The 57,671-nt window shown below is 37.4% G+C and carries 47 protein-coding genes (1 of these 47 cut by a window edge); 28 read left to right on the forward strand and 19 right to left on the reverse strand.

Annotated features, from left to right (window positions below):
• Positions 1–101 precede the first annotated feature (101 nt).
• From ASG21_RS13125 to ASG21_RS13150, 6 genes are all read left to right on the forward strand, one after another.
• Positions 102–713 carry an L-threonylcarbamoyladenylate synthase gene (locus ASG21_RS13125; protein ID WP_056080866.1) on the forward strand — a complete coding sequence of 204 codons (612 nt, stop codon included), beginning with the start codon at positions 102–104 and terminating at the stop codon, positions 711–713.
• A gap of 82 nt (positions 714–795) precedes the next feature.
• Positions 796–1,554: a peroxide stress protein YaaA gene (yaaA, locus tag ASG21_RS13130; RefSeq protein ID WP_056080869.1), complete on the forward strand. Its 759-nt coding sequence runs from the start codon at positions 796–798 to the stop codon at positions 1,552–1,554.
• Positions 1,555–1,558: 4 nt separating this feature from the next.
• On the forward strand, positions 1,559–3,397 hold the full coding sequence (locus tag ASG21_RS13135; protein ID WP_056080873.1) for a hypothetical protein: 1,839 nt from the start codon (positions 1,559–1,561) through the stop codon (positions 3,395–3,397).
• Between the two features lie 5 nt (positions 3,398–3,402).
• On the forward strand, positions 3,403–4,356 hold the full coding sequence (locus tag ASG21_RS13140; RefSeq protein WP_056080874.1) for a HemK/PrmC family methyltransferase: 954 nt from the start codon (positions 3,403–3,405) through the stop codon (positions 4,354–4,356).
• 10 nt (positions 4,357–4,366) lie between these two features.
• On the forward strand, positions 4,367–4,924 hold the full coding sequence (locus ASG21_RS13145) for a GNAT family protein (RefSeq protein ID WP_056080877.1): 558 nt from the start codon (positions 4,367–4,369) through the stop codon (positions 4,922–4,924).
• Between the two features lie 699 nt (positions 4,925–5,623).
• Positions 5,624–8,125, forward strand: a complete 2,502-nt coding sequence (locus ASG21_RS13150) for a T9SS type A sorting domain-containing protein (protein WP_056080881.1) — start codon at positions 5,624–5,626, stop codon at positions 8,123–8,125.
• 73 nt (positions 8,126–8,198) lie between these two features.
• Here ASG21_RS13150 and ASG21_RS13155 read toward each other — a convergent pair whose 3' ends face one another.
• The 5 genes from ASG21_RS13155 to ASG21_RS13175 form a co-directional block, all read right to left on the reverse strand.
• Positions 8,199–8,861 (reverse strand): rhomboid family intramembrane serine protease, encoded by a 663-nt coding sequence (locus ASG21_RS13155; protein ID WP_056080884.1) that lies wholly within the window; start codon positions 8,859–8,861, stop codon positions 8,199–8,201.
• A gap of 82 nt (positions 8,862–8,943) precedes the next feature.
• Positions 8,944–11,520 carry a DNA gyrase/topoisomerase IV subunit A gene (locus ASG21_RS13160; protein ID WP_056080887.1) on the reverse strand — a complete coding sequence of 859 codons (2,577 nt, stop codon included), beginning with the start codon at positions 11,518–11,520 and terminating at the stop codon, positions 8,944–8,946.
• Positions 11,513–11,992 carry a hypothetical protein gene (locus ASG21_RS13165; RefSeq protein ID WP_056080888.1) on the reverse strand — a complete coding sequence of 160 codons (480 nt, stop codon included), beginning with the start codon at positions 11,990–11,992 and terminating at the stop codon, positions 11,513–11,515. Before ASG21_RS13165 ends, ASG21_RS13160 begins: the two co-directional genes overlap by 8 nt.
• A gap of 26 nt (positions 11,993–12,018) precedes the next feature.
• Positions 12,019–13,917 (reverse strand): DNA topoisomerase IV subunit B, encoded by a 1,899-nt coding sequence (locus ASG21_RS13170; protein WP_056080892.1) that lies wholly within the window; start codon positions 13,915–13,917, stop codon positions 12,019–12,021.
• A gap of 249 nt (positions 13,918–14,166) precedes the next feature.
• Positions 14,167–14,934 (reverse strand): TIGR00266 family protein, encoded by a 768-nt coding sequence (locus ASG21_RS13175; RefSeq protein WP_056080897.1) that lies wholly within the window; start codon positions 14,932–14,934, stop codon positions 14,167–14,169.
• Positions 14,935–15,015: 81 nt separating this feature from the next.
• Here ASG21_RS13175 and ASG21_RS13180 point away from each other — a divergent pair, with 81 nt between their 5' ends.
• From ASG21_RS13180 to ASG21_RS13190, 3 genes are all read left to right on the forward strand, one after another.
• Positions 15,016–16,164 (forward strand): methionine aminotransferase, encoded by a 1,149-nt coding sequence (locus ASG21_RS13180; protein ID WP_056080900.1) that lies wholly within the window; start codon positions 15,016–15,018, stop codon positions 16,162–16,164.
• 62 nt (positions 16,165–16,226) lie between these two features.
• Positions 16,227–16,481, forward strand: coding sequence for a type II toxin-antitoxin system prevent-host-death family antitoxin (locus tag ASG21_RS13185; protein ID WP_056080904.1), 255 nt, complete (start codon positions 16,227–16,229; stop codon positions 16,479–16,481).
• On the forward strand, positions 16,481–16,738 hold the full coding sequence (locus ASG21_RS13190) for a Txe/YoeB family addiction module toxin (RefSeq protein WP_056080906.1): 258 nt from the start codon (positions 16,481–16,483) through the stop codon (positions 16,736–16,738). Before ASG21_RS13185 ends, ASG21_RS13190 begins: the two co-directional genes overlap by 1 nt.
• A 49-nt stretch (positions 16,739–16,787) precedes the next feature.
• Here the strand turns inward: ASG21_RS13190 and ASG21_RS13195 are convergent, their stop codons facing one another.
• The 4 genes from ASG21_RS13195 to ASG21_RS13210 all read right to left on the reverse strand — a co-directional run bounded on the left by ASG21_RS13195 (position 16,788) and on the right by ASG21_RS13210 (position 20,633).
• On the reverse strand, positions 16,788–17,552 hold the full coding sequence (locus ASG21_RS13195; protein ID WP_056080909.1) for an SDR family oxidoreductase: 765 nt from the start codon (positions 17,550–17,552) through the stop codon (positions 16,788–16,790).
• A 91-nt stretch (positions 17,553–17,643) separates the two neighbouring features.
• Positions 17,644–18,591, reverse strand: a complete 948-nt coding sequence (locus ASG21_RS13200) for an AraC family transcriptional regulator (RefSeq protein ID WP_056080911.1) — start codon at positions 18,589–18,591, stop codon at positions 17,644–17,646.
• A gap of 215 nt (positions 18,592–18,806) precedes the next feature.
• Positions 18,807–19,898 carry a redox-regulated ATPase YchF gene (gene ychF / locus ASG21_RS13205; protein ID WP_056080914.1) on the reverse strand — a complete coding sequence of 364 codons (1,092 nt, stop codon included), beginning with the start codon at positions 19,896–19,898 and terminating at the stop codon, positions 18,807–18,809.
• A 183-nt stretch (positions 19,899–20,081) separates the two neighbouring features.
• The gene (locus tag ASG21_RS13210; protein WP_056080917.1) at positions 20,082–20,633 is read right to left on the reverse strand and encodes a ferritin; all 552 of its coding nucleotides are present in this window, start codon (positions 20,631–20,633) and stop codon (positions 20,082–20,084) included.
• A 356-nt stretch (positions 20,634–20,989) separates the two neighbouring features.
• On the opposite strand from ASG21_RS13210, the gene ASG21_RS13215 reads away from it, so the two are divergent.
• Positions 20,990–22,183: a dicarboxylate/amino acid:cation symporter gene (locus tag ASG21_RS13215; protein ID WP_056080920.1), complete on the forward strand. Its 1,194-nt coding sequence runs from the start codon at positions 20,990–20,992 to the stop codon at positions 22,181–22,183.
• 310 nt (positions 22,184–22,493) lie between these two features.
• On the opposite strand, the gene ASG21_RS13220 is transcribed toward ASG21_RS13215, so the two are convergent.
• Complete coding sequence (locus ASG21_RS13220; protein WP_056080923.1) at positions 22,494–22,883, reverse strand: DUF779 domain-containing protein; 390 nt, start codon at positions 22,881–22,883, stop codon at positions 22,494–22,496.
• A 414-nt stretch (positions 22,884–23,297) separates the two neighbouring features.
• Positions 23,298–24,827, reverse strand: a complete 1,530-nt coding sequence (locus ASG21_RS13235; RefSeq protein ID WP_056082396.1) for an aldehyde dehydrogenase family protein — start codon at positions 24,825–24,827, stop codon at positions 23,298–23,300.
• A 182-nt stretch (positions 24,828–25,009) separates the two neighbouring features.
• Between ASG21_RS13235 and ASG21_RS13240 the strand changes: the two genes are divergently transcribed.
• On the forward strand, positions 25,010–25,930 hold the full coding sequence (locus tag ASG21_RS13240; protein ID WP_056080932.1) for an AraC family transcriptional regulator: 921 nt from the start codon (positions 25,010–25,012) through the stop codon (positions 25,928–25,930).
• A 158-nt stretch (positions 25,931–26,088) separates the two neighbouring features.
• Positions 26,089–29,895 carry a fibronectin type III domain-containing protein gene (locus ASG21_RS13245; protein ID WP_056080935.1) on the forward strand — a complete coding sequence of 1,269 codons (3,807 nt, stop codon included), beginning with the start codon at positions 26,089–26,091 and terminating at the stop codon, positions 29,893–29,895.
• Between the two features lie 226 nt (positions 29,896–30,121).
• Here the strand turns inward: ASG21_RS13245 and hemL are convergent, their stop codons facing one another.
• The 4 genes from hemL to ASG21_RS13265 form a co-directional block, all read right to left on the reverse strand.
• Positions 30,122–31,396 (reverse strand): glutamate-1-semialdehyde 2,1-aminomutase, encoded by a 1,275-nt coding sequence (hemL, locus tag ASG21_RS13250; RefSeq protein ID WP_056080937.1) that lies wholly within the window; start codon positions 31,394–31,396, stop codon positions 30,122–30,124.
• A 76-nt stretch (positions 31,397–31,472) separates the two neighbouring features.
• On the reverse strand, positions 31,473–32,522 hold the full coding sequence (locus ASG21_RS13255) for a glucosaminidase domain-containing protein (RefSeq protein ID WP_056080941.1): 1,050 nt from the start codon (positions 32,520–32,522) through the stop codon (positions 31,473–31,475).
• Between the two features lie 68 nt (positions 32,523–32,590).
• Complete coding sequence (locus ASG21_RS13260; protein WP_056080944.1) at positions 32,591–33,493, reverse strand: pyridoxal-phosphate dependent enzyme; 903 nt, start codon at positions 33,491–33,493, stop codon at positions 32,591–32,593.
• Between the two features lie 194 nt (positions 33,494–33,687).
• Complete coding sequence (locus ASG21_RS13265; RefSeq protein ID WP_056082399.1) at positions 33,688–34,014, reverse strand: hypothetical protein; 327 nt, start codon at positions 34,012–34,014, stop codon at positions 33,688–33,690.
• Between the two features lie 43 nt (positions 34,015–34,057).
• On the opposite strand from ASG21_RS13265, the gene ASG21_RS13270 reads away from it, so the two are divergent.
• Complete coding sequence (locus ASG21_RS13270; RefSeq protein WP_056080947.1) at positions 34,058–34,237, forward strand: DUF5522 domain-containing protein; 180 nt, start codon at positions 34,058–34,060, stop codon at positions 34,235–34,237.
• A gap of 5 nt (positions 34,238–34,242) precedes the next feature.
• Positions 34,243–34,773 (forward strand): DUF4136 domain-containing protein, encoded by a 531-nt coding sequence (locus tag ASG21_RS13275; protein WP_056080950.1) that lies wholly within the window; start codon positions 34,243–34,245, stop codon positions 34,771–34,773.
• Positions 34,774–34,866: 93 nt separating this feature from the next.
• Here the strand turns inward: ASG21_RS13275 and ASG21_RS13280 are convergent, their stop codons facing one another.
• Both ASG21_RS13280 and ASG21_RS13285 read right to left on the reverse strand, forming a co-directional pair.
• Positions 34,867–35,652 (reverse strand): T9SS type A sorting domain-containing protein, encoded by a 786-nt coding sequence (locus ASG21_RS13280; protein ID WP_157844530.1) that lies wholly within the window; start codon positions 35,650–35,652, stop codon positions 34,867–34,869.
• A gap of 235 nt (positions 35,653–35,887) precedes the next feature.
• Positions 35,888–36,796 carry an SPFH domain-containing protein gene (locus ASG21_RS13285; RefSeq protein WP_056032003.1) on the reverse strand — a complete coding sequence of 303 codons (909 nt, stop codon included), beginning with the start codon at positions 36,794–36,796 and terminating at the stop codon, positions 35,888–35,890.
• 235 nt (positions 36,797–37,031) lie between these two features.
• On the opposite strand from ASG21_RS13285, the gene ASG21_RS13290 reads away from it, so the two are divergent.
• Genes ASG21_RS13290 through ASG21_RS13300 form a run of 3 tightly spaced genes read left to right on the forward strand, consistent with a single transcriptional unit; the run spans position 37,032 to position 43,292 of the window.
• Complete coding sequence (locus ASG21_RS13290) at positions 37,032–39,878, forward strand: S8 family serine peptidase (RefSeq protein ID WP_056080956.1); 2,847 nt, start codon at positions 37,032–37,034, stop codon at positions 39,876–39,878.
• A gap of 6 nt (positions 39,879–39,884) precedes the next feature.
• A complete protein-coding gene (locus ASG21_RS13295) occupies positions 39,885–41,699 on the forward strand; it encodes a hypothetical protein (protein WP_056080958.1) in 1,815 nt (604 codons plus the stop codon).
• Positions 41,700–41,702: 3 nt separating this feature from the next.
• Entirely contained in the window at positions 41,703–43,292 is a 1,590-nt protein-coding gene (locus ASG21_RS13300) for a hypothetical protein (RefSeq protein ID WP_056080962.1), read from the forward strand.
• 1 nt (position 43,293) lies between these two features.
• Here the strand turns inward: ASG21_RS13300 and ASG21_RS13305 are convergent, their stop codons facing one another.
• A complete protein-coding gene (locus ASG21_RS13305) occupies positions 43,294–44,649 on the reverse strand; it encodes a deoxyguanosinetriphosphate triphosphohydrolase (RefSeq protein WP_056082402.1) in 1,356 nt (451 codons plus the stop codon).
• A gap of 70 nt (positions 44,650–44,719) precedes the next feature.
• Between ASG21_RS13305 and ASG21_RS13310 the strand changes: the two genes are divergently transcribed.
• From ASG21_RS13310 to ASG21_RS13335, 6 genes are all read left to right on the forward strand, one after another.
• Positions 44,720–45,454 (forward strand): endonuclease, encoded by a 735-nt coding sequence (locus ASG21_RS13310; RefSeq protein WP_056080964.1) that lies wholly within the window; start codon positions 44,720–44,722, stop codon positions 45,452–45,454.
• A gap of 699 nt (positions 45,455–46,153) precedes the next feature.
• Complete coding sequence (locus ASG21_RS13315) at positions 46,154–46,654, forward strand: MepB family protein (RefSeq protein ID WP_056080966.1); 501 nt, start codon at positions 46,154–46,156, stop codon at positions 46,652–46,654.
• Positions 46,655–46,693: 39 nt separating this feature from the next.
• Positions 46,694–47,416: an ATP-binding protein gene (locus ASG21_RS13320; RefSeq protein ID WP_056080967.1), complete on the forward strand. Its 723-nt coding sequence runs from the start codon at positions 46,694–46,696 to the stop codon at positions 47,414–47,416.
• A gap of 152 nt (positions 47,417–47,568) precedes the next feature.
• A complete protein-coding gene (locus tag ASG21_RS13325) occupies positions 47,569–48,099 on the forward strand; it encodes a hypothetical protein (RefSeq protein ID WP_056080969.1) in 531 nt (176 codons plus the stop codon).
• A 64-nt stretch (positions 48,100–48,163) separates the two neighbouring features.
• A complete protein-coding gene (locus ASG21_RS13330; RefSeq protein WP_056080971.1) occupies positions 48,164–49,063 on the forward strand; it encodes a hypothetical protein in 900 nt (299 codons plus the stop codon).
• A 262-nt stretch (positions 49,064–49,325) separates the two neighbouring features.
• Positions 49,326–50,057: a hypothetical protein gene (locus ASG21_RS13335; protein ID WP_056080973.1), complete on the forward strand. Its 732-nt coding sequence runs from the start codon at positions 49,326–49,328 to the stop codon at positions 50,055–50,057.
• A 538-nt stretch (positions 50,058–50,595) separates the two neighbouring features.
• On the opposite strand, the gene ASG21_RS13340 is transcribed toward ASG21_RS13335, so the two are convergent.
• The gene (locus ASG21_RS13340) at positions 50,596–53,598 is read right to left on the reverse strand and encodes a LamG-like jellyroll fold domain-containing protein (protein ID WP_056082404.1); all 3,003 of its coding nucleotides are present in this window, start codon (positions 53,596–53,598) and stop codon (positions 50,596–50,598) included.
• A 380-nt stretch (positions 53,599–53,978) separates the two neighbouring features.
• Here ASG21_RS13340 and ASG21_RS13345 point away from each other — a divergent pair, with 380 nt between their 5' ends.
• From ASG21_RS13345 to ASG21_RS13365, 5 genes are all read left to right on the forward strand, one after another.
• Complete coding sequence (locus ASG21_RS13345; RefSeq protein ID WP_056080976.1) at positions 53,979–54,548, forward strand: Crp/Fnr family transcriptional regulator; 570 nt, start codon at positions 53,979–53,981, stop codon at positions 54,546–54,548.
• Positions 54,549–54,628: 80 nt separating this feature from the next.
• On the forward strand, positions 54,629–55,603 hold the full coding sequence (locus ASG21_RS13350; protein WP_056080979.1) for an aldo/keto reductase: 975 nt from the start codon (positions 54,629–54,631) through the stop codon (positions 55,601–55,603).
• Positions 55,604–55,746: 143 nt separating this feature from the next.
• Entirely contained in the window at positions 55,747–56,526 is a 780-nt protein-coding gene (locus ASG21_RS13355; protein WP_056080982.1) for an SDR family NAD(P)-dependent oxidoreductase, read from the forward strand.
• 118 nt (positions 56,527–56,644) lie between these two features.
• Complete coding sequence (locus ASG21_RS13360; RefSeq protein WP_056080984.1) at positions 56,645–57,001, forward strand: hypothetical protein; 357 nt, start codon at positions 56,645–56,647, stop codon at positions 56,999–57,001.
• 91 nt (positions 57,002–57,092) lie between these two features.
• On the forward strand, positions 57,093–57,671 hold the 5' portion of the coding sequence (locus tag ASG21_RS13365; RefSeq protein WP_056080987.1) for a Bro-N domain-containing protein. The gene runs 261 nt beyond the window's last position; only the first 579 of its 840 coding nucleotides appear in the window; it begins with the start codon at positions 57,093–57,095; the stop codon falls past the right edge of the window.

A 57,671-nucleotide genomic window follows, 5' to 3' on the forward strand; every position in this document is an offset into this window, starting at 1 on the left:
ATATTGGATTGCAAATATACGACAATATTTTAAAAATCCTAATATTTCTTTTAAATAAAGGATTTCGCAGGAAATTATTTTAATATTACTATCTTTGTTCTATGGCTAAAATACTCAGAATCTACCCCGATAATCCTCAGGAAAACCTTATCAGTGAGGTCATTAAAACCCTGAACAATGGCGGACTCATCATTTATCCGTCCGACACAATCTATGCTTTGGGATGCAATATTTTTGACATCAAAGCCATGGAAAAACTTGCTCAGCTCAAAAAACAGAAGCTCGACAAAGCAAAATTTTCGATTATCTGTAACGATCTGAGTCATCTTTCAGATTTTACAAGACCCATTGACACTTCGGTTTTCAGGTTTCTGAAAAGTCATCTTCCGGGACCTTTTACATTTATTCTGGAAGCCAACAAAAGCCTTCCTTTAGCTTATAAAAACCACAAAACAATTGGAATCAGGGTTCCTGATCACCCAATTCCACAATTGATTGTTGAGAAACTTGGTCACCCGATTGCCTCAACTTCCATTCACGACGACGATGAAATCATTGAATATTCTACCGATCCTGAACTGATTGCCGAGAAATATGATCATCTGGTTGACATCGTAATCGATTCCGGATATGGTGACAATGTTGCATCCACGATTGTTGATCTCACATCTGGGGAACCGGAAATCATCCGTCAGGGAAAAGGAATTATCTAAATTCAATGTTCAAAATTCAGGATTTATATGCTCCGAAGCATCATTAGATCTTAAATTTTAAACCTTAAATCTTAATCTATTCATGAAACTTATTACTTCGCCAGCCAAATTGATGAATGTAGAAAATACGACAGGTCTTTTGAGGTCTTCTACACCGAAATTCATTGATGACGCTGCACACATTCACAAATATTTAAAAGAAAAAACACCGAAATACCTTTCAGACCTGATGGAAATTTCGCCAAAACTGGCAGATGAAAACTGGGAAAGAAATCAAAAGTGGAATGCCAAACCGACAGCAAAAAATTCTGCTCCGGCAATGTTTGCGTTTACAGGCGAAGTTTACAGAGGTTTAGATGCGAAAACTTTAGATAAAAAAGCGGTGGATTATCTTCAGAAAAACTACAGAATTCTTTCGGGATTGTACGGCTTGCTGAAACCTTCTGATAAGGTGATGCTTTACCGTTTGGAAATGGGTCGCCCGTTTGAATTTGAAGAGTATAAAAATCTTTATTCGTTCTGGACAGAAAAAGTGACTGAACAGTTAAATTCTGAATTGAAAAAGAATGAATTTATTGTCAATCTTGCCAGCAATGAATACTTCAAAGTAATTGATAAAAAGAAACTGAACCATCAGGTCATTGATTTTGATTTTTACGAATTAAAAGATGGAAAACCCAAAACCATCGTCGTTTACACGAAACACGCCAGAGGCTTGGTAGTAAGATTTTGCGCCGAAACCAATGCAAAAACTCTGAATGATGTAAAAGCTTTCAACTACGAAGGCTACAGGATTGATGAGGAAAAATCTACGGATGCTAATCTGGTTTTTGTGAGGTAAAATCATGAAAACGCTGAATGCACTGGCACAATACGCACTAAAACTTGTTTGCACAACGAGTTTCATGGTTTGCTGTTCACAGGAAACAAAAATCCTTTCTACCAACGGATTTCTAGACAATCAAACTTATAATAGTGCTTACGAAGACACAATAAAATATACTTCAAAAAATATATTCTCTGTAACTGAATATAAAAGACCCCAGAATAAAGACAGCATTTCTGCCAGATTCAACGGATTGCCTTATACGAAGCAGACCTATACAGAATATTTACAGGATGGAAGGAAAAAGTACAGGCTATACAGATCTTCTGAAACATTTATAGTTGAGAAATTTCATTATGATAAAAATGAGTTGATTCTAAAAGAAACTGTTGAAAGCAAATATGGAAATTCTTACAAATGGCTTTTCTATAATCCTGACGGACTTTTAAATGAAGAAATTTATTATAAATCTGATCAGAGAAAGAAAAATATCTTTGAAGGCTACACCAAATATCACTATTCTTCAGATGAGAAAAAAACCACTGTTAAAATATTGGATTATGGTTATGACTCTTTAGCCAACGAAGAAAAATACGAATTTGAATTCCCAACACTTACTAAAACAACTCCTCTTTACCAATCCAAAGTTCATGAATACCGTTGGTTCAACGGAAAATATCAACCAACTAAAATAAAAGATTACATTGTAGAAAATCGTGACGTAACCTTTGAATATGATGAAAATGGACGTTTGGTATCAGAAATTTGGTATCAGAACCATAGCAATCTTGAAAATAAAACCGAATTTTCTTATACAGACAATGATAAGAACAAAACCGAACAGCAATATCATCTCTCAGGAACTGAAAAGTCTACAAAAATAACCCGAAAATATGATGAGCACAAAAATTTGGTTTTTGAGCAAAGTATAGAATACACAGGGCATCCACTGAGCGAAAATACGTTTGAATACGTATACGATAAACAGGGAAACTGGATCTCAAAAAAACATTTCAGAAAAGATGCAGATTCAGGAATTAATGCAGAAAAAGAGCTTATAGATTACGAATATCGTGAGATAAAATACTACAGTTCTGCCATTGTTCAAAGAAATTTTAAGTTACCTGAACTTCCTGAAATAGTAAATTCGATACGAAACAATATTCCCAAAATTGCAATTCAAAAGAAAAAGAAGATTGAAGATTTTGATACCGCAGTAAAAAACGGCGATTTTGAAAGCCAGATTAATCTGAAAAAAGCAAAAACTATTGAAGATTTTACTCCTGAGTTTTGGAATTTAAAAGTCAAAGAATCTGGTAATTTGGATGACGAACCCGGCGATGAAGTTGTATGCGTTTACGAAACTCCCGTTGAAGGCGATTTGGGATTCGAACAGGCACTTGCAATCTTTAAAAAAGAAGGTGAAGACTGGACTTTGTGGCATCAATCCGTAAAACCGGTACTATCTACAGCCCACGGCGGAATGATGGGAAATCCGTTTGAGGGAATCAGTATTAAAAATAAAACTATTGTCATCAACCATTTTGGTGGAAGCAGGCAGAAATGGAGCTACACACATCGGTACAGATTTCAAAATCAAAACTGGTACCTCATTGGTGCAAGCGTAGATTTCGGGTCGCCTTGCGATTACTTTGACTCATTAGATTACAATTTATCAACGGGAATTGCTGTATTTGAGCACAGCTCGGAAGACTGCAGTGACAATGTAGACAGACCAAAAACAAGCCGCTGGAAGGAAACAGTCAACAAAAAAATACAGTTGCCTCTGATGGATGAATTTTCTGTCGGTGAAAACAGGATTGAACTAAAAACAAGAAAAACAGAAATGTTTTATTAGAAAAAATGACATTTGCAGATTTAAAAACACATTTTATACAGCAACTTTCAAAGGTTTATTCAGATTCTGAAAGCAAATTTATTTTTCAGATTTTTGCTGAATCAATTTTTGAACTGAATGCAGTTCAGCAGCGACAGTTTTCTGATGAAAATGTTTCGAATGATATTCAGATTCAATTTGAAAGTATTATTTCAGAATTAAAAACCGGAAAACCTTATCTGCAGATTTTGGGTGAAACAGAATTTTACGGAATGAAATTTTTCGTTGATGAAAACGTTCTAATTCCAAGACCTGAAACTGAGGAATTGCTGGAAATAGCGATACACAAAATCCAAAGGCTTCGACAAGCTCAGCCTGTCACGAAATTCCCTCAACCTTTAAATCCTAAAACCCTAGAACACTCCGACCGTCAAACCCCAGAACACTCTGACCCTCAAATCCTCAAACCCTCAAACCCTCAAACCCTCAAAATACTCGACATCGGAACCGGCAGCGGAATTATTCCTCTGGTTTTAAAAAAACATTTTCCCGATGCAGAAGTTTCTTCAATTGATTTTTCTGACAAGGCTCTGGAAACAGCGAAGAGAAATGCGGACTTCCACAAATTGAATGTTAATTTTATTCATGCAGACTATTTAAATTTAGATTTAAATGAAAATTTTGATGTTATTATTTCAAACCCACCTTACATCGGGATGGATGAAGAGACGGAAATTTCGGATTCGGTAAAGGAATTTGAACCGAAAATGGCTTTGTTTTCTCCAACTTCAGATGCTTTGATTTTCTACCGGAAAATTGCTGAGGATTGTGAAAAATATTTAAATAAAAGCGGCTTGCTTTTTCTTGAAATCAATCAGAAATTGGGTCAGGAAACATTGGATTTATATCAAAATTTATCTCATTTTGAGCTTCTCAAAGATTTAAGCGGAAACAACAGGTTTATTTTCGGAATCAAGTAAAACATTACTCATGGAGAATTTATTTCAATCTGAATTCCGGTTAGAAACAGAACGGTTTCATTTAAAAGGTGTCACCCCTACAATGATTCATCAGATGTATTTACATTCTGAAAAAGACGCAATTATCGGTTTTTTCGGCTTTGGAGAATCCGGATATGAAAGATATAAAAGTCTTCACGAAAACGGGATAGAAACGAAGGATCACTCTCTTTTTTTCTTTGTAATTGTCGATAAACAGACGGATCTGGCCATCGGAAACTGCGGTTTTCACAGCTGGAATAAGGAGCACAAAAAAGCCGAAATATTTTATAATTTTTTCAATGACGAAGACAAAGGAAAAGGTTCAATGTCTGAAATTTTACCTTTAGTCTTAGATTTTGGTTTTAAAAATTTAGATTTAAACAGAATTCAGGGATTGGTGGCAGATTATAATATTCCTTCCATAAAGTTACTTCTTAAAAACGGTTTTGTAAAAGAAGGAATTCTGCGTGAAGATTATTTTGATAATGGGAAATTTGAAGATTCGGTTTGCTATTCGCTTCTGAAATCTGAATGGAAAAGTTTTTAAATTTATTATTTGATCTTTAATCTATTACAAAAGTTCTCTTTAAATTTCTCTTTAGCAAAGGCTGTTTGCACTCTACTTATCCTGTTTTTCTGTTAACTATACTTAAAATTAATTATGATTACAGAAAATCATTAAATACAGGTTTGTATATTTAAATGATTCAATTCTTTTTCCAATATAAAATTGATTTGTTCTTTTCACTCGCATATTTCAATTCCAAAACTTCACAGCAGTTTCATCGCAGCAATTAGTAATCATCATTTCCCACTTTTTATTAATGATTAGAAAAGAAGCTATAAATATCTCAAGTCTGCGCATAACCATGATATTTATCATAAAATTATAGACTCAGCCGAAATTGATAAATCCTTTAACATTTTGCGTAATATTTAGTTAACATTCAATAATTTTATTTAAAAATTATTCTCAACAGAAAAGCTTTTTAATTATGAATAATTAAATTATCTATAATCTAATTTATTCCCTTACAATCACTTTAAAAGAAACTAAAATGAGTTTTTCACGATTAAAAGTCTGAATTGATAATAATAACACATTATAGAATCGATATTTAAAAATTATTTTTATTAAATTTTGACAAGATATTAATTTCATATTATTTTAATATATATATTTAGTGCAATCGATTACAATACAGCAAATAAAAATTAATGTCAAACAAATTAAAACTTATTAATCATGAATAAACCGCTACTTTATTTATTATTATTATTTTTCAGTTTTGTAAACATCAGCGCACAAAACGTCACTATTACACAGGAAACCGGCTGGATGGAAACTGCCTATATAAAATGGACACCCGTGAGTGGAGCCGACAGCTACAAAGTGTATTACACAGGTGGAAATTTCACCGATAAAATTATCGATACACAACTGATCCGAAATTATGGTTCCTACTACAGAGCCGATGCACTGGGACTCAGCCCGGGAGTTTATACCTTAAAGGTTGTTCCGGTTACAGGAAACGTGGATGGTCCTGCAACAGTATCAGCCCCGATCACAGTTACCGCACATGACAGAACGGGATTTGCTCACAGCAACGGAAGAATTCCCGGCGCCTATAATCTTGACGGAACACTGAAAGCCAATGCCGTAGTTTTGTATGTAACCCAAGATACAAAAAACACAATTTCGTTAAATGTAACCGGCGCAAATGCCAATCCATGTGTGGGGTTGCAGTCAATTTTGGATGGTTTTAAAAAAGGTTTAGATACGCGTCCGCTGGCTATCAGACTTATCGGTAATGTTACCGATCCAAATTATTTGCTTAACGGTGATGTTGTGATCGAAAACAAAAAAATAGCAGCAAGTTCGATTACATTTGAAGGTGTGGGATCTGATGCTTTGATTAATGGTTGGGGAATCAGAATAAAATCTGCGACCAATATTGAAGTCCGTAATTTAGGATTTATGTTAACAGATGCTTCTGAGGGCGATAATTTAAGTCTTCAGCAGGACAATACTTACATTTGGGCTCATAACAATGACTTATTTTATGGTGCTCCGGGATCTGATGCTGATCAGGCAAAAGGTGACGGTGCTCTTGATTCTAAAAAATCATCATACGTAACATTTTCTTACAATCATTTTTGGGACAACGGAAAAAGCTGTCTTTTGGGTCTAAGTGAAGGTACCACTGCGGATCTGTACATTACTTATCATCACAACTGGTTTGATCATTCAGACTCAAGACATCCGAGAGTTCGTTACTTTTCTGCACATGTATACAACAATTATTATGACGGGAATTCCAAATACGGTGCGGGATCAACTTTAGGTTCTTCTCTTTTCGTGGAAGGAAATTATTTCAGAAACTGTAAATATCCTATGTTGATTTCTAAACAGGGGACAGATATTGCTGGCGGTGCTCCTGGAACCTTTTCCAATGAAAACGGCGGGATGATCAAGGCTCACAACAATTTTATGACTGGGCAAACTGCTTTTGTACCGTACAGTTCTTCTGCATCAGCTCAGTTTGATGCGTATGTAACAACGAACAGAAATGAAGTTGTGCCAAGCAGTATTACCGCAGTTCAGGGAAGCGCAACTTATAATAACTTTGACACAAACCCTGCTTTATATATCAATTCTTTGGTGATTGATAATCCTGTAACAGCGAGAGATAAAACTATGCAATATTCCGGAAGAGTTTCCGGTGGAGATATCAGCTGGACATTTAATAATTCGGTGGATGATACAAATTCTTCTGTAAATACGGGATTGATGGCTGTACTACAAAACTACACCTCCCAATTGGTTTCTGTACAGGGAATTGCTTCCACACCGGTAAGTTCACAGACCCTGTCGATTCCTTCAAACAATGATCAGACCGTGATAACATCAACTGCAATCACACCAATGATTTTCACTTGGGGCGGAACAGCTACTGATGTTACTGTAACAGGATTGCCTGCTTCAGGTGTGACTTTTGTGAAAAATGTTACCGCTAAAACCTTAACTATTTCCGGAAATCCTACTGATGATGTGAGTTTTACGGTGAATACCGTTGGTGCTTCGGGAACATCAGTTTCAGGTACAGGAAGTATTAGCGTGATTCCTGCGGGAACGCCTCAAGGAAATGAAATTCATAATTTCACGGCATCCGGAACAGGAAGTACATTCTACACATTCACCTCAGCGAACATGAACTCGAACGACGGATCTGCTTCTTACGATGGATTAACGCTTACAAAACGATTAAAATTAGAATCGGCAACTTCGATAGCGTACAATACGCTTCAGACTTCTACGTTAACTTTAGTTCTTGACCCAACATTCAGTGGAACAGTAAAATTTGATAATGTAAACTATACCGCAACAGGTGGAATTATCACTATTCCTAACATTGCAGCGGGGTCTCATACCATCACGAAAGGAAGTGTAGCAAATCTTTTTTACATCAAAACAGTTTTCAATACTACCGGAACTTTAGCTGTACAGGAAAGTAAACTTAATAAACTGACTGTGTATCCAAACCCTGTCAGTTCTATTCTGACGATTTCCACTGGAAATAGTGATGTGATAGAAAGTGGTACTGTTACAAATTCTTTAGGTCAGACTTTGAAAACATTAGATAAAAACACTACAAAAATCGACATGAGCGATCTGAGCAGTGGTGTTTACTTCTTACAGATTAAGACCAGAGAAGGTGTTTTAAATCAGAAAATTATTAAAAAATAAGAAAACACATCTTACACAAAAAGCCATCTCTGTAATCAGGGATGGCTTTTTAAATTTTAAATTTCAAGATAATCTAACCGATTTTTTTTCTAACAAATATTTCGAATGCAAGATATAATAGTGGCAGGGACATAATGAATAAATATAAAGCATTATCCATCGCCAACTGCGGAAAAATTGCCACTGAATAAACAAGACCGAAAAAAGCTCCGCCTAAATGGGCAGCATGACCAATATTATCATTACTTCGGGGATTCAGCATACTGTAAACCGAATAGCCAAAATAAAGAAGCCCAAAAATATAACCCGGTAATGCAAAGTCCGACGGAAGAAAGATGATTCCTATTCTTATAACGTTGGGATCCAGCGAAACTCCGGCAAATATAATTCCTGCAACACCTCCACTTGCTCCAATAGCTGAATACCAACCTTGGTTTTGGTAGATAAGTAGTGAGAAAAGATTTCCGACTAAGATTGATCCAATGTAAATGAGAAGAAAACCAACGAGTCCGAAAGCTTCCAAAACATAAGGTCCGAACATGTAAAGAACGTACATATTCAGAGCAAGATGGATAAAATCTGCGTGCAGGAAGCCTGCCGAAAGCAATCTCACATATTCTTTGCTGTATTTAACTGCTCCCACATTGAACTTGAATTTTTCAAAGTTTGGAGATCCCGCCGGAGCAGCAAAGCTCGCAATACAGGTAAGTGCTATGATTAAAATAATGATGTTCATTTTTGATCTTTCTATTTTTTTTCAAAATTTCGCTGAAAACTTTGTCAAAGTTCATCTTCCTGAAAATAAACTTTGACAAAGTCTAATTCTCTCCCTCCTGAAACAGATCACCGATCGTTCCGCCTTCATCATCCGAAGATGGTGTAAAATCTGGCTCTTCATAAACTTCGGGTTCCTCTTCTACAGGCTCAGGAGTAGTGATATTGATTGTTTTCACTTTAAATTTCGTAAACTGATTTCCAATAGCTTTAATACCTTTCACCGAAATAAATTCGTCGATGTTTATTATTTCAGGGTCACGGTCTTTTCCTTTGTCTTTGGCAAAAATAATTTCAGCTGTTGCTCCGTTGCTCACGATGATGTTTTCGATAAACGACTTCGGATGTTCCGACGGCATAAAAGTCTGCACGTTGGTATTGTTTTCAAACAAAAATCTTTTAATGAAATACATATCCTTATCGCCATCGTAATAGATGCAGGTTACCGGCTGCTCGGGTTTCCATTTTTCTAAAACTAAATATTGATCATCAAAACGGTTCCCGAGGTCAAATGAAACTAATTTGGCTTCACCGTTGGTATTGACTGTCAGAATTTTATCATCACCTTTAAAGTTTCCAAGGAAAGTTCCTCTCACATCGGCATTCAGTCTTCTCACGGTATCATCGTACCATATTTTCCTCGGAGCCAGTGTAGAAACACCTTCTTCCTTTAAATCCACTTTTTTTATGGAATATTTTGTGACCAGATTTCCTTTTGAATCTCTTCCTTTAATGGCAAGTTCAGAGAAATCGATATCCATTTTATTTTTTCTGATTCTCGGGTTTGGTTTGAGCAAAACACTTACCGTTTCTGCCTCACCGTTAGGATTTGCCGAAAAATAAAGGGTTTCTGAGAATTTTTTATCTGAAGCTAAAGGATAATCGGTATTTCGCGTCACACCGGTTACAGAAAAACGTTTCATGTAGTATGGACCTTCCCTGCCCTCACGGTAAATCATGTTGTAGACTGTGCGCTTGTCATTTTTCTTCCAGATAGCGACATGGAGAATATCTTTTCCGATAAAAGTTTTAGGCTCTACTTTCACAACTTTCATACTTCCGTCTTTTCTGAAAGTGATGATATCGTCAATATCTGAACAGTCGAATAAGTACTGATCTTTTTTGAGTGAAGTTCCGATAAAACCTTCTTCAAAATTGGCGTAGAATTTCTCGTTCGCTACCGCAACTTTCGTGGCATCAATCGTGTCGAAAATTCTGAGTTCAGTTCTTCGTTCTCTGCCTTTTCCGTATTTTTTCTGGATATTTAAATAATAATCAATTGCATACTGCACCAAATTGGCAAGATTAAATCTTACCTGCTCAATTTTGCCTTCAAGTGCGGCAATATTTTCTTTGAATTTATCTAAATCGAATCTGGAAATTCTTTTAATTCTGATTTCCGTTAATCTTAAAATATCTTCCTGCGTCACAGCTCTCAAAAGGTGTGCTGTGTGGGGCTTTAAGCCATCATCAATCGTTTGTAGAACGTCTTCCCAGGTTTCAACCTCTTCGATATCGTGGTAGATTCTGTTTTCAATAAAAATCCTTTCCAGTGAAGAAAAATGCCAGCTTTCCTGCAATTCGTGAAGTTCTATTTCAAGTTCTTTTTTCAGGAGAGAAACGGTGTGATCGGTATTCATTCTCAGAATTTCCGAAACATTTAAAAACATCGGTTTGTCACCTACAATCACGCAGGCATTTGGAGAAATCGTGACCTGACAGTCGGTGAATGCGTATAAAGCATCAATCGTTTTGTCGGGCGAAACATCGTTGTGAAGATGAATTAAAATCTCAACTTTATCCGATGTATTGTCTTCAATTTTTTTGATCTTAATCTTTCCTCTTTCATTGGCTTTCAGGATGGAATCTATAAGATCTGATGTATTTTTTGAGAAAGGGATCTCTGTAATAACCAAAGTATTTTTATCGCTTTGGGAAATTTTGGCTCTGGCTCTTACTTTTCCACCTCTGTGACCGTCGTTGTATTCGGAAACATCAAGAAATCCGGCTGTAAGGAAATCCGGGAAAATCTCAAACTTTTTTCCTTTCAGATAAGCTACCGAAGCGTTGATTAATTCATTAAAGTTATGCGGAAGAATTTTGGTGGAAAGTCCAACCCCGATTCCTTCAACACCCTGAGCTAAAAGCAACGGGAATTTTACAGGTAAATCAACAGGTTCATTATTTCTTCCGTCGTAAGATTTAGACCAGACTGTAGTTTTGGGATTAAAGACCACTTCGAGAGCGAAAGGAGTAAGTCTTGCTTCAATATATCTTGCTGCGGCCGCAGAATCTCCTGTGTAAATATTTCCCCAGTTTCCCTGTGTATCGATCAGCAGTTCTCTCTGACCAATCCCCACCATCGCGTCGGTAATGGAAGCATCACCGTGTGGGTGGTACTTCATCGTATTTCCAACAATGTTGGCTACTTTGTTGTATCTGCCGTCTTCCAGCTCACGCATGGAGTGCATGATTCTTCGCTGTACAGGTTTAAAACCATCAAAGACAGAGGGTATCGCTCTGTCTAAAATTACATAAGATGCATAATCGAGAAACCAGTCTTTATAGAGTCCTGAAACTTTCTTCAGGCTTTCACTTTCGTGAGAGTATTCTTCATTCATTATTTACTTTCTCCTTATTGTTTTTGATCACTTTGTTGAGTGAAAATTTCAGATCATTTAGCTCTTTCCCTGAAAGGTAAGAAATTTCGTATTTTAAGATGGTATTGCCGCTTTTGCTGTTGATGGTGATGTACAGTCTTTTAAAAAAAAGAAAAGTAAAAGTCTCGAACTTCACAAATTTATATTTTGGAAATTCATCGCTCAGCGGCGTGCTCATGAACGGTACAATATTCCTGTTTCTGAAATGCAATGCTTCACCATCGCTGTCATACTCAAAAATCTGTCTTCCGTTGAGATAAAAAATAATGATCATCATGGCGGGTACAGCTATGAAAAGATATGCCTCCATACCGAGCAGCTGAAAACGCATTTCTTCGGCAAAGAAGGCCAAAATTCCCATCACCAGAAACATTATCAATGCGGTGTTTATAAAGTTGTAAAGCGGTGCTTTACGTTTATTACTGAGTCTCATTTTAATTTCAGAATTCGTGTTTAGTTTTATATAGCTTCAGAAATGATCTCTTTTTTATCTATTTCTGAATCATCTTCTACTACAAGGTTTTCAAGTATAAAAGTCTGTCTGTCAGGTGTATTTTTCCCCATGTAAAATTCCAGAAGCTGATCGATTGTCTGATCTTTTCCGAGTACAACAGGCTCCAGGCGGATGTCTTTTCCGATAAAATTTTTAAATTCATCAGGTGAAATTTCTCCTAAACCTTTAAATCTCGTGATTTCCGGATTCTTTCCTAATTCGTTCAGTGCTTTTACCCTTTCCAGTTCAGAATAACAGTATCTCGTTTCTTTTTTGTTTCGCACTCTGAAAAGTGGAGTCTGAAGAATGTATAAATGTCCGTTTTTAATGACATCAGGGAAAAACTGAAGGAAAAAAGTAATCATCAGCAGTCTGATGTGCATTCCGTCTACATCGGCATCGGTAGCAATAATCACCTGGTTGTATCTGAGGTCTTCAAGACTTTCTTCAATATTTAAAGCAGCCTGAAGAAGGTTAAATTCTTCATTTTCGTACACTACTTTTTTGGTCAGACCGTAGCAGTTTAAGGGCTTTCCTTTCAATGAAAATACTGCCTGAGTTTCTACATCTCTTGATTTTGTAATCGATCCGGAAGCAGAATCACCTTCGGTAATAAAGATTTGGGTTTCGGCTTTTCTTTCGGCTTTCTGGTCGTTGTAATGCTGTCTGCAGTCGCGGAGTTTTTTGTTGTGGAGCGAAACTTTTTTTGCTCTTTCACGTGCAAGCTTCTGAATTCCTGAAAGTTCTTTTCTCTCTCTTTCAGAAATTAATATTTTGCGTTGGAGAGCCTCGGCGATTTCAGGATTTTTATGAAGATAATTATCGAGTTTATTTTTTAAATAATTGATAACGAAAGTCTTAATCGTCTCCAGTTCTTTACCATCCTTGTCCTGCCCCATCGTAGCAGATCCCAGTTTCGTTTTGGTCTGAGATTCGAAAACAGGATTCCCAACATTAATGTAAACCGCTCCGATAATGGCTTTTCTGATATCGGTAGCTTCAAAATTTTTATTGAAAAACTCACGAATTGTTTTCACATACGCTTCTTTAAAAGCATTCAAATGCGTTCCACCTTGCGAAGTATATTGTCCGTTAACAAAAGAAAAGTAAGTTTCAGACTGCGATTTATCTGAATGGGTAATCGCCAGTTCCATATCTTCATCTTTGATATGAATGATCGGATAAACGATTTCGCCGTCAATTTCCTCTTCCAATAAGTCTTTCAGACCATTCTGAGATTCATAAACTTCACCGTTGAAATATATTTTTAAACCTAAATTAAGGTAGGTGTAATTCCTAAGCATTTTTGCAACATATTCATTTCTGAATTTGAAGTTGATAAAAATGCTTTCGTCCGGCAGAAAAGTAATTTCTGTACCGTTTCTTTCAGAAGTTTCGGCTTCGTCATGAAGAATATCCAGTCTTCCTTCGCGGAATTCGGCGATTCTCATTTTGCCTTCTCTTACCGATTTCACTTTGAAATAAGTCGACAGAAAGTTGACTGCCTTTGTACCGACACCATTAAGACCGATAGATTTTTTGAAGGCGCCATCATCATATTTTCCACCGGTATTCATGATGGAAACTACATCAACAATTTTCCCCAAAGGAATTCCACGGCCGTAATCACGTACGGTTACAGTGCCATCCTTGATTTTTACATCAATTCTTTTCCCGGCCTTCATTCTGAATTCATCGATGGAATTATCGAGAACTTCTTTCAGCAAAATATAGATACCATCATCCACAGATGAGCCGTCTCCCAGCTTCCCGATGTACATTCCGGGTCTTAGGCGCACGTGCTCTCTGGGCTCGAGAGTCCGGATATTTCCTTCGTTATAATTCGACTGTAAATCTTGTGACATATATAAAAATCAGTAAACAGACAAAAATACGACATTGACCAAAAAAATCCGAATTTTTAAGTCATAATTTTCTATGATTTGTAAAAAATAACAAAAAAGGGTTATGTTTAAATTAAATTTAAAAACTCTGCTGAAATTAGCTGTAAGAATTTCTATTGAATAATTAAAACAGATAAAAAATTTGAAACTAAGCAAAAAAAAAGACGCAACTTTCAGTTACGCCTTCACATATTTTTTCTGATAAAATATTTACTCTAAAATACTTCCCAGACTGCCTAAAATTCCCCCTTCTTCTTTGCGGCCGCTTCCGAACTGCAAAATTTTTCCGGCAAGACGTGAAATGGGTAAAGTTTGAATCCAGACTTTTCCCGGACCTTTCAGCTGTGCAAAAAATAATCCCTCACCTCCGAATAAAGTATTTTTCACCCCGCCCACGAACTGAATATCGTAATCCACATTTTTTGTAAAGGCAACGATGCAGCCTGTGTCAATTTTCAGGATTTCGCCAGGCAGAAGTTCTTTTTCCATCACATGACCGCCACTGTGCACGAAAGTCATCCCGTCCCCTTCCAGTTTCTGCATAATGAAACCTTCACCACCGAAAAGTCCGGTTCCCAGTTTTTTCTGAAACTCAATACCTACCGAAACCCCTTTTGCTGCGCAGAGAAAAGCATCTTTCTGACAGATCACTTTTCCACCGAGCGCGTTCAGATCCAATGGAATGATCTTCCCTGAGTACGGTGCTGCAAAAGTCACCTGCTTTTTGGTCTTGTCAATGTTGGTAAATACGGTCATAAAAAGGTTTTCACCGGTCAGCATTCTCTTTCCGGCAGAAAAAAGTTTTCCCATCAAACCTTTCTCATTTCCGTCACCGAACATAGTTTCCATTTTTATCCCTTCCGTCATCATCATAAAACTGCCGGGTTCTGCGATAACGCTTTCCTGAGGATCAAGCTCGATTTCTACACACTGCATTTCTTCGCCGTGAATTCTGTAGTCAATTTCGTGATTGTTCATGTTTAATTTTATTTGGTTAAATTTTTCTCTCTTTTATTTAAAAATGCCCTAATTTTAGATATTCAAATTAAAAATTGCCCGATGATACAACTTCCTTTATCTAAACTTTCCAATGTTGGAACCACCATTTTCAGCCAGATGACACAGCTTGCCAATGAAAACCAGGCGATTAATCTCTCGCAGGGCTTCCCGGATTTTCCGGCTGATCCCGAACTGCTCAGTCTGGTGGATCAATACATTAAAAAAGGATTTAATCAGTATGCACCGATGGGCGGAATGTTACCTTTAAAAGAAGAAATTGCAAAAAAAATAGAGAAATCCCATCAGGCAGTTTACCATCCAGACACAGAAATTACGGTTACTGCAGGAGGAACTCAGGCTATTTTCACAGCCATTGGAACTTTAGTAAAAGACGGTGACGAAGTGATTATTTTTGAACCCGCCTACGATTGCTACGAGCCAACTGTAGAGCTTTTCGGAGGAATTGTAAAGAGATTTAAAATGACCGCTCCCGATTATTCCATAGACTGGAATGAGGTGAAAAAACTGGTTTCCGATAAAACAAAACTGATTATTTTAAACAATCCCAACAATCCGGCAGGTAAGATTTTGAATGAAAAAGATCTTCAGGAACTGATTTCTATCGTAAGGGGAACTTCGATTTTTATTTTGAGCGATGAAGTGTATGAAAACATCGTTTTCGACGGTAAACAACATTTGAGCGTCTGCAAATATCCCGAACTGAAAGAAAGAAGTTTTCTCGTCGCTTCATTTGGAAAACTTTTCCATGTCACAGGTTGGAAAATCGGTTATTGTGCCGCTCCGAAAAATCTGACAGATGAATTCAGAAAAGTGCATCAGTTCAATGTTTTTTCAGTAAATACGCCGATACAGCTGGCATTTGCTGATTACATGAAAAATGAGGAAAATTATTTAAACCTCAGTCAGTTTTTTCAGCAAAAAAGGGATTTAATCCGAAACGGACTTTCAGGAACTTCATTTGAACTTTTGGATTGCGAAGGAACCTATTTTCAGGCTATTAAATATGATAAAATATCAGATAAAAAAGATCTGGATTTCGCACATGAACTTACTGTAAATCATAAAGTTGCCACCGTTCCTTTTTCTTCATTTTACAAAGATAAATTGAATGAAAATGTGATCAGACTTTGTTTTGCCAAAAAAGATGAGACTTTGGAAAAGGCTTTGGAGAATTTAAGGAAAATTTAAATTCAAAATTGAATAACTTCTTAAAATTTGTACGTATTTTTGTACAAATAAAAATATATTTTATGATTATCACTACGGTATCAGATTTTAGAAAAGATATCAAAAGCTATCTTGATAAGGTTGCAAAAAATTTTGAAACCCTGATTATCAATCGAGGGAAAGATTCAGGAATTGTGGTAATGTCGTTGGAAGAATATAATTCGCTTGTCGCCACCAATCACGAATTATCTTCAAGAATAAATGAAAAACGCCTCGATGCTGCCATCGAAAAACTGAAAAATAAAAGTTCCTTTGAAAAGCAGTTAATTGAAGAGTGATGAAGTACGTTTTTGTAGATGAATCATGGGAAGATTACCTGTATTGGCAAAAAACCGACAGGAAAAAACTGAAACGAATCAATGATTTACTGAAAGATATTTCAAGAAATCCCTTCGATGGAATTGGAAAACCAGAGCCTCTGAAACATAAATATTCAGGCTTTTGGTCCCGCCGAATCGACGATGAACACAGAATAATCTACCGGTATGAAGAAGATCAGATTCTGATTGCAAAATGCAGATTTCATTATGACTAGCATAAACAAAAAAGGCAGTTTCAATTTTCGAAACTGCCTTTTTTTAAGTTTAGAAAAACATTCCTCCCGAAACTTCAATACGCTGAGCGGTAATCCATTTTGCATCTTCCGTGCAGAGGAAAGCGACTACTCCACCAATATCATCTGGCAGGCCTGCTCTTCCCAAAGCGGTATTATTAGAAACCATCGCATTCACATTTTCATCGTCTCTTGTTCTTCCACCACCGAAATCGGTCTCAATAGCACCCGGAGCCACAGCGTTGACTTTAATTTTTCTTGCTCCCAATTCCTTCGCCATATATTTACTCAATTGGTCGACGGCAGCTTTCATAGAGCCATAAACTGATGATCCCGGCATCGCAAATCTCGCCAGGCCTGACGAAAGATTGATGATTCCGCCACCGTCATTCATGAACGGTAAAAATTTCTGAGTCAGAAAGAAAACACCTTTGAAATGAATGTCTACCATATCATCCAGCTGATCTTCTGTAACATCTGCAATCAGCTGATACAAAGCAGTTCCGGCGTTATTGATTAAGAAATCAATGTTCCTGCTTCCTGTATTTTCCTCAAGATGATCTCCCACATTTTGGATGAATTTGTCAAATGATTTTACGTCCTTCGTATTCAGTTGGTATGCAATCGCTTTTCTTCCTAAATTTTGAATTTCCGCAACGGTTTTGTCGGCTTCTTCTTTATGTGAATTGTAGGTAATGATAACGTCCAGACCTTTTTCTGCAATTTTCAATGCAGAATTTTTTCCTAATCCGCGGCTTCCGCCTGTTACTAAAGCAACTTTTGTACTTGTTTCCATTTTTTTATTGATTGTTTTTGATGTTACAAAATTGAGACAATTTCAGCCAGAAATTTTTGTCTTAATCAAACCGAAATTTGCAAAATTCAAATCACAAGCGAAATTCCAGCGGGGCAAGTGACGTTTTCTTTTTAAAGAAATTTGAAAAATGGGCAATTTCTTCGAAACCTAAGGCGTAAGCGATCTCAGAAATACTCCAATGGGTTTGTTTTAAAAGGATTTTAGCTTCCTGAATTACCCTTTCGGCTATAATTTCGGTAGTGGTTTTTCCTGTACTTTCTTTCAGTTTTTTATTTAAATAATTAACGTGAACGGCCAGTCTGTCGGCAAAATCTTTCGCAGATTTCAAATGAAGTCTTTGTTCTGAGGTTTCAATCGGAAACTGTCTTTCGAGCAGTTCCAGAAACAGAGAAACCACTCTCATTGAAGAATCATTTGAGGTTGAAAGCTTGGATGAAGGTTGTAATTTTTGCCCGTAATGAATAAGTTCCACTACATAATTTCTGATTAAATCATATTTAAAAATATAATCAGATTCAATTTCACTTTTAATTTTATTAAATAAAATCTGAATTTCATCAGCCAAGATATCATCAATTTCAAAAACAGGAATGTTTCCTGGCTGGAAAATCGGTAATTCCTGAAGACTGGCGTGTGAAAGGTTTTTCAGAAAAAAATCTTCTGTAAAAACACAGAAAGTTCCGGCCTGATCATCATCTTCCGGTACATAATGATAAGGAACCTTTGGTGTTGCGAAAAGCAGGGCATTTTTCTGAATGGAAATCACTTTGTCTGCATATTCGGCTCTGTTTTTTCCGCGTATCAGACTTATTTTGTAATATTTTCTCCGGTTGTAAGGCATTTCACAGGTCGTACGGAGCCGTTCGATTGTCTGCGCGATATCAAAAACATTGAAGTGACCGATGTCCTTCTGCAGACCTTTTGGAATAAGGGCCGTCACATCTTTTCCCATTTTTACGGCAATTTCTCTGTAAAAATCTTCGAGGGAAGCGTAAGAAGTATGTGCGGATTTTTCCATGATTGAGATTTGTAAAAATCAAATGTAGGAAATTTAAATTATTTGAATTCAGGTTTTATAATTATTTCGCAGCTCCCGTCAAATCTATTCTGTGGATGCTACCAACATTCCGCTGCTTCGCAGCTTTACTTTCTGCCCGGATTTAACTAAAAAAAACGCTCCCAAAACTAAATCCGGAAGCGTTTTTTTTATGTACTGACTTTTATCTCGTCTTCTTAAACATTGAATCTGAAATGCATGATATCGCCGTCTTTTACGATATATTCTTTTCCTTCAACTCCTAATTTTCCGGCTTCTTTGATTTTCGCTTCAGAACCGTACGTCATGTAGTCATCATATTTAATTACTTCTGCACGGATGAATCCTTTCTCGAAATCTGTGTGGATTACTCCCGCAGCCTGAGGTGCTGTCCAGCCCTGTCCGATTGTCCAGGCTCTGACTTCTTTAACACCAGCTGTGAAATAAGTCTGTAGTTTTAATAAATCATAAGCCTTTCTGATCAGACGGTTTACGCCCGGTTCAGTTAAACCTAATTCGTCAAGGAAGATCTCTCTTTCTTCAAAAGTTTCCAACTCGTTGATATCTGCTTCGATCTGTGCTGCCAAAACAACAACCTCAGCATTTTCAGCTTTAGCCATTTCTTCAATTTTAGCGATCCAGTTGTTTCCGTTTTTGATTGAATTTTCGTCTACGTTACAAACGTAAAGCACCGGTTTGTTGGTCAACAGCTGAACTTCACCGATCACAGCTTTCATACTGTCATCACTGGCAAATTCTCTCGCGTTTTTCCCATCCTCCAAATGTTTCTGAAGATTCTGAAGCGTTTCGTACGCCAAAATATCTTCTTTTTTACCGGATTTGATGAATTTTTTAGCCTTTTCAACAGCTTTTGCAACCGTCTCCATATCTTTTAACTGAAGCTCGATGTCAATAATTTCTTTGTCACGCATAGGATCCACAGAACCTTCAACGTGAACAATATTTCCGTTGTCGAAACATCTCAAAACATGAATAATCGCTTCACATTCTCTGATATTTGCCAAAAACTGATTTCCAAGACCTTCACCTTTGCTTGCACCCTTCACCAAACCTGCGATGTCAACAATCTCTACCACTGCAGGAATTACTTTCTCAGGGCTGATGATTTTTTCAAGCTCAAAAAGTCTTTGATCCGGCACAGAAACCGTTCCCAAATTGGGCTCGATAGTACAGAAAGGATAGTTTGCTGATTGCGCTTTTGCATTGCTCAGACAGTTAAAAAGAGTTGATTTACCTACATTCGGCAAGCCTACGATTCCACATTTCATAACGAAATTTTATTTTAAATTATTTAAAATTTAGGATTAAGAATTTAAAATATTCATTGAATATTGAATTTAAAATCTTGAATTTTAAGTGTGCAAAGATAAAGAAATAATACACAGAATCATAACAAAAAAATCTGCCAAAAACTGACAGATTTCCGTGAAATAATATTATCACATTATGTTTTATGGGTTTGGCCCTGTAGCGTCCTGCGCCAGTTCGGCATCATCCGGAAGTGTTTCCAAAGTCTTGTCAAGCGTGAATAATGATTCGTCACTTGCTCTGTCTCCACCTGCAATTTTTAATTTATCAATCAGGTTCATTGCAAATGTTTCTTCCTCGATCTGTTCTTTTACAAACCACTGAAGGAAATTCCACGATGCCCAGTCTTTCTCATCAAATGCGATATTTACGAGATTATAGATGGCTGTTGTGTTGTCTACTTCATGCTGAAAAACAAGATCAAAACAGTTGGTAAGGCTCGTTGGCTCAGCACCCGGAGATTCCAGTGCTGTAATTTTAGGTTTACCTCCTCTGCTGAGGACATACTGCATAAATTTTACTGCGTGGTCTCTTTCTTCCTGCGCATGACGGAAAAGGAAATTTGATATTCCACCATACCCTTTGTCGGCTGCCCAGATTCCGTATGAAAAATAAACTCTTGACTGTAAATCTTCTGTATTCATCTGGTCACTTAAGGCCTGCTCGAGTCTTGGTGAAAGTCTGTTGGTATTCATAATTGTATATTTTTTAGTGATGTACAAAGAGATACAAAAATGGTTCCGTGAAAGTGTTTTAAAGCGAAAAGGCTTAATTTATAGTTATTCTAAAAAGTAGTTCTGTTGACCTATCTTTAATTACATCAAAATTTCTGAAGATTGATACCACAAAGTTTTTCAATTAAGTTATTTTAGTTTTCGCGAATTGCAAAGCTTAACTAATATAGATTTTAAAATAATTATGAAAATCAATTTTACAAATCTACTTTTTCACTCTTTATTGTGAAGACTGAAAAGATTTCATTTTAAATTTAAATGCAGACAATCCAGAAGAATAGATTTTATTGAATTATATTTGAATAAAATCACCAGAAATGCAACAGGTCTTAAAAAATTATTCAGGAATTCTGCTTTTACTTTTCGGAATTACGGTCGGCAGCATCATCGGAATTGTTGCACCCAATATTGTGGATTACCTCAAACCATTAGGTGATATTTTTCTGAATTTACTTTTTGTAAGCGTTGTTCCTCTGGTATTTTTCGCGGTTGCCAATTCCATCGCTTCCCTTGAACAACAGTCGAAATTTGGTAGAATTATGCTGATCATGGGTTTTACCTTTCTCTTTTTTATAATTACAGCAACGGTTTTCACGATCATTGTTGTTTATCTTTTTCCGGTTTCGGGAGTTTCCGGAAGTAAGGAGATTGTGGAAGAAGCCGTCGATAACGACAGTTGGGGAAACAGAATTGTAAGTTTTTTTACTGTGGGAGAATTTACCCAGCTATTCTCAAGACAGAATATGCTTGCACTTCTTATTTTCTCATTTATGACTGGATTTTCAGCAAGGAAAGCAGGCGAAAAAGGACAGCCATTCAGATCATTTATCGCATCTGGATATGAAGTGATGAAAGAATTGCTGTTGATGATTATGAAAATTGCACCGATTGGTTTGGGTGCTTACTTCGCATATCAGGTGGCAACACTGGGGCCTCAGCTTTTCGGTTTTTATGCAAAACCACTAGGACTTTATTATATCGCAGGAATTGTTTATTTCCTGATATTCTTTTCCCTTTACGCCTTCATGGCAAAAGGTCAGAATGGAGTGAAAAGTTTCTGGACAAACGCCATTTATCCAACATTAACAGCCTTAAGTACTTGCAGCAGTTTTGCCACGATGCCGGCAAATTTACAGGCTGCGTCGAAAATCGGAGTTCCTTCCAACATCGCCAATCTGGCAATTCCCATTGGCACCACTTTGCATAAAAACGGTTCGTCGATGTCATCCATCATTAAAATTTATGTTGCTTTTTTAATTATAGGAAGAGACTTTTTTGATCCTATGAATTTACTTTTAGCTTTAGGAATAACCGTCTTTGTAAGCATTGTTGCAGGAGGCATTCCCAACGGTGGGTACATTGGCGAAATGCTGATGATTTCTGTCTACCAATTGCCACAGGAGGCGATTCCGGCAGTGATGATTATCGGGACGCTGGTAGATCCATTGGCAACTGTGTTGAATGCAGTCGGACAGCTGGTGGCGTCGATGTTTGTGAGTAGGTTTGTTTAAAATGCGAATTGTACGAATTTTTGACGAATCTGACTAATGGATGAGCGCTGGATGTATGTATTAAAGACAAATTCCACAAATGTTTTGCACGAATTATCTGTGAAGATCTGGGAGATCTGTGCGAAAAATCAGCGCACGGATTTCACAGATTTTCACGGATTGTATTCAAATTGAGTGTGAAAATTTCATTGAACCACGTTACGGTTGTGATGAGGAGTTTTCGGCTTATTAAGAATGAATGTAATTTGTGGTTATGATACATAAATCTTCGATAGAGAATCTGTGACATTTGTGGTAAAACAATCCATTGCTATTCACTCCGCTTTACATCTTCCAGATTCTGCAGTTCTTCTGGTGTGAAAAGTCTGTAATGCACTTTGAATGTTTTTCCCAAAGGTGTTTCCAGAGAAAATCCGCCGGGCCCGAAGCCTTCCAGTACATCTAATGTGAAATGCGAGTACTGCCAATATTCGAAGAGATCGCGGTCGATCCAGAATTCGTGGCCGTTGATGGTGCCGATCATGGCGTCGTTCATTCTCGGGAAATAGCCGCCTTTTTCAAAACATTGTGGCTGAGTGCCTTCGCAACAGCCTCCGGCCTGGTAAAACATGAGATCACCGTGTTTTTTTTCCAGTTCCCAGATCAGTTCGAGGGCTTTTTCTGTAACTGAAAGTCGCGCTATTTTATTCTGCGTTTCCATTTTTAATTTTAATTAAAGTTAAAAAAAAGTCCGGCGAAATTTGTCGCCGAACTTCAACCAAGTCTATAATTTAAGCTGCAGTGATGCTGCACGTCTGAAAAATTATTTCTTTTTAAAAATCTTGCCAAGATTTAAAATCATGACAAGCCTTGATACTAAATATTTCACTGTTCTTTTAAAAAGTAGAAATCAATGGTTTTCCGTTTTTGAAATAATAGTGAAAAGAAGATTTCCTTCCGCGTGAGGGATAGGAAGGGCGGCGAGGAACGAGCCGGTACGCAGCAAAGCGGAGTACCGAAACGAAGTGGAGCCCTGCATAGTCCGACCCGCTTGCATTGGTGGGGAACGCTGGCAGGGTTCCGAACCCTGCCAGCGTTGTGGGTTGGCCATGCAAAGGGGCACGCCCAAATGATCTTAAAAGAAACCTAATTTATTTTTATTGTAAGAAATCAGCATATTTTTTGTCTGACGGTAATGGTCGAGCATCATTTTGTGATTTTCCCTTCCGATTCCAGACTGCTTGTATCCTCCGAAAGGTGCACCTGCAGGGTATGCATGATATTGGTTTACCCAAACTCTGCCCGCTTCAATGTGGCGAGGAATGTTGTACAGCTGATGCGCATCTCTCGTCCAAACTCCTGCTCCTAAACCGTAAATAGTGTCGTTGGCAATTTTCAGAGCTTCTTCTTCGTCTTTGAAAGTGGTAAATGCCAAAACAGGTCCGAAAATCTCTTCCTGGAAAATTCTCATTCTGTTGTTTCCTTTGAAAATGGTCGGCTGGATGTAGTATCCTTCCTCCAGACCTTCTCCTACTTTGTTGACATCTCCTCCTACAAGCACTTCTGCCCCTTCTTCTTTTCCTAATTTAATGTAAGAGAGAATTTTATCTTTCTGAATCTGTGAAGCCTGAGCTCCCATCATTGTTGTTTTATCCAGCGGATTTCCGACTTTAATAGATTTTACTCTTTCAATTACCTTTTCGATGAAGGCATCTGCAATATCTTCCTGTACCAGAAGTCTTGACGGTGCGGTACAGATTTCACCCTGATTTAAAGCAAATAAAACTGCTCCTTCAATCGCTTTATCCAAAAACTCATCATCAGCATCCATCACGGAACTGAAGAAGATGTTTGGAGATTTCCCACCTAATTCTAAGGTTACCGGAATGATGTTTTCTGTTGCGTACTGCATTACCAGACGACCCGTTACTGTAGAACCGGTAAATGCCGCCTTATTCACTTTAGGATTGGTGACCAAAGCCCTTCCCAATTCTGCTCCGAAACCGTTGACGATGTTCACAACGCCCGCAGGAAGAAGATCGCCAATTAATTCCATCAAAACCAAAATTGAAATTGGTGTACTTTCAGCCGGCTTCAAAACCACACAGTTTCCCGCAGCCAATGCCGGAGCCAGTTTCCAGACTGCCATTAAAATCGGGAAGTTCCAGGGAATAATTTGTGCGATTACACCCAATGGTTCGTGAACGATTAATGAAACAGTATCCTTATCCAGTTCGTTATGTGATCCTTCTTCTGCTCTGATCACCGAAGCAAAATATCTGAAATGATCAACCGCCAGAGGAATATCTGCAGCCAATGTTTCTCTTACAGCTTTACCGTTGTCAATGGTTTCAACCGTAGCGAGGTATTCTAAATTCTCCTCAATTCTGTCTGCAATTTTGTTTAAAATAATGCTTCTTTCCGTTGAAGAAGTGTTCTTCCACGTTTTAAATGCTTCAGTAGCTGCATTGACGGCCACTTCCAGATCTTCTTTTGAAGAATGTGCGGCCTGAGTGAAATTTTTACCGTCTACCGGCGAAACCACGTCAAAATATTTTCCGTTGACAGGTGCTGTAAACTGACCGTTGATATAATTGTCATACTGACTTTTGAATTCCGGCCACTGTAATAATGTTTCTGATTGATTTTGTGTTGATGTCCTCATTTTTATGTAAGATTTTAAATTTCTGTTTAGCCAAGTTACACTGATGAATTTTATCTGAATAGCAAAATCGTGCAGAAAAACTGTAAAATCATGCAACCAATAAAATTTATGCTTTACTTAACATTTGCCTTAATAATTAAATTTTTATCTTTGAGACAGAGCACACACCAAAAATCATGATAATGAACGATCATAAATACCTATTGCAAAAGCCTGAACTGAAAGAAGAAAATAAGCTGATAACACTGGTTGAAAATCAGACAAAATTCAATCTGAGGAATTGTGAGTTCAGTATTTATGAAACCCACAAATCTGCTTTTAATGTAAAACTGCATTTTGATACAATTGCTTTCACGGCAATGCTCAGGGGTAAAAAACATCTAAAGCTGGAGAGCAAAAATCAGTATTTTGATTACTTCCCCGGAGAAAGTGTGCTGGTTTCGCCTGGAGAAACGATGGTGATTGATTTCCCCGAAGCCGATGAAACGCCGTCGCAGTGTATTTCTTTAAGTTTAAATTCTGAGTTCATTGAAGATTCTCTAAATCATTTAAACTATCACCTTCCGAAAACAGATGAAACCTCAAACTGGAATTTAGATTTAAATGAATATTTTCTGTTTAATAATCAGTCTTTAGCTTCAGCAACCAACAATATTATGAGAATTGCGATGGACGACAATTCGCAGAAAGATATTATGGCAGATTTTGCTTTAAAAGAACTTCTTATCCGTTTAATGCAGACTCAGGCTCGCGGAATGGTTGAGAAAAATGTGGCTAAAAATAAATCGAGAATTGGATTTGCCGTAGATTACATCAGAAAAAATCTTCACCAGAAACTTTCGGTAGATGCTATTGCTAAACTGGCGTATGTGAGTAAATCTAATTTCTTCAGGATGTTTAAAGATGAACTTGGAACTTCGCCTAATGATTTTATTCTGCAGGAAAGAATCAGCAGAGCAAAAGAACTTTTGGCCACTCAGAACAGCATTAAAGAGACTGCCTTCCAAACCGGGTTTTCAGATGCAAATTACTTTAACAGAGTATTTAAGCAACTCGTTGGTGACACACCTAAAAATTATCAAAAAAAATTTACTTTTCTCTAAACGTTATTTTCTGAATAACAAATAAATTAATTACGTACTAAATTCCAAATAATTAACAGCCATTTAAGAATAATTCTTCAAGGGTAAAGAAAGTGTTCAATTTTCTAATTGATTATTTTTGTTTTGATAAATAATAATTCAAACATAATCAGACAATCATGAAGAAATTTTTTACTTCATTTATTTTTCTGTGGCTGGTATCACAGTTGGGAATTATGAGTCATCTAAAAGCTCAGACACCTGCTACGATACCTTACACGCAGAATTTTAACTCAGCAAACGATTTTACGTTTGTGAATGGTACCCAAACCAACAAATGGGCATATGGAACTGCAACTGGAAATACAGGAAGTTCTATCTATATCTCCAATGATAACGGTACGGCAAACGCTTACACTGTAAATTCTACTTCAGTTGTTCAGGCATACCGTGAAATTACTGTACCAGCAAATACTACTATTGCCACATTATCTTTCGACTGGAAAGGTATAGGTGAAGGTTTTACAACTACCAACTATGATTATCTGAGAGTCTGGCTGGTACCTGCGACTTTTACTCCTGTTGCAGGGACACAGATCACAGCGGGAGCAGGGAGAATTCAGTTGGGTGGAAATATGAACAATCAGGCGACATGGCTGAATTATTTAAATTCAGGTTTAAATTTAAGCAGTTTCGCAGGTTCTACGCTGCGACTTGTTTTCGAATGGAGAAACGATTTTTCATCCGGTACTCAGCCTCCGGTTGCCATCGACAATGTTAATCTTTCGATTCCTTCATGTGTGATGCCAACTGCTTTGGCAGTGAACAATATCACACCAAATGGAGCAACCATCAGCTGGACAGCACCTACACCAGCGCCTGCAAACGGCTATCAGTATTATATTACTACAACCAATACTGCTCCGGTTGCTACAACACCTGCTTCAGGTACTTCGGCTACAACGTCAACGATTCTAGGCAGTTTGAATCCAAATACTACATACTACTTTTGGGTTCGTTCAGTATGCGGTACAAATGATCTAAGCATATGGACACCCGGACCGTCATTTACAACGCCCCAAATTCCTGCAACAATTCCTTATACTCAGAATTTCACAGGAGGAAATGATTTCGCATTTGTAAACGGAACTCAGACCAACCAATGGGCATACGGATCTGCAACAGGAAACACAGGAAATTCAATTTACATTTCCAATAACAACGGTACTGCGAATGCTTACACAATTGGTTCAACATCGGTTGTACAGGCATTCCGTGATATCACTGTACCGGCGGGTACTACAATTGCCAATTTATCTTTTGACTGGAAAGGTATTGGCGAAGGGTTCACAACAACCAACTATGACTATCTCAGAGTATGGTTGGTGCCAATAACATTTGTTCCTGTAGCTGGAACACAGATTACCGCTGGAACAGGAAGAATTCAGGTAGGCGGTAACATGAACAATCAGGCAACATGGGCTAATTATTTAAATTCAAACTTAAATATCACCTCTTTTGCAGGATCAACAATGCGTCTTGTTTTCGAATGGAGAAATGACAGCAGCGGTGGAACTCAGCCTCCAATGGCTATTGATAATGTAAATATCTCAATCCCATCCTGTGTTATTCCTACTGCTCTGGCCGTAAATACAGTGACAGCAAACGGTGCTACAATAAGCTGGACTGCCCCAACTCCGGCGCCGGCAACCGGATACCAGTATTATGTAACGACTACAAATACTGCTCCTACTCAGACAACGCCTCCAACAGGCAACACAAATGCGACTTCAGTAACTTTGGGAAGTTTAGCACCGAATACAACTTATTACTTCTGGGTACGTTCACGTTGCAATACTACAGATTACAGCTTGTGGACTGCAGGACCTTCATTTACAACAACGCAGATTCCTGCGACAATTCCTTACATTCAGGATTTCTCGGGTGCGGTTGATTTTGGATTTACCAACGGAACTCAGACCAACAAATGGGTTTCTGGTTCAGCAACAGGAAATACAGGTAATTCTATCTATATTTCAAACAACGGAACCGCAAATGCGTACACCATCAGTTCAACATCTGTGGTACATGCCTACAGAGATATTGCAGTACCAGCGGGAACGACAGAAGCTCAGTTTGGTTTCGACTGGAAAGCAGGCGGAGAAAGCACTTATGACTATTTAAGAGTTTGGTTGGTGCCAGCTTCTTATCAGCCGGTGGCAGGAACTCAGATTACTGCAGGAACAGGAAGAATTCAGATTGGAGCAAATTATAATCTTCAGACTGCATGGCAGAATTTCCTTAATCCTGCCTTAAACATCGGCAGTTTTGCAGGATCTACAATGCGTGTAGTATTTGAATGGAGAAATGACGGAAGTGGCGGAGTACAGCCGCCGGTAGCTGTTGACAATGTAAAATTACTGGTTTGTAACAATGCAACACCAACAGTAACTGTAGGAACAATTACTCAGAATTCAGCAGTTTTAAACTGGAATCAGGATATCAACGGAGCAACTTATGAAATCAGATACAGACCTGTAGGAAGCACAACGTGGCAGACTCAGTCTGTTGGCGCAGCTCCATATCCTGCAGCAACAAATACTTTTACATTAACCAATTTACTTCCTGCGACCGAATATGAAGTGGAAATTGCTGCGGTATGTAAAAATGTATCTGGTGTTTATTCACACAATACTTTTATTACAAGATGTGATCCCACTCCACCGAACGTTACAGTGACCAATATCACCTCAACTTCTGCATTAGTTACCTGGAATCCTCTGGCAGTAAATGCTACGTACCAACTGCAGTGGAGAGAAGTGGGAACAGCAGTGTGGAACACGCCGACAATTCCTCAGCCGCCTGCTAACTCTTATGTTCTTGACGGATTAAGTTCTTATAAAACTTATGAAGTTATGGTAAGAAACACATGTATTGGAGAAACAACTCCAAACCCGTGGTCAAATGCGCAGGTATTTACAACGGTCAGAGTTTGCGAAATTCCGCCTCCGGGATTAACGATTACTCAGCTTAACCCAACTTCGGCAGAAGTAACCTGGGAAGCTTACACAGGAACCGGAGCTACCAACAGTTATGTTTTACGATACAGAAAAGTTGGAATTCCGAGCTGGACAAATATCACTGTTAATAATACGACAACATACACGATTACAGGATTAATTGAATTAACAAAATATGAAATGCAGGTTGCAAACGTTTGTACCGGAACTCCGGGGAACTTTACACCGCTTTATTATTTCACAACTCCAACGGTAGTGTATTGCCAAATGTCATCTACAAATTCAGGAGCTGAATTTATTAATAAAGTTACCGTTACTCCTTTCAACAGTGCGGCAAAAGAAAATGCTTCAGGACCTTCAAACTATACAGATTTCACAGGAGATACAACAAAGTACATTACTTTAATTCAGGGATCTCAGGGGAATGTTGTTAAAGTTGATAAAACTTCTGCATCCGGTTCAAATACAGGTGTTGCAGTATGGATTGATTTCAACAGAAACGGATATTTTGATGTGAATGAAAAAATTCTTTCTAACGGTCCGAACAGTCAGACTTCTGTAAGTGCTGCATTTACCGTACCTGAAGATGCTTTTGTGAGCAGTACAGATTACAAATATGTAGTAATGAGAGTGGCAATGCAGAAAGATGGTGTTCCTGTAAACTGTACGAGCTTTGCAGATGGTGAAGTTGAAGATTACACGGTAAGAATTCAAAAGAAACCGATTGTAAATGCTTTAGACCAGACTGAAATTATTTTATATCCAAACCCTGTAAAGACAGTGCTTAATATAAAAAATATCAGTGTAAAAGCTAACTATAAAATTTACAGTGCTGCAGGACAGCTTGTTTCTTCAGGAGTAATTGTCAACAATAAAATTGATGTATCAAGACTGATCAACGGTCTTTACGTTATTGAAGTAGTTGATGGAGATACCACTGTACAGAAAAAATTCATCAAAGAATAATTATTATTCAATCTAAATAAAATAGCCGCCGTAAAAAGCGGCTATTTTTTTGCACAAAAAAAGATGAAGACAACCGACTTCATCCTATTTCATTTATGAATTTCAGTTTAAATCTTCAGTTTTATGAACGGTTTAAATACAATAGATGCCGTAATATGCAACTGTCTTTGCACAAAAAAAGATGAAACCAACCGACTTCATCTCTTTTTATATCTGAATTTAAGTATTAAAAAGTTCTTACTGAATCCAGTGTCATATTGATTTCTTCATCTCGAATAGCATCGCTGATGAAATAAGTTTCATAACCACTCGGCGGAAGATAAATTCCGTTTTCAAGCATGTGATGGAAGAATTTGTTAAATGTGGAATGATTTGCTTTCTGTGCATCATCAAAATCTGAAACATGATCTGCATCAAAGAAAACCGACATCATCGATCCTTTTCTGTTGATCGTATGGTGAATTCCCTTTTCAGTTAAAATCTTACCTATTTCAATATCTAAAACTTCAGTAGTTTCTTCAAGTCTGTTGAAAAATTCGAAGTCATTTTTGATGAGTTGAAGCGTTTTTAAACCTGCTCTCATTGCCAATGGATTTCCGCTCAAAGTTCCGGCCTGATAAACGCCGCCTTTTGGTGCAAGATGATCCATAATTTCGTTTCTTCCTGCAAAAGCACCAACCGGCAGTCCGCCTCCGATTACTTTTCCATAAGTTACAAGGTCAGCTTTTACATTAAACAATTCCTGTGCACCGCCAAAAGCCAGTCTGAAACCAGTCATCACTTCATCAAATATCAGTAAAGATCCGTTTTCGTCACACAGAATTCTCAGTTTCTGGAGAAAATCATTTTCAGGCAATACGCAACCCATATTTCCGGCAACCGGCTCAATGATGATGGCTGCAATTTCACCTGGATTCTGTTTAAATAATTCTTCAACCTGTTCAAAATCATTATATCTCGCCAGCAAAGTATCTTTCGCAGTCCCAGCAGTTACTCCAGGTGAATTTGGGTTGCCAAAAGTGGCAGCACCACTCCCCGCTTTTATTAAAAATGAATCTGAGTGACCGTGATAACAGCCTTCAAATTTCACAATTTTATCTCTTCCCGTAAAGCCTCTTGCCAGTCTTACGGCACTCATACAGGCTTCAGTTCCCGAAGAAACCATTCTGATCTGGTCAATATTCGGAACATTTTCTGTGATGAATTTTGCTATTTCAGTCTCCAGTTCTGTCGGTGCACCGAAAGAAAAACCTTTTTCAGCCTGAATTTTCAGTTCCTCTAAAACTTCCGGATGTGTATGCCCTAGAATAGCCGGTCCCCAGGAGTTGATGTAATCTACGTAAACGTTGTCATCGGCATCTGTAAGATAAGCTCCTTTAGCAGATTTCATAAAAACAGGAACGCCGCCTACAGATTTGAAGGCACGTACAGGCGAATTTACTCCGCCGGGAATATATTGGTAAGCTTCATCAAATAAAGCTGAACTTCTCTGGTATCTCATTGATTGTTGGGTGATAGATGTTTGAGTGTTAGATGCTGGGTGTAGGATGTTGGATGTTAAAAACGCTCCCTTAAAACTAATTTCTTGGCTTTTTTGCAATCAGATAAATCAGCTGGCCGGCAGAAGGTTTCTGGCCTTCATCCATTCTGTTTTTAGCGTATAATTTATTGAGTTTAATTCCGAATTTTTGTGCAATGTCGTGCATATCTTCGGCAGATTCTGCTTTGTAAGTCGCTGTGTTTCCGTCAGAATTTTTAGATTCAAGGAAGACGATTTCGTTTTTCTTCAGGGAGTTTGTTTCAAGTTCATTCCATTTCATCAGTTTTTCTTCACTGATTTTAAATTTACCGGCTATAAACTGAATATCTGTATCTTCAGGAATCACTACATATTTCAAACCTCCGTTCGGATGGCTTTTGATTAAAATAGAATTCAGAATTTCTGATTTGGTTTTTACACGTTCCTTTCTGGGAGCTTCAGCGTAAACTTTTTTAGGAGCCGGTGCGGGTTTTGAAACTCTTTTCTTTTCAACAGCTTTAGAAGATTCAAGACTTGCCATGTATGCCTGATCATCTTTCAATCCAGGATACATTTTAAGAATAGCAAAATTGACTTCTTTAGAATTCACCTGATCAAATTCGTACAATCTGTACTTTTCAATTTTGCTGATGAGAATGCCTGCATATCTTGGATTTGTGGCGTAACCTGCTTTTTTAAGACCATGGGCCCACGCTTTGTAATCTTTCATATCGAGATTAAAAAGATTGGCGTAATACTTTCTGGTGGCTAAAAAAACTGAGTGATCTTCATAAGACTGCCTTGGGTCATCATACACTCTGAAACACTCATTTGGAGCGTCATCGGTATGTTTCATCGTCTTGCCGGTCCATTCTTCCTTACACTTTATTCCAAAATGATTTTTTCCTTCCTGAGCGAGCCGGCTCTGTCCGCCACCCGTTTCCAGAAGCCCCTGTGCAAGCGTGATTGAGGCAGGAATTTTATACTTTTCCATTTCCTCTACTGCATACTGGGCAAATTTCTGGATGTACTGGTCATCATTCGCCCAGGTTTGGGCTGAGAATTCAGATAAAACTAAAAGGCTTACGACGGTGAAAAGTCTTTTCATCTTACTATTTTTAATGTTTAAAAGAAATATGGAACACAAAATGTGTTTCCATTTTTTCAAATTTAAATTTATATAATCAAATTTCTGTTCTGTTTATGCAAAAGCAAATTAGCTCCTGCGATTCCCTGCAAACCACCGGTGTGAAAACAGAGAATTTTACTTCCCTCCGGAAAATAACCTGCATCAATCATTTCAAAAACTTTCTGCATCATTTTTCCTGTATAAATCGGTTCCAGCGGGATTTCATATTTTGCTTTAAAATCATTGATAAAACGTACGTTTTCGTCGTTTATTTTACCATAACCTCCAAAAGCAGCATCGGTTAGATGAAAATTTCTTTTTGAGGTTAAATTTGAAATCTTTTCTTCCAAAGAATCATCTTCAACTACTTTAAAACCTATAACTTCCTGATTGTCTTCACAAAACTCTGAAAGTCCTGCAACGGTTCCTCCGGTTCCGACTGCTGTGCAAAGATAATCAAAATCTTTTGTATCGTTATTGAGCATCATTTTAATGCCCTGAACAGCGTTTCTGTTGGTTCCGCCTTCGGGGATAATCAGTGCTTCGGGAAATTCCTGTTTTAAAAATTCTGTAAGTTTTTCTTTGTGGCGGTATTCTTCACGGGTAACGAATTTCAGATTCATCCCGTTTCTTTTTGCATAAACCAAGGTAGGATTCTCCTCCCATTTTTTCTCGATTTCCTCTCCCCGGATAATGCCTAAAGTTTTTAAATTAAACTGATTCCCTAGAGCAGAAACAGCTGAAATATGATTTGAAAAAGCTCCCCCAAAAGTGATGATTAGAGGATTTTCAGGATTTAATTCTAAATAATTATTGATATTAAAAAAAAGTTTCCAGTATTTGTTTCCTGAGATTTCGGGATGAATGAGATCTTCCCTTTTCATAAAGAGCTTCACCTTTTTTTCTATCGGAATTTCAACTATCGGAATCTGTATTTCGGGAACTTTCATTAATGCAAATTTCCTTAATTTATTTTAAAATTAAAATGACTGTCCTTATAACCATCGAACAAAGATCAGCACTTATTTTTTCATTCGGCAGCAATCTAAACTTCTATATTTTAAGTTTCCTGAGATTTTTATTTAATGACAGACAAAACTCTCAAAAAAATTAGCTTATCATTATTTATCAATGTGAATTACTACTAAATATACTTCCAAAAACCCCAGAATTTTCTTTTTTTCAGATAATTCATATCACACTCCATGGCATAGGCTTCACGCTCAAAAGATATTCTACGGTAGGCTTTATGACTGTTTTTTAATTTAAAAAGCCAATAATAAAATTCAAAAAGATAAGCAATGTAAAAGAAAATAATAAACAACTCCAACTGCTGTCGCAAATGAATTTTTTCATGGTTGATCAGTATTTTATTTTTCTTATCTTCGGGATTCCTAATAAAAATAAATGGAAAAAGTGTTATGCCACTTATTTTCAAGCGTTTTAGAGGTTTTTGGCACACAATTATCATAATTACAAATATATAGGTTTTTTGAATTTTAGCATTTAACTTTATGGCTCTATTTGACATCAAAGAGAATGAAGACTTTTATTATAACGAACAGGGATATAAAGTTTTTACAGAAAAATTTCATCTGAAGCGCGGCTACTGCTGCAAAAGCGGATGCAGACACTGTCCTTACGGATACGATAAAAAGACAGACACATTTATAAAGATCAATAAAAAAAAATAATAGAAATGAAAAGATATATTCTTATTGTACTCGCAGCGAGTTTAGGACTTTCATCTTGCAGTCCGTTTCAGGTAAGATCAGATTATGCTCAGACAGCCAGTTTCAGCAATTACAGAACGTATAAACTAAGAATTGATGATTTAAAGATCAACGATATCGATAAAGACAGAGTTTTGAATGAATTGTCAAAACAGCTTCAGGCTAAAGGATTGCAGTCGGGCGAAAATCCTGACGTAATTATCAATGTAAAGGCGAATCATAAAAAAATCACCGATATCAACACCACGAATCCTTACGGAGGAATGTGGGGCTGGGGCGGCGGTTTCGGTTGGGGAATCGGGATGAACAGAACCTGGACCAGCAACTACAACGAAGGGGCCATCATCGTGGATATGGTTGATGCCAAAACGCAAAAACTGGTTTGGCAGGGAATCGGAAGCGGAATTTCCGTTGACAGACCTAAAGCCAAGCAGAAGCAGATTCCTAAAATTATGATGGAAATTATGGCAAACTATCCTCCGGGAATGAAGAAATAATATTAAACTTTTATTTGTTTAATGAAGAAAGCTGGTCGTCTGACCAGCTTTTTTTGTTTATAAACATGAATATGACATCAAACAATTTCAATTCTATTTTTTTATAAATTTTTCTGAAAGAACTGTTGTAGACTTATCTTTAAATTTGATTTTTAGATAATATATTCCTGCAGAAAGCTCAGAAAGTGATATTTTTGACTGAGGAGCAGTAACAGTTTTTAATAATCTGCCTGATGCATCAAAGATTGTAATATCACTTACTCTTTGAGCTTCAGAAATCTCAATATTATCGCTTGCAGGGTTTGGATAAACTTTAAATGAAGTCAAATCTGCATCCTGAACATTTAAATTTGATTTTGGCTCCCAAACTGCATCATCCCAATAATGTCCTGCCCAGGTAGCTCCCGGATTTCTGATGGCGAGTCTTGCACTGGCAGGAACAGTTGTAGGAACATCCAATGTTCTTTCAGCCGAGCTGTTGTATGTACTGTTGGTAATCGTAAGTGATTCTAATGTAACGAAAGAATTAATATCATTCGCATCTGTCACGTAGCCAAAATCAAGCTTTCCCGGTCCGGAATTCACTCTCACTTTAAATTTAAAATGATGAGTTCCTGCATTTATGTTGCTTAAAACAGGCATTATCACAATAGAAACCGCTCCGGAACCATAACCAGTCTGATACACATTTGATCCTCCTGAAGCTGGCGTCGTGTGTGAAATAATCTGGTTTCCTGTGGAAGTTCGCAGGCTGTTCCAGCAGTTGGGTACTACTCCGAAGGCACAGCACGAAAGTGTATCAAAGTTTTCAGAAAAACTGTCTATTGCATTACACTGAGCATTGAAATTCGCAATGCTTCCCAGACTTAAAAAAGTCATAATCGAAAAAGATAAATTTTTAATCATTCTAAATAAAAATAGTTAGGCAAATTTAATTCAATGTTTAAATCTGTTTAACCGATTACACATGATATTTATCAATTGGAAAATAATTAATATTGAACACAAAAAGACGGACAATTTTAAAAAGTCCGTCTTATACAGTTTGCTAAAAATTCCCCTTTATCCGAAATTCTAATATTCTATAATGTTTTCAGAATTTTCCAAATTCTGATTATTTTTTAGGTGGAAGATTTAAATCATCCAAATTTTGCGTCGCAGCCATGGAAACTACCAAGTCATTCAACATAGAACTCGCTGCAGTTGGTGAATTTGGCAACAGAACAAGATTACTTCTGTTATTAGCTCCAATGGATTGAAGTGTATCATAATGCTGCGTTACCACGATCAGTGCAGAAGCCTCCTGAGGTTTTATATTCACCGAATTCAGCATGTGAACGGATTCCTGAAGACCTTTTGCAATCTCTCTTCTCTGGTCTGCAATACCCTGGCCTTGTAACTTTTTAGATTCAGCTTCAGCCTTTGCAACAGCTACAATTCTGATTCTCTGAGCTTCAGATTCATACTCGGCGGCGGTTTTTTCTCTTTCCGCGGCGTTGATTCTGTTCATCGCATGTTTCACCTGCTCATCCGGATCAATATCGGTTACCAAAGCTTTGATGATATCATATCCATAACTCTGCATTGCTTCCTGCAGTTCACTTTTTACCGCAATGGCTATATCGTCCTTTCTTACGAAAACATCATCTAATTTTGTTTTTGGAACTTCGGCACGCACAACATCAAATACATATGAAGTAATCTGATTTTCAGGATTTTCAAGACGGTAATAAGCATCTTTGACATTTTCTCTGATGACCTGATACTGTACAGAAACTTTCATTTTAATAAATACATTATCCAAAGTTTTGGTATCAATAATTACATCCAATTGCTGGATTCTCAGATTCAGACGTTTTGCAATCTGATCAAGAAAAGGAATTTTCAGATGCAGGCCTGCGTGGCTTACCTTTAAGAATTTGCCTAATCTTTCTACAACCGCTGCAGATTCCTGCTTTACAGTGAAGAATGAAGCAAACAAAGTGATCAGTCCAAAAAAGACCAGAATACCTAAGTAAATCATAAATTATTTTTTATCAGTTAGTTTTTAAATATACAAAAAATTAATTTTTTCTTCGAATTTTAAACAACATACTTTATTTTTTTATACATTTACTAAAACAATAACCAAAAACTGAACATCGAGCAACTGTACAATTTCATGTCCTTATGAAAATTGAATTTTCGGCATCTGAGACCGAAAAAGCGTGTAGAATCTAAACTTCTTTACAAAAAAAAACTAAACACCAAACCCACTTATGTCTTTCCAGCTAAACATTCTGGATGAAGCATACGAAAGATTTACCGATGCCACCCGGAAAATAGAAACCATTAAAAAAGGGATTCAGGAAAACCGTAACGGAGAAAAATCACTCACAGAATTACAGTCTGATCCACACGCTCTGGCCAGAAGGGTTGCAGCTGAGCACACCTCTGAACCGCAAGCATTGGAAAGAATTAATGGTGTCCCCAACTTTCAGGACATTCATATTCTCAATAAAATCTTTAAAATTGCTGAATCTGTAGGAAGAATCACCATTAAAACCCGATACGGAAACACAGGCTACGGAACAGGATTTCTGATTGCCCCGGGAATTCTGATTACCAACAATCATGTCTTTCCGGATCAGGATACTGCCAAAAATTCCACCGTTCAGTTTTTCTATGAAATGGACGGTGATAAAACCTCAAAACGTACACTTTCTTTTAATTTCGAACCCGAAAAATTCTTCATTACCTCATCATTCAAGACCACACCGGAAAATCCGCTCAATGGTTTGGATTTTACAATTGTTGCCGTATCAGAAAGATCGGATGAAGGCAAAAGTATTTCTGAAGTTCCTTTTACATCACTGAATGAAAATTTAGGTAAAATTATTGACGGAGAAAGCTGTGTCATCATCCAGCATCCCAAAGGCGATTACAAAAAAATCGTAATGAAAGACATCCGGATGCTGACTTTGAAAGATGATTTCCTTATTTACGAATCAGATACTCTTCCCGGCTCTTCCGGTGCTGTGGTGATTGGTTTGGGAACGGGAGAAATTGTGGCTCTTCATCACAGCAGTGTGCCGAGAAAAAATGCCCAGGGACAGATTCTGAGAAAAGACGGCGGCGTTTACAGCAGTGGCGATCCCGATGAATCAATCGACTGGATGGGAAATGAAGGAGTGAGAATAAGTTCTATCATTAAATGCATCAGAAAATTTAAACTTCCTCAACATATGGAAGCTTTCAGAGAATCAGTGCTCAGAAGTTCGTTCACCAAACAGGAAAAAGAAACTGAATCTGACCTCGAAGAAAAAAAACAGCCAAATCCTGAAAACACCATGAAAAATTCAGAAAATAACGTCGTCAATCAAAGTGTAAACATTCTGCAAAGTCCCTCTGTAGATTCAGATGCTGCAATGCAATATTTTGAAATTGAATTGGTCAATATTCAGACGATGCAGGATGACTGGGTGGATAATTATCAGAAATTAATCCCTGAAATCGTAAGTAACGAACCTGTTTTTCCGTTTTCAACTTCCGCTTCACAGAAAAGTATTTATTATGTGACGGTACGGTCTTCAGAAAATCCATGGGAAATTTCAGCAAAACTGGAAGCGTTGCCTCAGATAAAAAATGCCACACCAGATCTTCCGATGGAGACTGATATGCAGTTTCCAAGCAGCAGCAATATTCATGTCACCGAATCTGATATTCTCGAAACCATGAAAACAAGCAATGTCGTGGAGCGTGAAGATGATTTTAAAACCAAATGGAATGCTTCCCATTATTTTGATATCAAAACCGATACGAAAGAAGAAAGACAGAGGGGCTGGAACCGTATTGCAGTGGGTCTTACCACAAACAACGGAACTGTTGATTTCATGAATGATACCGAAACTGATGCCGAAACCATTTTAGAAAAAATAATAAAAGCTGAGAAAGGAAATCTTGAAGAGGTGAAAAAGCGGCTGAAAAATTTAAAACTCATCCAGCTCGACACCGGCTACACCGATCATTCCAAAGTAAAAGGAAGATTTAATTATGAAAATGATGAAGATTTTATCGACGGCTCAGATGCCAGGGACGAAATGATTAAAGGACTTCTGAAACATCCCGGCCACGGAACCCGCACAGCAAGCATTATCTGTGGAGGTAAAATGAATTACAAAAGCGACGGAAACTACGGTATTTTAACCGATAAAAACAAGGAACAGCTCATAGAAGTCATCCCTTACAGAATTGCAGAATCTGTTGTATTGATCGGAAGGGGCAAGAATCTGGTGGATGCCGTAAATCAGGCGGTGAATACAGGCGCAGACATTCTTTTCATGTGCATGGGAAGCTATCCGAGACTGATGATTGCTGAAGCCGCAAAATCTGCCTACGAAAACGGAATTATCTGGTGCTGTGCCGCCGGAAATGAAGTGGAAACCATCGTTGCTCCGGCCCTCTATCCCGGAACAATTGCCGTTGCTGCCATCAACCCCAATCAAAAACCATGGCGTGGAAGCAGTTACGGAAAAGCAGTCGATATTGCTGCACCCGGTGAAGACGTTTACGTTCCGTCGATGGATAAGGAGAAAAATGAAATCATGGCCTACGGAAGCGGAACAAGTTACGCAACACCGCACGTAGCTGCCGCTGCAGCACTTTGGAAAGCCAAAAATTTTGATGAAATCTATAAAAAATATCAGTTCCCGTGGCAGATTGTGGAAGCATTCAGAACGTGTCTGAAAAATTCGGTTTTCAAGCCGGACAGCTGGGATACCGACAACTATGGAGCAGGAATTTTGGATATTTCAAATCTGTTAAGACAGAAACTTCCTGAGGCAAAAGATTTACAGCATGCCTACACCAATTTCAGACAGACAGAATGGGATCTTGGCATTCGTGAAGGTGTTCATTTTCTGTGGAAAACTTTAATCAGAAAAGTGACTCCAGGAAAACAGTTTGAGAGTGAAATGAGCGAAATGATGATGACAGAAAGAGGTAGAATTGCCGTTTCTGCCATCACGGGAAATACCGTTTCGAGTGTGTTTGAATCTGATTCCGGAAACTCTGCGCACGATTCTGAAAAGATCCTAAAAATGTATTTTGACAGCTACAAAAACTAAAACACCATGACTTCATATTTTGATTTACATCTGCATCCCATTTTCAAAAATCACATCTGCAATTATGATGAGACACTTCCGAAGGTGACCAAAAGCATAAAAGATTATACCCAACCCATCAGAATGACCAACGTTATTACCAATGTTCTGGACGATCTTCTGCTTCATATTCTTAAAAGTCAGTGCTCTGTAACCCAGTGCGACAAAGGAAATCTGAAATTTGCCGTTGCCGGAATATGCAACCTAGAATATGGTTTTGCCGACAGCAAAGGTCTGTTTGGAGGAATTTTAAAAAGCAATTTTTCAAATCCTCTGGACAAAAAATATTTCGACAGAGTACGCAACGGTGAAGTTTCCTACTACCGTCTGATGCTGATGGAACTGAGTGTTTTCCGTTTTCTGCATGATCAGAATGTGATCAATTTTGCCTCAAGAAATTCCCCAAAACGGAATAACGGTAAGATGGAAATCTGTTTCAGCCTCGAAGGCAGCCATAATATCAGCAAATATCTCGTTGGAAATGCCTCGAAACTGGATTTTGAAAAAGATCGTGTCATAGATGAAGAATCTGGGAAATTGCTTTCGCAGGATGATTTATGGAAAGAACTCGTTCCCGCAAACAACGGAAATTGCGGCAACAGCGATCCATACAGAAATACCGATCCCGACTGCCTTCCGCACCACAGCCAGAATCCCGCAGAAAATTTTGAATATTTCTACCACAGTCTCTCAAAATCGGGAATGGATCTTTTTTATCTCACCGTTACGCATTTAACCCACATCAAAGAACAGGTTTTGGCGACTCATGCTTTTGGCATAAAGATGTTGAAACACCCATCTTTCTTCCCTTTCGGCAACGGTTTTACCAATCTTGGCTATCAGATGCTTCAGAAATGTTTCACCATGACCAATCATTTGGGAGAAGCACGTCCCGTTTTAATCGACATAAAACATTTAGGTCTGAAATCGAGACAGGATTTATATGAATGGAGAAAAAAGTTTTTAATAACAAAATTTCCAAAAGGCACTACGGATTATACTAAAATCCCTTTGATTGCCTCACACATCGGCGTTACAGGTTACAGCGTCAACGAATGGAAGAATGCTTTGGAAACTGATAAATGCAAGGTCTATCATTACAATGGAGCACGGGCAGTTTCGGTTGAAACCAAACGAAAACCTTCCGGAAAATGGGGATCTGCCATCAACAATGATTTCAGTTTTAATCCATGGTCGATTAATTTAATGGATGAAGATATCATTGAAATTTTAAAAAGCGGAGGAATTCTTGGGGTAAGTCTGGATGTGAGAATTCTCGGTTTTCAGTCGAAAGTGGGTTTAAATATGGCGGGAGACGAAGAATATCTGAGTACACCTGATTTTCAGACGCACTTTCCGCAGATTTCAGTGAAGAATCTCCGTACCGAAACCATGGAATCTATGATGGAACAGGAAAGCTGGCTTGTTCCCACCAAAGAAGAACGGCATCCACTGGTTTTCTGTTTTAATATTATTCACATTATTCAGGTTGGTATTGTACGGGTCGGAATGAGCGAACCCTGGAAAAACATTTGCATCGGAAGTGATTTTGACGGCCTGATCGAGCCATTGAAAATCTGTCCTGATGCCGCATCACTGGATGAGCTCGAGGCCAATCTCCACAAATGGCTTCTGATCGCTGAAAAATCCTATGTAGAACAAAACGGAGGAAAAGCCGTTCTTGCCGATAAACCACAGAAAGAAATCAACAAAATTATCACCGGAATTATGGGACAAAACGGAATCGATTTTTCAGAAAAATGGAAAAATAATTTTCAGTAAACCATGGAAAAGAAAACGGATTTCAAAAAGTGGAGTATCATTTTGGGAGTGATTTTCCTGCTGATTTTATTGGCGGTATTTATACTTATTCCCTGCCCAACTTCCTCACAGAAATTCTTTTTCAGGGTTCTGTTGGCTTTGGCCGCTGCGGCTTTTGCAGCAACGGTTCCCGGAAGTTTTAAATTTGATAATAAAATTGTTTCTGCCAGCGGAGCCATCGCTGTTTTTGCCATAGTTTTTCTTCTTAATCCACCCGGATGGCAGGATTCTGACTGCGACTTAAGAAATATGAAAGCAACAGTTTTCATTGATAGAAAGCCCACTCAGGACGTTCAGATTATCATTCCTGACATCGGGCAAAAGTTTCTGACAGATGAATTTGGCAATGCAAACATTGAGTTTTCAAATTCTCAGATTAAGTATCCTTCAAATGTTATCTTCCGTTTTAAAAACGAAGTCGACAGCACATTTGTCATTAATCGGTTTGAAAAGAAGATGACTTTTAATCTGATTTCCAACAGAAAAATAAAATCTGATTTCAGCGGAAATAATATGAATTTCGAATACAATGACATCAACATCAATCTTTCACTGACAGATTTAGCCCAAAAATCAAACGAAGCATTAGATGATCCATCCATCATTCAGGACGATTTTGACTTTGTGAATTATCATTTCAGACAAAATAAAGATACAATTGAAATTTATCCCAGTTCAAAACTGGTTGATGAAATCAGAAAGAAGCAAATCATCACAGGAAAGCATGCTTACGAAGGTTTTATAGATTATTTTAATGTTTATTTTCCTCAGTTTGACATTAAAATCACCAACAATTCTGATGATGCAATTTTTTTCGACAGAATCGCTCTGAAAATTGTTGAAAGCGTTCCAAATAACGCTCCCGTCATCATACCCGGAATACAGGATAAATTTACACTGAATAATGTCGGATTCGGAGCCGCTAAAAATTTAAAAATTAAATTCAGTACAGTTCCAAACGGACAAAAACCCGACTGGAATCTGCCGTTTGAATCAACAGTTAATGTGGCAGAACTTCAGCCTGGAGGAAGAATTGATCTGGATCAGAAATTTCGAAACAATGTGATTCTGAAAAATATTGACAGCCGTTATTTTGAAGAAAATCAGGAAGAATACAGTAAGTTTTACAACAGTAAAAATCTACTACAAACCGCCAGACTTAAAAACAAAGATTTCGTAGACAAAGGCGCAAATGTATTTGGAACCGTAACTTATCTTGATGATAAAAATAAATCTCAGGAAATCCGCTTCAGTACGCCGATTGACATTTACCGTGAAGGTTACGGCGCCGGATTTGAATTCTCTGCCAATTACAATGCAGAACTCAGATCACAGGGAAAAAATTACGCTCTTGACATCCCGATTTCAAATGCTTTAAAACCTAAAGACTTCGACAGAATATCACTTCTTTTAGGTGCAAAACAGTCGGGAACCCACACGTTTAAAATTGTATTTTCCTATCACAACAAGACGATCGAACTGCCCTATGTTTTCAAACTCGACCTTTTCAACATCTATGGAAACCGTGAAAATATGAAGAAAATAAAACTTTAAATTACATCGTCATCCCGATATCAATTCCTTTGATTTTTCTGTATAAATCTGTCGCATAATTGTCTGTCATCCCAGAAACAAAATCGATCACACCCAAAACTTTCTGATAATCCGAACCATCTTCATACACAAACTGTTGCGGAAGAAGTTTGAGCGCCATTTTGTCGTAAGATTTAATCTCGTTTTTAGATTTTAAAACAGATGGAATAAAGTGATCCAGAAGTTCATACATTACGTTGTAGCCCGCATTTTCGATTTCAACAACTGCTTTGTGATTGTAAATTTTATTAATGGAAAAAGTTTCAATATCCTTCAAAGTATTTTTCTCTGATTTATAAATATCCAAAAGGGCTTTATCCAGACTTCCGTCGAGAATTTTACTGAAATTGGCTTTATAAATTTCAATGGATTGATTGATTAAGGCATTAATTACTTTTGCTCTCAGATAAGAAATTCTCTCGTTTTCGTTTGAAATCAAAGACAGTTTATCTTTTACTTTTTTGATGTCATTTGTCTCTGATTTCACCAATTCGAAGAACAGATTTTCACAGTCGGCGGTCGATACAATTCCTAAACGGTGCGCATCTTCCATGTCGATAATGTTGTAGCAGATATCGTCAGCCGCTTCTACAAGCCAAACAAAAGGATGTCTTTTAAAAATATACGGTTCATCATTTTCCTGCACGAGTTGCGTTGCCTGAGCTATTTTCAGGAAAGTATCTTTCTCGTTCTGAAAAAAACCGAATTTCTTACGGTGCAGAATCTTTTTATCTCTGGCAATCGCTTCACAAGGATATTTTGCAATGGCCGACAAAGTAGAATAAGTCAGTTGTGTTCCACCCAAATCTTTACCCTGTTGCTGATGCGTGAGAACACGGATGGCATTGGCATTTCCTTCAAAATTAACAAGATCTGCCCATTCTTTTGCACTGAATTTATTTTTAATCAGATTTTCATTTTTATCGAAATAGCTCGCAATCGCATCTTCTCCTGAGTGTCCGAATGCAGGATTTCCGACATCATGACAGAGACATGCCGCAGCAATTACGTTGCTGAGATTATGAGTATAGAAACTTTTTGAATCTTCGCTCAATACCGATTCGAAATTCTTAACGATAAAATCTCCGATAATACTTCCCAAACTTCGTCCTACGGAGGAAACTTCAAGTGAATGCGTCAATCTGTTGTGCACAAAAACACTTCCCGGAAGCGGAAAAACCTGAGTCTTATTCTGAAGTCTTCTGAAAGCGGAAGAAAAGATAATTCTGTCGAAATCTCTCTGAAAATCGGTGCGGGAGGCCGCTGTATTTGGATTGTTGCCGGTACGCTGACTGGTAAAAATCTCATTCAAATTCATCATTTTTCAAAATTAAAGTAAATTTTATTTTTAAAGGAATAATATTTGACTTTTTACACAAAAACAAGCTATGCCCGAAGGTCCAACCATAATTTTGATGAAAGAAGATCTGCAGAAATTTGCAGGTGAAAAGGTGACAGAAATTGAAGGAAGCGAAGTCCCTGAAAATTCAAAAGTCAAAGGAGAAATACTGCGTGAAATAAAAACCTTCGGCAAACAGACCTATCTTATTTTTGATAAAATTATTTTTAAAGTTCATCTGATGATGTTCGGTTCCTACAGTTTATTTAAGAGAAAAGATATTGACACACTGAAGCTTGGATTAAAATTCAAAGAGGACGGAATGTATTTTTACACCTGCGTCGTAAAGGTTGTTGATGAAAAGGACCTTTCAAAAATCGACTGGGAAGCAGACATCATGAGCAAAAAATGGAGTGATGAAAAAGCAATTGATAAAATGCAGCAACATCCTGAAATGATGATCTGTGATGCCTTGATGAATCAGGATATTTTTGCAGGTGTAGGAAATATCATAAAAAATGAAGCACTTTTCCGCGCAGCAATTCATCCCGAAACCTTGATTAAGAATCTCAGCGAAGCAAGACTCAAAAGAATCAGTAAAGAAACCAAAAATTATGGTTTGGAGTTTGTCAAATACAAACGCACTGACACTTTAGAAAAGACATTTCAGGTTTACCACAGAAAAAAATGTCCTGCATGTGGCGAGGAAATTACCAAACGGGAAACCGGAAAAAGTAAAAGAATGAGTTTTTTCTGTGAGAATGACCAGAAACTTTTTAAGTAGATAATATCTGATATAAAACGTCTATTTCTGATATTAAGTTTTATTTAAAATTTTCATTTTTTTCAATGCAAGGCATACTATTTTAGTAATATTTCAATTAACAACTCCGCAACAGGTACTGCACAATAATTACTGATTTGATATTTTTTTAGTGATTTAATAATTAAATTTAAATACTAAAAACAAAATACCGTTATGATTCGTCAATTTAAAATCATGTTAAATAGCCGTTAATAGGGTTTAAAAGAGTGATAAACATCATATACGAGGGTTTGCAGATTCTAAATTTTGCCGTAAATTTGCATTACAGAATTCACAACAAAATTTAAATAAAATAAAAATTCAATAATTATGATCGCATATATCGGAATCGCAACTTGTGCAGTATTAGTATCATCTTATTTTGCAACTGCTAAGAAAGAAGGAAACTAATTTTATAAACAGTTAGCCTATAGAAAAAATTTACTTTTGAAATTTCATTTGAAATTCATTCATTCAACTACATTATTTTTTACAATTGATCAAACTTTTCAGGTTTGATTTTTTTTTGCCCGAAATTTTAAAACGTTTGAATTATGATGATTCAACTTTATAAAAACATTTTCCATTAAAAGATATGAGAAAAGAAACTGTAAAGCTTTTTGATAAAAATTCTATTTTTAATTTACTTTTACAAAGTCTGCATAATCCAAAAAAATAATGAATTTACCATTTGAAAAATTGCACAGTTTAGTTTTTTCACATCTTAATCTAGATATTTCAAACGTTCATGAAGATTTGGAATGTCATGAATATTCCGGTTTCAATTTTTTATTGGACCAATGGACTGTAAAATTCAGGAAATCCAAAATTACACCTACAAAAACAGGACAATTTGTGACCTTATGGAAGAGGAACTTCAAAACTAAAGATACAGAGCCGTTTACCTCAAATGATCCATTTTCATTCTTCATCATCCTGACTGAAACACCAGAAAATTCAGGATTTTTCTTTTTTACAAAAGAGGCTTTAATTCAAAATCAAATTCTTGCAAGCCCGATTAAACAAGGGAAACGGGGGTTCAGAGTTTATCCAACCTGGGATCATCCTGAAAGTAAACAGGCAGTGAAAACAAAAAACTGGCAATCGCTTTTTTTCATTGATTTTGCAGATGAAAACCATCTTTCTAAATTTGATTCTATTCTAAATTCCCAAATGTAAATACAGAAACCTATTATCTTTGCCAAAAATAAATTTAAAATGAATCTGTACGACCTCATCATTCAGGACAAAGAAAAAATTACGCTCGGTGATGTTTTCCTTGAACCTCAAACTAAGACACAGTTTGTACAGTTGATAAAAGAACAGACCTACGCCAAAGAACTGATGGAATACGGGCTTCCCGTGAACAACAAAATCCTTCTCGAAGGCAGTTCAGGCTGCGGCAAAACAATGACTGCAAAGGCAGTTGCGAATGCATTGGGTAAAAATATCATCATTCTCAACCTCAGCAATATTGTTTCCTCAAGAATCGGAGAAACTTCTCAAAATATCAAAATGATTTTCGACAAAGCCGCCAGAGAACGTTCTGTTCTTTTCCTTGATGAGCTAGACCAGATCGGAAAAGCCCGCGGAAGCGATGACAAAGACGTGGGTGAAATGAGAAGACTGGTGAACACATTGATTCAGCTGATCGACTATTATCCCGAAAATGCGCTTCTCCTCTGCGCCACCAACCATGCAGAAATTATAGATACCGCCATCATCAGACGCTTTCAGCTAAAAATAAAATACGAAATGCCATCCAAAGAATTTCTGGATTCTTTTTACGACAGTATTCTTGTGAAATTCCCCCATGATTTAAGGAATATTGAAAGGAAGTTTGGGATTTCTTTTGCGGAAGCGAAGGATTATGCTTTTACGGTGGTGAAGGGGAAATTGATTGAGAGTTTGGAAAACGGAAATAATATTAAATCTCTTTAAACAACGCATTATCATCATATCTGGAAATAAATTTATTCTTTTAATGGACTCCTTTATTTATTTTTAAATTTGGATAACGAAATAATTGAAGCTACAAATTAGTTGCAATGCCAATAGAATTGACAAAACGAAAACATTGATAGAAACCTGAAATGAAATCAACAGAAGTTTATAGAGAAATCAATAGTCTCATTTTCCCAGGTTTAAAATCTTCTGGATTTATAAAGACAAAAAGTGGAATGCTAGGCTATTATAAACAACTTAAAGAATATTATTTGGTAATTTGGTTTCAATGTTCGAGAGATGGTTTTGACAAATATGCAGGTTCAAAATTTATAGTTGAACTCCAGATTAGTAAGACTAATGAAATAGGTCTGGATACTGTCATTAGGCATAGAATACCTTTCTTTTTGACTGAAACGGATTTTGCTGAAATCACTAAAACTGAAAATCAAATTAAGGACAAATTTAAAAAACCACAGAAGACCCATTATATTTTTAGTTTAGCAGAAGACATACAAAAGTGGTACAAGAAAAAATTTGAAAAAGCTGATAATACCTATAATAAATCAAGTGACATTTGGTTTGTATATTTTGACCAAACAGACGTTCAAAAATGGATAAACTTAATTAAGCCAATCCTAAATCGAATAATTTATGACTTTGAACAGACAGAATATTAATAACACTACAGCCTAAAAAGTACTACCAAAACGTTAGTAAATATCTTTACTCAAAACACAATAAATGAAAAATATTATAATTTTTGCTCTAATTTTCAGTCTTCTACCTTGTGATGCACAGGAATTTGAAAAAGTGTCTGTTTCCAAGACAGATAAATCCGAACTTTACATCAATGACGATAATTCTACAGAATTATTTTATTATAAATACCTACCGAAAACTAATATTAAAGGTGTTTTAGTTATTATTCCATCTGGTGGAGAACTCGTTGAAAATACATTAAAACAAATAACGCTTCACAAAATAGCCATTGAAGAAGGAATTATGGTCATTGTTCCATCCATAAACTGGGGAACAGATAATCGGGATGCAGAATTCAAAGTACTTGATAAAATTTTCAGTGAAATTGTCGCAAAGCATAAAGTATCGAAAGAGAAATTTATACTCGGTGGACTTTCAAGCGGCGCAATGATTTCTTTAACTTACGCAGAAAAGTCAACCAAAAATCCCGAAAAGTTTTTTCTGATTCCGAAAGGTATTTTTGCTTTAGACGCACCTTTAGACCAGGCAAGATTTTATAAATATTGCGAGAGAGAAATCGAGAGAAATATTTATAAGCCTGGAGTAGATGAAGCAGTATGGATTAAGAATAATTGGGACAGTATTTATGGAGGATCTCCGGAAAAATTTCCGGAAAAATATGTAGAAAATTCTATCTATTCTTATGGAGCAAAGGATGGTGGGAACGCAAAGTATTTAAAGAAGATGCCTCTTTTAATGTTTACAGATTTGGATACAGATTGGCTAATTGATCAAAGACATCGTGATTTAAATGATTGGAATGGAATTGACATCATCTCAATGATAAACCACTTAAAAATAATGGGAAATGAAAACGCTACAGTAATAGTTAGTCAAGGAAAAGGAGTTCGCTTAGACGGAACGAAAAACCCACATTCCTGATCAATCATGGATTCAGAAGTTTGCCTGAATTGGATAATGGAAACACTTGAAAAATAAAAAACAGCGCTTCCCTGTCGGCGCAAGCGTCTCGCTCTTGACCCACGTTAAGAAACGCAACCTCACTTTCCAATCATTAATAATCATCAACATAAAAAACCTCGCCCCCACGCGAGCTTTATCCTTTAAAAAAACCCTGACAAATAATTAAAATCCAAAAATATTTTTATATTTGTTATGCTAACAATTTAAACACAAATGACTTATGGCATCAACATCCGAAACCGGACATGCAAAAAACATTGCAAATTTCCAGACGTTAATAGAATTCGTTAAAGGCTACGGAGCAGCCTACAATCCGTCAAAACAAAGCATTCAGTTGCCCGCATTACTCGCTCTCAAGGCTTCCGCAGATTCAGAAATGGCAAATACTTTGTCAAAAAAGAACATTTACAAAAACAAAGTTGACGAAAGACAGTTGGCGTTCAGCAATATCGGGACGCTGGCCTCAAGATTAGTCAATGCTCTGGAAATAACAGATGCATCTGCAGGAAGCATCAAAAATGCAAAATCTTTCCGACAGAAAATATTGGGTAAACGCGCCACACCAACCAAAGAATCCACAGATCCCAATGCCCCTGATCCCAAAACCAATTCTGTAAGTCAGAAGTCTTTTGATCAGATCATTGAGCATTTATCAGGACTGAAATCAGTACTCGAAACAGAGCCCAGCTACGCACCCAATGAAACAGAACTGCATGTAGCAACAATTACAGCAAAAATTCAGGATTTACGTGACAAAACAACTGCCGTCAATACAGCACTTGCCGAACTCAGTACTTCCAGAATCAGCAGAAATAAAATTCTGTACACCGAAGAAAACAGCATTTATGAAACAGCCACCGCTGTCAAAAAATACATCAAATCCGTGTTCGGAGCAACAAGTCCGGAATTTAAACAGGTGTCGGGACTGAAGATTAAAGGTTTAAAAAAATAACCTGACAAAAAACGCTGGCCATTATTAACTGACCGGCGTTTTTTATTTCCATTCTGTCTCTAAAAGCACTACCACTCCTCCCAAAAGAAATGTAGCTCCATCCGAAAGCAATCATATTTTATCCAAAAGAAATTTCACTCCACTCTTTAGCAATATTGCTCCACCCAAAAACAATTATACTCCACCCAAAAGAAATACCGCTACACCCAAAAGCGATTATACTCCGACCAAAAGAAATATTGCTCCGCTCATAAGCAATCACGTTACCGCAAAATACTTTTTCTTTTCTGCAAATAGTAAAGAAATATCTTCAAAAAACAGCCAACCGTACACCGCAACATTCCACTCTCACAACGCATAACTTTCTTTCCATAAAAGTATTGACCTTATCACTCAACCACGTACCATTCCCTTCCTCTGGAGGGGTGGATTCGACCAAAGGGAGAAGACGGGGTGGTTTCCCACAAAAAAATCCTTCCAATAAATTGAAAGGATTCTTCTAATGAATATGAAATTAACTAAGTGTGCTCTTACCTTTTTATTGAATAATAATTTTAAAGTTGCTGTTCAGTTGGTCTCCCGAAACATTCAGAATATAATTCCCTGAAACTTTTTTCCCTGCAACATTCAGGTTGAAAACTCCGTTTCCGTTAGCTTTTACCTCTTCTTTAAGGATCACTTTTCCAGACATATCAATAACTGTAGCCGTAAGACTGGATTTTTTGTACTCAGGAAGTTTAATGTTAATCTGATCTTTTACAGGATTTGGATAAACCGATCCTACATTTTTACTGATGCTGAATTCCGCATTAGCCAGCACTGCCTGACTGTACAGGGCATTGATTTCAGCGGGAGTTAAAGCATAATTATACATTTTCAATTCATCAAATGCACCTCTGTAAGGAGCCGAAGCATTCGCCGTAGACTGGAACTCAAGTTCACCAATATTTCCGATCACGAAATCACTGGCTTCACCAATTCCTCCAACTGCAGTTTCGTCAGTTTCCGTCACGAATACACCGTTTCTGTAAATTCTGATCTTATGAGCAGTAATATCTCTCTGAAGAACCACATGCACCCATGTTCCGTTGAAATAGTTGGCAATAGGTGAAGTAATCTCCTTTTTAGTTACATCATCATCGATGGCAAATCTCAGTTGACCACCTTTCATTTCTACGTTAAAACGTTTCCCGGTTGCACCCGTTGCTGTATTTTTTGTAATTGAACCTTTACACAAAACATAAAGACTCGTTGCCGTAGACGTCGGAATCATACTTGCCGGAGCTTTCATCCAGTATGAAACAGTAAATGAATTGGTATTAAACATAATCTGATCCTGATGCGGAATACTCGCGATGTATGGAGTATTCGGCGAAGTTGCCAGATCAAGTGCGAAGTTTTCTTTCCCCGGAACTCTTACGCTTGCATTATCGTAAGCTACATTTAAAGTACCATGGTTGGCATATGTCGTTACGTCTGCAATCTGCTCGCCTTCAGTCGGTGCTTCAGAGAAAGGCCAGTTTCCTACAAGGCTTGGTGTGAGTGCACGGAAATTCCATACATCACCCGTTACAGAACCTAAAGCATTCGAAGCGTCGACTCTCCAGTAATAGTCGGTTGCTGTATTTAAATTATTCAGTTGATACGAAGGTGTGGCAGAGTAAGGAACAGTTGCCACATTCGTTAAATTCTGCGGATCTGTTCCGAAATGCACTGTGTAGCTGGTTGTATTTGTGCTTCCTGTCCATTTCAAAAGAATACCACCGTTTGCAAAGTCTACATTTAAATTATTATTGGAAGGAGTCGGAGTTACTGCTTTAGTTGGGGCTGAAGGTACTGGTGGCGTCGTTACAGATGCATTGTTGGAATATACAGAAGAATCTGTAGCATTCACCGCTTTTACTCTGTACACGTATTGGGTATTGGGTGTTAAGCCTGTCTCGTTATAACTTGTAGTATTTGCCGGCAATGTAGCAATTACGGTCCATGCAGTTCCGTTTGGTGAACGTTCCAGAACATAATTGGTTTCGTTGGTTGCATTATCACTCCAGTTTACTGTCAGTGAGCTGGCAGCAGGAGTTCCGGATGTCAGAGCATTGGTAAAATTCACAGCGGTCGGCGGATTGACGAAATCCGGAGCTACAGTATTTGGTAAACTGTTAATATAAACTTCAATATTTAAATAAGGTGCGTTCGTGGTACTTACATTTAATGCATCAGCAACGTTTGGATTTAATCCGTTTGCTGTTTCCCATGCATCCGGCATTCCGTCGTTATCCGTATCCAGAGGAGCCGGAGCACCGTAGATATGACCTGCTCCACCATTTACGAAACCGTACTGTGCAGCTAAATCAGACTGTACATAAACGTATGCAGCAGAAGCTCCCTTAGACTGTAAATCTGAAACCATAAGACCATCCACCTGATCACGTTTCGGATACGATGCACCAACATCCGCTACCACTTTGTCGTATGCCTGCTGAGCCGTCAATGTCGGATTTTTCATCGGATAATCATAAGCTGTCGACTGAATTGAATTTATATCTCCAACCGGATATCCCGTTAAATCCTGTGGAACTAAAGTTCCGTCCAGAGTTCCGTTTTTATTGTTATCAAAGTAATTTCCAGGACCGTACAGATTAAAATTCGCATTTCCAACACTGAATGGTGTTGTTACTGAACCACTTGTATGGGGACCTCCGATAAAATAGTTATTGATAATATTCACAAATGAAGCTCCGGCAGAATCACCTCCCATAATATAAGCTTCGCCGGATTGAGTGTGACCATAGGTGTTCCCGTAATTTCCCCAGTTGTAGACAACATTGTTGACGAATTCGTTGATTCCTTTTACTTTATTGTTACGGGTTTTGTTAGATGTATATAAATTTCCGATCAGACTGATTTTACCGCCTGCGGAAGGTTGCATCAAGCCGCCCGCGGAATGGTTGTGACGGTGTAATCCCTGCCCAAAAATAGAATTCTGAATGGTGATATTATCCGGACTGTTCCCGTTATTGTCCCAGTTGATAGAGAAGACTTCATCCGTTCCCCAGCTGAAAGACATGTGATCTAAAATAATATTGGCACCGTTTGAAATCCCCGATGCATCCTGATTCTGAGCTGTTCCGCCGTAACGGATACGCATAAATCTTGCGATTGTATTATTGGATCCTGAAAAAGAAACTCTGGAACCTAAAAATAAAATTCCTTCTCCAGGGGCTGTCTGTCCGGCAATAGTTGTATTGCTCGCTACAGCGATCACCGACTGTGGACTGATAATTCCGCCAACTTTAAAAATAACAAACCTGCCAGGCTGGCTCACTGCATCACGGAAAGATCCCGCACCGCTGTCATTTAAATTTGTAACCAGATAAATCTGAGGATTGGCAGCTCCTCTTGCCCCTGTAGTAAATCTTCCGAAACCGGTAGCTTCGGGAAATGCCAAAGTCTGCGCATCCATACCCGCCGTGGATAGTGTAATACCACAAAGCAAAAGTGATTTCAGGGTCTGCTTAAATAGTAAAGATCTGTCTTTCATAAATATTAATTTTGTGTTAACCAATCTACCCAGATTGACAAATTTGAGCATCCTGCCCCATCCTGCTACCCAATTAAAAATCAAATAATTACGTTTTAAATCATATAAACTACACTAAGTTAACTTGATATTAATTAGCTAGAAATCATTGAGGAAATTTGTAAATTCCTTTATCTCATTAATGTCAAATCTTATTTATTCTTAAAAGTGTAATTCAGCTTTTTCTCATTACTTACGTTCCTACCTTGAGTCTACAAAATGCTTTTTAAATTGCATATTTCAGAGCTTTAAAAATAAAATCAAAGTGAAACCAACTTTTTAAACACCATTTTTTGACAAATGACAAATGCGTTAAAGCTGCCAATTAATAACTTTGTAAAATGGAAAAATTTATTGAATATGTTTTGCAATTTGGTATTTTAAACCAACAGCAAATTGATCTCATTAAAAGTAAAGCCAAAGAAACGGAACTTCACAGAGAAGAATTCTATTGGGAAGCAGGAAAAACGGTAAGACAGATTGGTTTTCTAACTGAAGGGGTTATCCGTGTCTTTTATTACAACAACAAAAGCGAAGAGATCACACGCTATTTCATTGACGAAAACCACCTTATCTTATCCGGAAATACAGTAGATGAAGTTTACACTCCCTCTGAGTATCTGTCGGCAATAACTGAATGTAAACTTGTAGTATTTTCAAAACAGGACTGGAAAGATATTTCGAACACCATTATTGGCTGGGACAGCATCGTTCAAAAAATAATTACAAAACATCACAGCGAAAAAATTACCAGAAGAAGCGAGTTGGTTTCACAAAATGCCAAAGAACGCTATCTTGATTTCATTCAAAAGTTTCCGACGTTGGCGAATCGTGTACCATTGTCTTACATTGCTTCCTATTTGGGAATTACACAATCTTCTTTAAGTAGAATAAGAAAAAATATCCGTTAAAAAAATGCTTTTTGCCATTTGGCAAATGATATAATTTATTATTGTGTCAAATTTGTTTTATTAATTTTTAAGACAAAAAAATGGATACGAGAAAATTAGGAAACAGCGGATTGGAAGTGTCGGCATTAGGTTTCGGAGCGATGGGATTAAGTTTTCCACACGCACCATCAAAAGAAGAAAATATTAAATTAATTCGTGCAGCCGTAGAGCAAGGTGTTACATTTTTCGATACAGCACAAGGTTATGGCGAAAATGAAATATTGGTAGGAGAAGCACTGCAGCCATTCCGGAACAAAGTCGTTATCGCCACCAAATTCGGTTTTAAAAACGGTGATGTAAAACAAGGATTAGACAGCCGTCCTGAAAACATCAAATCCGTAGCGGAAAATTCGTTGAGAAGATTAAAAACAGATGTCATTGATTTATTTTATCAGCATAGACCCGACCCAAATATTCCTGTTGAAGACGTTGCCGGTACTGTTAAAGATTTGATTCAGCAAGGAAAGGTGAAATATTTTGGATTATCTGAAGCTGATAGCAATACCATTCGAAAAGCACATTCGATTTTACCTGTAACCGCTTTACAAAGCGAATACTCGATGTTTTATCGTGAACCCGAAAACGGCATCATACCGACTTTAGAAGAGTTGGGAATTGGATTGGTACCTTTCAGCCCTTTGGGTAAAGGATTTTTGACCGGTACAATCAACGCTGATATAGAACTGGATCAAAATGACCCCAGAACAATGTTGCCGCGTTTCACTAAGGAAAATCGCGAGGCAAATCAAGCATTAGTGGATTTGGTTGTATCAATGGCAAAAGAAAAAAATGCTGCTCCTGCACAAATTGCATTAGGATGGTTACTGGCTCAAAAATCTTTTATTGTACCCATTCCAGGCACATCAAAACTCTCCCGTCTGAAAGAAAATATTGGGGCAGTTAATATTGTACTGTCAGACAGCGAATTAAGAAAAATAAATATGGCATTAGAAACTATTAAAATTGTTGGTGAACGCTACCCGGTGTCACTCAGGAGCACTGCAGATAAAAAATAAGAATTCATAATAAATGGCAATGGCTGAGTACACCTCAGCTTTTTTTATTCCATCACCTTCCACTTTGGCTACAGAATTCAGAATTTCGGCTACATCCACCAGTTGTTTTCTACAGAACTTTGCTTCAACAAAAAATAACAGCAATGGATTTAAAAAACAGCACCATCCTCATCACCGGAGGAACCAGCGGAATGGGTTTGGAATTTGTAAAACAGCTCAGCGAAATTGGGGCTAAAATTATCGTAACAGGCCGTAACCTTGAAGCGTTATATGAAACGAAAAAGCAGTTTCCCGATGTGCATACTTTTCAAAGTGATGTGAGCAATCCCAAGGATATCAAAGATTTGTTTGACAACGTCACCACGCTGTTCCCGGATTTAAATATCATCATCAACAATGCCGGAATGATGCGTCTCATCGATTTGCAGGATCAGTCTTTAGATCTGGAAAATATCAACCGTGAAATTGCCATCAATCTTACAGGAACAATTCAAATGGTACATCAGTTTTTGCCTCATTTGCTCAAGCAAAAATCAGCAGGTATCGTTAACGTAAGTTCAGGAATTGCTTTTATGAGTTATTCACCTGCCCCGATTTACAGTGCCACAAAAGCCGGCATCCGCGCATACACTCAGGCTTTGCGACTTCAACTTGAAAATACAAATGTGAAAGTTTTTGAAATGATTCCACCGGGAGTGAAAACAAATCTCCAGAATGATTGGGTAAAACAACCTAATCCCGCAATGATGATGAATGCCGATGAGATGGTAAAAATATCCATTGACGGACTTCTGAAAGATAAAAAAGAACTGAAACCTTTTCCTATCAGAATTATAAAAATGGCCACCCGACTTATGCCGAATGTCCTGTTGAACTTTGGTCACAGGGAATTCAGAGAAATCAAAAAATTGAAAAGTAAATAATTTATTATTAATTCATGAATGATGTTTTAAACTTTTCGTTAGTTTGATTTTTTTTTAAATTTAAATATTAAAAAATTAGTGCATTCGTTACAAAAAATGTAGATTAAAAATAAAAACAATGGTAAAAAGTATTATTTCTCTGGTATTATTGCTGGTTTCAGTTTTTCTGGCATTCCAGCATGGTTGGGACACTTTGAATTACAAGAAACATCCCGAATCTTTAAAGATGATGAACGAGCTCGGCATCACTGAAACCATGATTCCCATCTTTGGTGGATTGACTATTTTGATTGGTATTTTGCTGATCATTCCTAAAACTTTTTTCCTGGGAAATATGCTTAATGCAATCTCGATTGTGATCATTATGGCATTGGCAGTGAGATCAGGAAATTTTAAAATGGTTTTAATGGAAATTCCGTTCTTGATTATGCCTTTGGTGTTGATCTGGTTGAAATATCCGTTTGTAAAATCTTAATAAAATTTGGATTTTTTCGAAGACAATAACTCATCAGTACAGATTTTTTACAGAGTATTTTTGTAAATTAGTGGAAACAAAAACTCAAAAAATGAAAGAAAACGCCGTAAAAATATTCGAGCAAAAGCAGGTTCGTACACATTGGGACGAGGAGGAAGAGAAATGGTATTTTTCTGTTATTGATGTGATAGAAATTTTGACTGGAAGCAGTATTCCGAAAAGGTATTGGAGTGACCTGAAAAAGAAACTTACCAATGAAGGAAGTCAAGTGTACGATAAAATCGTACGGTTGAAAATGAAAGCCGATGACGGAAAAATGCGCGATACCGATGTTGCCGATACCGAAGCATTACTACGCATTATCCAATCCGTTCCATCGCCTAAAGCAGAGCCTTTCAAACAGTGGCTTGCAAAAGTCGGTTACGAAAGAATGCAGGAAATCTCTGACCCTGAACAAAGCATTGACAGAGCACGTGAAAACTGGCAGAAACTGGGGAGAAGCGAAAAGTGGATACAGCAACGAATGAGCGGTCAGGATACCCGCAACAAACTCACTGACTACTGGAAAGAAAACGGTGTGGAAAAATCTGACGAATTTGCTTTTCTAACCAACATCATTCATCAGGAATGGACAGGTCTGAATGTAAAAGAGCATAAAAATTTAAAAGGT

The sequence above is a fragment of the Chryseobacterium sp. Leaf394 genome, from assembly GCF_001424105.1.
Taxonomy (GTDB): Bacteria; Bacteroidota; Bacteroidia; order Flavobacteriales; family Weeksellaceae; genus Chryseobacterium.

Bases quoted from the DNA above. Each gene is read 5' to 3' on its own strand.
- ASG21_RS13335 (WP_056080973.1), top strand. From the start codon at position 49,326: ATGGCATCAACATCCGAAACCGGACATGCAAAAAACATTGCAAATTTC.
- ASG21_RS13145 (WP_056080877.1), top strand. From the start codon at position 4,367: ATGGAGAATTTATTTCAATCTGAATTCCGGTTAGAAACAGAACGGTTT.
- ASG21_RS13320 (WP_056080967.1), top strand. From the start codon at position 46,694: ATGAATCTGTACGACCTCATCATTCAGGACAAAGAAAAAATTACGCTC.
- ASG21_RS13345 (WP_056080976.1), top strand. From the start codon at position 53,979: ATGGAAAAATTTATTGAATATGTTTTGCAATTTGGTATTTTAAACCAA.
- ASG21_RS13155 (WP_056080884.1), bottom strand. From the start codon at position 8,861: ATGAACATCATTATTTTAATCATAGCACTTACCTGTATTGCGAGCTTT.
- ychF (WP_056080914.1), bottom strand. From the start codon at position 19,898: ATGAAATGTGGAATCGTAGGCTTGCCGAATGTAGGTAAATCAACTCTT.
- ASG21_RS13185 (WP_056080904.1), top strand. From the start codon at position 16,227: ATGATTATCACTACGGTATCAGATTTTAGAAAAGATATCAAAAGCTAT.
- ASG21_RS13305 (WP_056082402.1), bottom strand. From the start codon at position 44,649: ATGAATTTGAATGAGATTTTTACCAGTCAGCGTACCGGCAACAATCCA.
- ASG21_RS13285 (WP_056032003.1), bottom strand. From the start codon at position 36,796: ATGATTTACTTAGGTATTCTGGTCTTTTTTGGACTGATCACTTTGTTT.
- ASG21_RS13300 (WP_056080962.1), top strand. From the start codon at position 41,703: ATGGAAAAGAAAACGGATTTCAAAAAGTGGAGTATCATTTTGGGAGTG.
- ASG21_RS13140 (WP_056080874.1), top strand. From the start codon at position 3,403: ATGACATTTGCAGATTTAAAAACACATTTTATACAGCAACTTTCAAAG.
- ASG21_RS13270 (WP_056080947.1), top strand. From the start codon at position 34,058: ATGGCTCTATTTGACATCAAAGAGAATGAAGACTTTTATTATAACGAA.
- ASG21_RS13275 (WP_056080950.1), top strand. From the start codon at position 34,243: ATGAAAAGATATATTCTTATTGTACTCGCAGCGAGTTTAGGACTTTCA.
- ASG21_RS13195 (WP_056080909.1), bottom strand. From the start codon at position 17,552: ATGGAAACAAGTACAAAAGTTGCTTTAGTAACAGGCGGAAGCCGCGGA.
- ASG21_RS13210 (WP_056080917.1), bottom strand. From the start codon at position 20,633: ATGAATACCAACAGACTTTCACCAAGACTCGAGCAGGCCTTAAGTGAC.
- yaaA (WP_056080869.1), top strand. From the start codon at position 796: ATGAAACTTATTACTTCGCCAGCCAAATTGATGAATGTAGAAAATACG.
- ASG21_RS13180 (WP_056080900.1), top strand. From the start codon at position 15,016: ATGATACAACTTCCTTTATCTAAACTTTCCAATGTTGGAACCACCATT.
- ASG21_RS13160 (WP_056080887.1), bottom strand. From the start codon at position 11,520: ATGAATGAAGAATACTCTCACGAAAGTGAAAGCCTGAAGAAAGTTTCA.
- ASG21_RS13290 (WP_056080956.1), top strand. From the start codon at position 37,032: ATGTCTTTCCAGCTAAACATTCTGGATGAAGCATACGAAAGATTTACC.
- ASG21_RS13235 (WP_056082396.1), bottom strand. From the start codon at position 24,827: ATGAGGACATCAACACAAAATCAATCAGAAACATTATTACAGTGGCCG.
- ASG21_RS13135 (WP_056080873.1), top strand. From the start codon at position 1,559: ATGAAAACGCTGAATGCACTGGCACAATACGCACTAAAACTTGTTTGC.
- ASG21_RS13190 (WP_056080906.1), top strand. From the start codon at position 16,481: ATGAAGTACGTTTTTGTAGATGAATCATGGGAAGATTACCTGTATTGG.
- ASG21_RS13150 (WP_056080881.1), top strand. From the start codon at position 5,624: ATGAATAAACCGCTACTTTATTTATTATTATTATTTTTCAGTTTTGTA.
- ASG21_RS13215 (WP_056080920.1), top strand. From the start codon at position 20,990: ATGCAACAGGTCTTAAAAAATTATTCAGGAATTCTGCTTTTACTTTTC.
- hemL (WP_056080937.1), bottom strand. From the start codon at position 31,396: ATGAGATACCAGAGAAGTTCAGCTTTATTTGATGAAGCTTACCAATAT.
- ASG21_RS13255 (WP_056080941.1), bottom strand. From the start codon at position 32,522: ATGAAAAGACTTTTCACCGTCGTAAGCCTTTTAGTTTTATCTGAATTC.
- ASG21_RS13165 (WP_056080888.1), bottom strand. From the start codon at position 11,992: ATGAGACTCAGTAATAAACGTAAAGCACCGCTTTACAACTTTATAAAC.
- ASG21_RS13325 (WP_056080969.1), top strand. From the start codon at position 47,569: ATGAAATCAACAGAAGTTTATAGAGAAATCAATAGTCTCATTTTCCCA.
- ASG21_RS13175 (WP_056080897.1), bottom strand. From the start codon at position 14,934: ATGAACAATCACGAAATTGACTACAGAATTCACGGCGAAGAAATGCAG.
- ASG21_RS13170 (WP_056080892.1), bottom strand. From the start codon at position 13,917: ATGTCACAAGATTTACAGTCGAATTATAACGAAGGAAATATCCGGACT.
- ASG21_RS13245 (WP_056080935.1), top strand. From the start codon at position 26,089: ATGAAGAAATTTTTTACTTCATTTATTTTTCTGTGGCTGGTATCACAG.
- ASG21_RS13220 (WP_056080923.1), bottom strand. From the start codon at position 22,883: ATGGAAACGCAGAATAAAATAGCGCGACTTTCAGTTACAGAAAAAGCC.
- ASG21_RS13280 (WP_157844530.1), bottom strand. From the start codon at position 35,652: ATGACTTTTTTAAGTCTGGGAAGCATTGCGAATTTCAATGCTCAGTGT.
- ASG21_RS13360 (WP_056080984.1), top strand. From the start codon at position 56,645: ATGGTAAAAAGTATTATTTCTCTGGTATTATTGCTGGTTTCAGTTTTT.
- ASG21_RS13340 (WP_056082404.1), bottom strand. From the start codon at position 53,598: ATGAAAGACAGATCTTTACTATTTAAGCAGACCCTGAAATCACTTTTG.
- ASG21_RS13310 (WP_056080964.1), top strand. From the start codon at position 44,720: ATGCCCGAAGGTCCAACCATAATTTTGATGAAAGAAGATCTGCAGAAA.
- ASG21_RS13260 (WP_056080944.1), bottom strand. From the start codon at position 33,493: ATGAAAGTTCCCGAAATACAGATTCCGATAGTTGAAATTCCGATAGAA.
- ASG21_RS13315 (WP_056080966.1), top strand. From the start codon at position 46,154: ATGAATTTACCATTTGAAAAATTGCACAGTTTAGTTTTTTCACATCTT.
- ASG21_RS13350 (WP_056080979.1), top strand. From the start codon at position 54,629: ATGGATACGAGAAAATTAGGAAACAGCGGATTGGAAGTGTCGGCATTA.
- ASG21_RS13240 (WP_056080932.1), top strand. From the start codon at position 25,010: ATGAACGATCATAAATACCTATTGCAAAAGCCTGAACTGAAAGAAGAA.
- ASG21_RS13265 (WP_056082399.1), bottom strand. From the start codon at position 34,014: ATGATAATTGTGTGCCAAAAACCTCTAAAACGCTTGAAAATAAGTGGC.
- ASG21_RS13125 (WP_056080866.1), top strand. From the start codon at position 102: ATGGCTAAAATACTCAGAATCTACCCCGATAATCCTCAGGAAAACCTT.
- ASG21_RS13295 (WP_056080958.1), top strand. From the start codon at position 39,885: ATGACTTCATATTTTGATTTACATCTGCATCCCATTTTCAAAAATCAC.
- ASG21_RS13200 (WP_056080911.1), bottom strand. From the start codon at position 18,591: ATGGAAAAATCCGCACATACTTCTTACGCTTCCCTCGAAGATTTTTAC.
- ASG21_RS13330 (WP_056080971.1), top strand. From the start codon at position 48,164: ATGAAAAATATTATAATTTTTGCTCTAATTTTCAGTCTTCTACCTTGT.
- ASG21_RS13355 (WP_056080982.1), top strand. From the start codon at position 55,747: ATGGATTTAAAAAACAGCACCATCCTCATCACCGGAGGAACCAGCGGA.